General features: G+C 72.6%; 35 protein-coding genes, 1 tRNA gene and 1 riboswitch (1 of these 37 only partly in view). Of the genes, 12 read left to right on the forward strand and 24 right to left on the reverse strand.

Features of this window, described 5'->3' with window-relative positions; translation table 11 throughout:
- Nucleotides 1–148, reverse strand: partial view of an STAS domain-containing protein gene (locus ACIRRU_RS27525; protein ID WP_363201287.1) — the 5' end (the start) only. 221 nt of this gene lie to the left of the window's left edge; 148 of the gene's 369 nt are visible here — the first part of the coding sequence; the start codon lies at nucleotides 146–148; the stop codon falls past the left edge of the window.
- Between the two features lie 284 nt (nucleotides 149–432).
- Here ACIRRU_RS27525 and ACIRRU_RS27530 point away from each other — a divergent pair, with 284 nt between their 5' ends.
- The gene (locus ACIRRU_RS27530) at nucleotides 433–1,410 is read left to right on the forward strand and encodes an RNA polymerase sigma factor SigF (protein WP_403684948.1); all 978 of its coding nucleotides are present in this window, start codon (nucleotides 433–435) and stop codon (nucleotides 1,408–1,410) included.
- Nucleotides 1,411–1,633: 223 nt separating this feature from the next.
- On the opposite strand, the gene hutI is transcribed toward ACIRRU_RS27530, so the two are convergent.
- The 4 genes from hutI to hutU form a co-directional block, all read right to left on the reverse strand.
- Nucleotides 1,634–2,806 carry an imidazolonepropionase gene (gene hutI, locus ACIRRU_RS27535; RefSeq protein WP_403684951.1) on the reverse strand — a complete coding sequence of 391 codons (1,173 nt, stop codon included), beginning with the start codon at nucleotides 2,804–2,806 and terminating at the stop codon, nucleotides 1,634–1,636.
- Nucleotides 2,807–2,985: 179 nt separating this feature from the next.
- Complete coding sequence (locus tag ACIRRU_RS27540) at nucleotides 2,986–4,353, reverse strand: formimidoylglutamate deiminase (protein WP_403684953.1); 1,368 nt, start codon at nucleotides 4,351–4,353, stop codon at nucleotides 2,986–2,988.
- Complete coding sequence (locus ACIRRU_RS27545; RefSeq protein WP_403684955.1) at nucleotides 4,344–5,552, reverse strand: allantoate amidohydrolase; 1,209 nt, start codon at nucleotides 5,550–5,552, stop codon at nucleotides 4,344–4,346. The genes ACIRRU_RS27540 and ACIRRU_RS27545 overlap by 10 nt, the downstream gene beginning before the upstream one ends.
- A 365-nt stretch (nucleotides 5,553–5,917) precedes the next feature.
- Entirely contained in the window at nucleotides 5,918–7,576 is a 1,659-nt protein-coding gene (gene hutU, locus ACIRRU_RS27550; RefSeq protein WP_403684957.1) for a urocanate hydratase, read from the reverse strand.
- Between the two features lie 137 nt (nucleotides 7,577–7,713).
- Between hutU and ACIRRU_RS27555 the strand changes: the two genes are divergently transcribed.
- The 5 genes from ACIRRU_RS27555 to ACIRRU_RS27575 all read left to right on the forward strand — a co-directional run bounded on the left by ACIRRU_RS27555 (nucleotide 7,714) and on the right by ACIRRU_RS27575 (nucleotide 11,833).
- Nucleotides 7,714–9,099 (forward strand): APC family permease, encoded by a 1,386-nt coding sequence (locus ACIRRU_RS27555; RefSeq protein WP_403684959.1) that lies wholly within the window; start codon nucleotides 7,714–7,716, stop codon nucleotides 9,097–9,099.
- A 158-nt stretch (nucleotides 9,100–9,257) separates the two neighbouring features.
- A complete protein-coding gene (locus tag ACIRRU_RS27560; RefSeq protein WP_403684961.1) occupies nucleotides 9,258–9,680 on the forward strand; it encodes a hypothetical protein in 423 nt (140 codons plus the stop codon).
- Between the two features lie 302 nt (nucleotides 9,681–9,982).
- Nucleotides 9,983–10,732 carry a transcriptional regulator gene (locus tag ACIRRU_RS27565; RefSeq protein WP_403685005.1) on the forward strand — a complete coding sequence of 250 codons (750 nt, stop codon included), beginning with the start codon at nucleotides 9,983–9,985 and terminating at the stop codon, nucleotides 10,730–10,732.
- A 38-nt stretch (nucleotides 10,733–10,770) separates the two neighbouring features.
- A complete protein-coding gene (locus ACIRRU_RS27570; RefSeq protein WP_403684963.1) occupies nucleotides 10,771–11,244 on the forward strand; it encodes a roadblock/LC7 domain-containing protein in 474 nt (157 codons plus the stop codon).
- A gap of 214 nt (nucleotides 11,245–11,458) precedes the next feature.
- Nucleotides 11,459–11,833 carry a hypothetical protein gene (locus tag ACIRRU_RS27575; protein ID WP_010059861.1) on the forward strand — a complete coding sequence of 125 codons (375 nt, stop codon included), beginning with the start codon at nucleotides 11,459–11,461 and terminating at the stop codon, nucleotides 11,831–11,833.
- A 114-nt stretch (nucleotides 11,834–11,947) separates the two neighbouring features.
- Here the strand turns inward: ACIRRU_RS27575 and ACIRRU_RS27580 are convergent, their stop codons facing one another.
- The gene (locus ACIRRU_RS27580) at nucleotides 11,948–12,793 is read right to left on the reverse strand and encodes a MurR/RpiR family transcriptional regulator (protein WP_403684966.1); all 846 of its coding nucleotides are present in this window, start codon (nucleotides 12,791–12,793) and stop codon (nucleotides 11,948–11,950) included.
- Nucleotides 12,794–12,975: 182 nt separating this feature from the next.
- Here ACIRRU_RS27580 and ACIRRU_RS27585 point away from each other — a divergent pair, with 182 nt between their 5' ends.
- Nucleotides 12,976–13,410, forward strand: coding sequence for a hypothetical protein (locus ACIRRU_RS27585; protein WP_403684968.1), 435 nt, complete (start codon nucleotides 12,976–12,978; stop codon nucleotides 13,408–13,410).
- Between the two features lie 610 nt (nucleotides 13,411–14,020).
- Here ACIRRU_RS27585 and ACIRRU_RS27590 read toward each other — a convergent pair.
- Nucleotides 14,021–15,427, reverse strand: a complete 1,407-nt coding sequence (locus tag ACIRRU_RS27590) for a cystathionine beta-synthase (RefSeq protein ID WP_403684970.1) — start codon at nucleotides 15,425–15,427, stop codon at nucleotides 14,021–14,023.
- 178 nt (nucleotides 15,428–15,605) lie between these two features.
- On the opposite strand from ACIRRU_RS27590, the gene ACIRRU_RS27595 reads away from it, so the two are divergent.
- The 3 genes from ACIRRU_RS27595 to ACIRRU_RS27605 all read left to right on the forward strand — a co-directional run bounded on the left by ACIRRU_RS27595 (nucleotide 15,606) and on the right by ACIRRU_RS27605 (nucleotide 19,428).
- The gene (locus ACIRRU_RS27595; protein WP_403685006.1) at nucleotides 15,606–16,607 is read left to right on the forward strand and encodes an SGNH/GDSL hydrolase family protein; all 1,002 of its coding nucleotides are present in this window, start codon (nucleotides 15,606–15,608) and stop codon (nucleotides 16,605–16,607) included.
- A 214-nt stretch (nucleotides 16,608–16,821) separates the two neighbouring features.
- A complete protein-coding gene (locus ACIRRU_RS27600; protein ID WP_403684972.1) occupies nucleotides 16,822–18,042 on the forward strand; it encodes an acetyl-CoA C-acetyltransferase in 1,221 nt (406 codons plus the stop codon).
- Between the two features lie 528 nt (nucleotides 18,043–18,570).
- On the forward strand, nucleotides 18,571–19,428 hold the full coding sequence (locus ACIRRU_RS27605) for a hypothetical protein (RefSeq protein WP_363201346.1): 858 nt from the start codon (nucleotides 18,571–18,573) through the stop codon (nucleotides 19,426–19,428).
- Nucleotides 19,429–19,461: 33 nt separating this feature from the next.
- Here ACIRRU_RS27605 and ACIRRU_RS27610 read toward each other — a convergent pair whose 3' ends face one another.
- The 3 genes from ACIRRU_RS27610 to ACIRRU_RS27620 all read right to left on the reverse strand — a co-directional run bounded on the left by ACIRRU_RS27610 (nucleotide 19,462) and on the right by ACIRRU_RS27620 (nucleotide 21,221).
- Nucleotides 19,462–19,779 (reverse strand): hypothetical protein, encoded by a 318-nt coding sequence (locus ACIRRU_RS27610; protein ID WP_403684974.1) that lies wholly within the window; start codon nucleotides 19,777–19,779, stop codon nucleotides 19,462–19,464.
- Nucleotides 19,780–19,981: 202 nt separating this feature from the next.
- Nucleotides 19,982–20,863 carry a Bax inhibitor-1/YccA family protein gene (locus tag ACIRRU_RS27615; protein ID WP_403684976.1) on the reverse strand — a complete coding sequence of 294 codons (882 nt, stop codon included), beginning with the start codon at nucleotides 20,861–20,863 and terminating at the stop codon, nucleotides 19,982–19,984.
- Nucleotides 20,864–21,135: 272 nt separating this feature from the next.
- Nucleotides 21,136–21,221 (reverse strand) — tRNA-Leu (locus tag ACIRRU_RS27620).
- Nucleotides 21,222–21,839: 618 nt separating this feature from the next.
- On the opposite strand from ACIRRU_RS27620, the gene ACIRRU_RS27625 reads away from it, so the two are divergent.
- Together ACIRRU_RS27625 and ACIRRU_RS27630 are read left to right on the forward strand one after the other, a co-directional pair.
- Nucleotides 21,840–22,610: an ABC transporter ATP-binding protein gene (locus ACIRRU_RS27625; protein ID WP_363201271.1), complete on the forward strand. Its 771-nt coding sequence runs from the start codon at nucleotides 21,840–21,842 to the stop codon at nucleotides 22,608–22,610.
- Between the two features lie 66 nt (nucleotides 22,611–22,676).
- The gene (locus ACIRRU_RS27630; RefSeq protein ID WP_403684978.1) at nucleotides 22,677–25,211 is read left to right on the forward strand and encodes an ABC transporter permease; all 2,535 of its coding nucleotides are present in this window, start codon (nucleotides 22,677–22,679) and stop codon (nucleotides 25,209–25,211) included.
- Nucleotides 25,212–25,314: 103 nt separating this feature from the next.
- On the opposite strand, the gene ACIRRU_RS27635 is transcribed toward ACIRRU_RS27630, so the two are convergent.
- The 14 genes from ACIRRU_RS27635 to ACIRRU_RS27700 all read right to left on the reverse strand — a co-directional run bounded on the left by ACIRRU_RS27635 (nucleotide 25,315) and on the right by ACIRRU_RS27700 (nucleotide 42,061).
- Nucleotides 25,315–26,658, reverse strand: a complete 1,344-nt coding sequence (locus ACIRRU_RS27635; RefSeq protein WP_403684980.1) for a class I SAM-dependent methyltransferase — start codon at nucleotides 26,656–26,658, stop codon at nucleotides 25,315–25,317.
- A 292-nt stretch (nucleotides 26,659–26,950) separates the two neighbouring features.
- Nucleotides 26,951–28,342: an NAD(P)/FAD-dependent oxidoreductase gene (locus ACIRRU_RS27640; protein WP_363201268.1), complete on the reverse strand. Its 1,392-nt coding sequence runs from the start codon at nucleotides 28,340–28,342 to the stop codon at nucleotides 26,951–26,953.
- A gap of 445 nt (nucleotides 28,343–28,787) precedes the next feature.
- Entirely contained in the window at nucleotides 28,788–29,732 is a 945-nt protein-coding gene (locus ACIRRU_RS27645; RefSeq protein ID WP_403684982.1) for an exopolyphosphatase, read from the reverse strand.
- The gene (locus ACIRRU_RS27650; protein WP_403684984.1) at nucleotides 29,729–30,325 is read right to left on the reverse strand and encodes a DUF501 domain-containing protein; all 597 of its coding nucleotides are present in this window, start codon (nucleotides 30,323–30,325) and stop codon (nucleotides 29,729–29,731) included. Before ACIRRU_RS27650 ends, ACIRRU_RS27645 begins: the two co-directional genes overlap by 4 nt.
- A 101-nt stretch (nucleotides 30,326–30,426) precedes the next feature.
- Nucleotides 30,427–30,906 (reverse strand): septum formation initiator family protein, encoded by a 480-nt coding sequence (locus ACIRRU_RS27655; protein ID WP_403684986.1) that lies wholly within the window; start codon nucleotides 30,904–30,906, stop codon nucleotides 30,427–30,429.
- A gap of 93 nt (nucleotides 30,907–30,999) precedes the next feature.
- Nucleotides 31,000–32,280, reverse strand: a complete 1,281-nt coding sequence (eno, locus tag ACIRRU_RS27660; RefSeq protein WP_403684988.1) for a phosphopyruvate hydratase — start codon at nucleotides 32,278–32,280, stop codon at nucleotides 31,000–31,002.
- Between the two features lie 346 nt (nucleotides 32,281–32,626).
- Nucleotides 32,627–33,346, reverse strand: a complete 720-nt coding sequence (locus ACIRRU_RS27665) for a transglycosylase family protein (RefSeq protein WP_403684990.1) — start codon at nucleotides 33,344–33,346, stop codon at nucleotides 32,627–32,629.
- 5 nt (nucleotides 33,347–33,351) lie between these two features.
- A riboswitch (cyclic di-AMP (ydaO/yuaA leader) is annotated at nucleotides 33,352–33,533 on the reverse strand.
- 290 nt (nucleotides 33,534–33,823) lie between these two features.
- Nucleotides 33,824–34,852, reverse strand: coding sequence for a transglycosylase family protein (locus ACIRRU_RS27670; protein WP_403684992.1), 1,029 nt, complete (start codon nucleotides 34,850–34,852; stop codon nucleotides 33,824–33,826).
- Nucleotides 34,853–35,065: 213 nt separating this feature from the next.
- Nucleotides 35,066–36,454, reverse strand: a complete 1,389-nt coding sequence (locus ACIRRU_RS27675) for a cytochrome P450 (RefSeq protein ID WP_403684994.1) — start codon at nucleotides 36,452–36,454, stop codon at nucleotides 35,066–35,068.
- A gap of 86 nt (nucleotides 36,455–36,540) precedes the next feature.
- On the reverse strand, nucleotides 36,541–37,737 hold the full coding sequence (locus tag ACIRRU_RS27680; RefSeq protein WP_403684996.1) for a nucleoside triphosphate pyrophosphohydrolase: 1,197 nt from the start codon (nucleotides 37,735–37,737) through the stop codon (nucleotides 36,541–36,543).
- Nucleotides 37,738–37,797: 60 nt separating this feature from the next.
- Complete coding sequence (locus tag ACIRRU_RS27685) at nucleotides 37,798–38,454, reverse strand: SurA N-terminal domain-containing protein (protein ID WP_363201259.1); 657 nt, start codon at nucleotides 38,452–38,454, stop codon at nucleotides 37,798–37,800.
- A 189-nt stretch (nucleotides 38,455–38,643) separates the two neighbouring features.
- Nucleotides 38,644–40,296, reverse strand: coding sequence for a protein kinase (locus ACIRRU_RS27690; protein WP_403685008.1), 1,653 nt, complete (start codon nucleotides 40,294–40,296; stop codon nucleotides 38,644–38,646).
- Between the two features lie 56 nt (nucleotides 40,297–40,352).
- Nucleotides 40,353–40,922: a hypothetical protein gene (locus ACIRRU_RS27695; protein WP_403684999.1), complete on the reverse strand. Its 570-nt coding sequence runs from the start codon at nucleotides 40,920–40,922 to the stop codon at nucleotides 40,353–40,355.
- 365 nt (nucleotides 40,923–41,287) lie between these two features.
- Nucleotides 41,288–42,061 carry an HNH endonuclease family protein gene (locus tag ACIRRU_RS27700; RefSeq protein ID WP_403685001.1) on the reverse strand — a complete coding sequence of 258 codons (774 nt, stop codon included), beginning with the start codon at nucleotides 42,059–42,061 and terminating at the stop codon, nucleotides 41,288–41,290.
- Nucleotides 42,062–42,405: the final 344 nt, after the last annotated feature.

The raw sequence follows: 42,405 nt of genomic DNA on the forward strand, positions 1-42,405 counted from the left end.
CGACCGCGCTCTCCAGAGGCTCGCGCAACAGGTCCGCGGTGTGGTGGTCAAGCTCACCCACCGGCGTCACGACCTCGTTGCGCCCCTCGGTGCGGGCCTCGACCTGAAGCCGACCCCGGTTCGCACTGCCGACCGTCCCGCGGTCCATGCCTGTCCCTCTTCGCCGTTCGTCACTTGCGCGTCACTGCTCGTGCGGCTGTATGCGGAGCTGCCGCCGACGTGCGGGAAACAGTACGCGTTCTGATCGCCCTGCGGTAGTCGAAGACCTCAACAAACCGGACATATGGTGGTAATTGGCACTTGTAACTGTTGGCCGGAACCGGGTAAGGGTAGAGGGACACCCGCAACGCGACCGGCTTTGGAGGCGCCGTTTCACCGCAGGAACACGTAGGGGCATCGGCAGCCATATGCCGAGAACGATGGAGGAGAAGCATGTCACCCCGGCTCGACGAAGCGCGTACCCCCGAAGCGCCGTCGGCATGTCCTCAGGGACCGACCCATTCCGACTCCCCCGCCGCGAGTGCCATACCCGGCCCGCGTGCCAGCACCACCAGCAGCACCACCAGTAGCGGCGACGGCTTCTCTGACGAGCCTTCCGGCGAAGGGCTCACGGGGCTCCCCGAGATCCCGCCCTACGCCGAGATCGGGGCACTGGACGCGCGGGCCCTGTCGAAGACGCTCTTCGAGCGGCTCGAGTCCCTCGTGGAGGGCACCCACGAATACGCGTACGTCCGCAACACCCTCGTCGAGCTGAACCTCGCGCTCGTCAAGTTCGCCGCCTCCCGGTTCCGCTCCCGCAGCGAACCGATGGAGGACATCGTCCAGGTCGGCACCATCGGTCTGATCAAGGCGATCGACCGGTTCGAGCTGAGCCGCGGCGTGGAGTTCCCCACCTTCGCGATGCCGACGATCGTCGGTGAGATCAAGCGTTTCTTCCGCGACACCAGCTGGTCCGTGCGCGTGCCGCGCCGGCTCCAGGAACTCCGGCTCGACCTGGCGCGAGCGGGCGACGAACTGTCGCAGCAGCTGGACCGCGCGCCCACGGTGGGGGAGCTGTCCGAGCGGCTCGGCATCACCTCGGACGAGGTTGTCGAGGGCATGTCCGCGAGCAACGCGTACACCGCGAGCTCGCTGGACGCCAAGCCCGAGGAGGACGACCACGAGGGCGCGCTCGCGGACCGCATCGGCTACGAGGACCGCAGCCTCGAAGGCATCGAGTACGTCGAGTCGCTGAAGCCGCTCATCGCCACGCTCCCCTCGCGCGACCGCATGATCCTTTCGCTCCGCTTCGTCAGCAACATGACGCAGTCGGAGATCGGCGAGGAACTGGGCATCTCGCAGATGCACGTCTCCCGGCTGCTGTCCCGGACGCTGACCAAGCTCCGCAAGGGTCTGACCCTGGACGAGTAGCCGGTCCGGCGCGCGCTCGCCACGCGCCGTCGCCGGGCAGCCGACCCGTCGAGCCGTCGGCCCGTCGAGCCGTCGGCCCGTCGAGTCATCGAGCCGTCGAGTTGCGGAGTTGTGGAGTCACGCGGAAGGACCCGCCCCGGACCACCGGGAGCGGGTCCTTCCGCGTGTCCGGCCGAACCGGCCGCCGGGCGCGCGCCGCACCGGCCACGTCCGGGGCCGCCCGTCACACCACGCGCTGCCCGCTCCGCCACACCGCGCTGACCAGCGGGACACCCGGCCGGTAGGCGAGGTGGACGTGGCTCGGGGCGTCGAGGAGGACCAGGTCGGCACGGGCACCGGGGGTGATCCGGCCGATGTCGCCGCGGCGCAGGGCCGCGGCCCCGCCCGCGGTGGCGGACCAGAGGGCCTCGTCGGGCGTCATCCCCATGTCGCGTACGGCCAGCGCGATGCAGAACGGCACGGACGAGGTGAACGACGAGCCGGGGTTGCAGTCCGTGGAGAGTGCGACGGTGGCCCCCGCGTCCAGGAGGCGGCGGGCGTCGGGCCAGGCGGCGCGCGTGGAGAACTCGGCCCCGGGCAGCAGCGTGGCGACCGTGTTGCCCTGGCCGAGCGCGTCGACGTCGGCGTCGGTGAGGTGGGTGCAGTGGTCGGCGGAGGCCGCGTCGAGTTCGACGGCGAGCTGGACGCCGGGGCCCCGCGTCAGCTGGTTGGCGTGGATGCGGGGGTGCAGCCCCCGGGCGCGGCCCGCGGTGAGGATGGCGCGGGCCTGGTCGCCGTCGAAGGCGCCCTCCTCGCAGAACACGTCGATCCAGCGGGCGTGCGGGGCGCAGGCCTCCAGCATGGGGCCGGTGACCAGGTCGACGTAGCCCGCGGGGTCGTCGGCGTAGTCGGGGGAGACGATGTGGGCGCCGAGGTAGGTGACCTCGTCGGTGTGGCGGGCGGCGACGCGCAGGGCGCGGGCCTCGTCCTCGACGGTGAGGCCGTAGCCGGACTTGGTCTCGAAGGTGGTCGTGCCCTGGCGCAGGGCCTCGGCGAGATAGCGGGCGACGTTGGCGGACAGCTCGTCGTCGGAGGCGGCGCGGGTGGCGGCGACTGTGGTGCGGATGCCCCCCGCGCGGTAGGGCTGCCCGGACATCCGGGCGTTGAACTCCTGGGTGCGGTCGCCCGCGAAGAGCAGGTGGGAGTGGGAGTCCACGAAGCCGGGGATCACGGCCCGGCCCGCCGCGTCGAGGACGTTGTCAGTGGCGGGTGCTTTGCTTGATTCACCGGTCCAGACGACGCGGTCGCCCTCGATGACGACGGCCGCGTCCTGGATCAGGCCCAGGGGGGTCCCGTTGCCGAGGGAGGGGTCATTGGTGACCAGGCTGGCGATGTGGGTGACGGCGGTGGTCGTCATCTGGAGAGTGTTCTCCTTGCGTTCGGGTGGGTCCGGGGGCGGTGGGGCGGGGCTGTCGGTGCCCGGTGCCGCCGGGCGTCCGGCGGTGGTCGGCCGACGGATCTCCCGGCGGGTCCGGTCGGGGGGCTCGGCGGTCGGCCGGGCGGGAGGTCCGGCGGTGGGCACGGTGGAGCGGTCGGTCAGCCGTGCAGGGCGGCCACGGCGGTGGCGAGCGCCCGGGACACGTCCTGAATCCTGGTGTGGCGGCCGTCCCGGACGATGTGCCGCCCCGCGACGACCGTGTGCCGCACATCAGCGGCGGAGGCGGCGAATACGGCGGCTTCCGCGGCCAGCCGGGGCACGGGTCCTGCCGTCCTGACGGAGTCCAGGGCGACGGTGGTCAGATCGGCGGGGGCGCCCGGTTCCAGGACGCCCGCTTCGGGGCGGCCGAGCGCGGCGTGCCCGTCGGCGGAGGCGGCCCGGAGCAGGGCCGCTGCCGTCCAGTGGCCCCGGACGTGGGTGCGCAGCCGTTCGTTCAGCTCCATCGCCCGGGCCTCCTCGAAGAGGTCGATCACGGCGTGGCTGTCGCTGCCCAGCGAGAGGGGCGAGCCCGCCTGCTGGAGGGCGACAGCGGGGCCGATGCCGTCGGCCAGGTCGCGTTCGGTGGTGGGGCACATGCAGGTGCCGGTGGTGGTGGAGCCGAGCAGCGCGATGTCCTCCCGCGTCAGATGCGTGTTGTGGACGCCCGTGGTGCGCGGGCCGAGGACGCCGTGGTCGGCCAGCAGCCGGGTCGGGGTGCGGCCGTGGGCAGCCTGGCAGGCCTCGTTCTCCGCGATCTGCTCGGAGAGGTGGACGTGCAGCGGGGCGTCCCGCTCCTCGGCCCATCGGGCGACGGTGGCCAGTTGGTCCGCCGGGACCGCGCGGACGGAGTGGATGGCCGCGCCGATCAGCGTGTGGTCGTCGCCCTTGAGGAGGGAGGCGCGCTCCGCCCAGGCGTCGGCGGTGGTGTCGGAGAAGCGCAGCTGGTGCCGGTTGGGCCGCTCGCCGAATCCGGCGGCGAGATAGGCGGTGTCCAGCAGGGTGATCCGGATTCCGGCCTCGGCGGCGGCCGCGATCAGCGCCTCGCCCATGGCGTTCGGGTTGGCGTAGGGGGTGCCGCCGGGCGCGTGGTGGAGGTAGTGGAATTCGCCGACGGAGGTGATCCCGGCCAGGGCCATCTCGGCGTACGTGGCGCGGGCCAGCTCGTAGTAGGTGTCCGGGGTGAGCCGGGAGGCCACCTGGTACATGACCTCGCGCCAGGTCCAGAAGGTGCCCGAGCCGACCTGGACGGTGGAGCGCAGGGCCCGGTGGAAGGCGTGGGAGTGGGCGTTGGCGAGGCCGGGGAGGGTCAGGCCGCGCAGCACGGTCGCGCCGGGCGGCGGGGTCTCCTCACCGGTTCTGATCGCGGCGACACGGCCGCCCGCGACGTCCAGGGTGACGCCCGGCTCGACGTGGGTGCCGAGCCAGGCGTGGTCCATCCAGTACGTCGCGGTGACGGGCGCGCTTTCGGCCCGGTTCGTCAGCTGCACGCGAGACCTTCCAGTACGTCGGCGAGTGCCTCCACCCCGGCGGCGCAGTCGTCCTCGGCCGCGTGCTCGGCGGGTGAGTGCGAGATTCCGGTGGGGTTGCGGACGAAGAGCATGGCGGTGGGCACCGAGGCGGACAAAATACCCGCATCGTGGCCCGCGCCGGTGCCGAGGACGGGCACGGGCCGCCCCGTGTCGCCGGAGCCCTCCAGGATCGTGGCCAGCTCGTCGCGCAGGGCGTGCTCGAAGTCGACCACCGGCGTGAAGGACTCACGGACGACGGCGAGATCGATCCCGGCGCGGTCGGCGTGCTCGCGGGCGGCCCGCTCGATGCCGGTGACGACGGCGTCCAGGGTGGCCTGGTCGGCGGCGCGGGAGTCGAGCCAGCCGCGGACGAGGGAGGGGATGGCGTTGACGCCGTTGGGCTCGACCGCGATCTTGCCGAAGGTGGCGAGGGCGCCGGTCAGTTCGGCCTCGCGGCGGGCGGCGAGCACGGTCTCGGCGTACGTGAGCATCGGGTCGCGGCGGTCGGCGAGGCGGGTGGTGCCCGCGTGGTTCGCCTCGCCCCGGAAGTCGAACCGCCAGCGGCCGTGCGGCCAGATGGCGGAGGCGATGCCGACGGGGTCGCCGGTCAGGTCGAGGGCGCGGCCCTGTTCGACGTGGAGTTCGACGAACGCGCCGATCCGGGCGAGCCGTTCGGGGTCCGGGCCGATGGCCTCGGGATCGTATCCGGCTCGCTCCATGGCGGCGGGCAGCGCGATGCCGTCGGCGTCGCGCAGCCGGTGGGCGTCGGTGACGGTGAGCTGTCCGGCGGCCAGCCGGGACCCGACACAGGCCAGCCCGAAGCGGGCGCCCTCCTCGTCGCCGAAGTTGGTGATCGCCACCGGCCGGGTGAACTCCACTCCCCTGCGCCGGAGTTCGTCGAGCGCGGCGAAGGAGGAGACCACGCCGAGCGGACCGTCGAAGGCGCCGCCGTCCGGGACGGAGTCCAGGTGCGAGCCGGTGACGACGGCGTCCCCGGCCAGGGGGTCGCCGAGCCAGGCCCACTGGTTGCCGTTGCGGTCCGTCTCGTAGCCGAGGCCGCGCGCCTCGGCCTGCGCGCGGAACCAGGCCCGGCACTCCAGATCCGCCGCCGACCAGGCGTGACGCCGGTAGCCGCCGCTGTCGGGATGACGCCCGACGGGAGCCAGCTCGCGCCACATCGCAAGGAAGGAGTCACCCGCCCGCCACGACTGCCACCCCGCGCGGGACGCCCCGGCTCCGGACGGGCCCCCGGCGCGGGGCGGGGTAGCCGCCTCGGGCCGCGCACCGGCCCCGGCCGACGGCGGGGTGCCGCCTCCGCCCCCGGGCGGGGTAGCCGCCTCGGCTTCGGCCGGGCCACCGGCTCCGGCCGGGGTCTCGCCCCCGGCGCCGGACCGCGCACCGGCCCCGGCCCCCGGCGAGGTAGCCGCCCCAGGCCGCGCACCAGCCCCGGCCGGGCCGTCGGCCCCGGTGCCGCCCCCCGTGCCGGGCGGGGTGCCGACCCCGGGAGTGGGCCCGGGTTCAGGCGTGGGGGTGGGCGTCGGCATCAGTGGTCCTCCGCCATCGGGACGCGTACGCCCTGCTCCGCGGCGACGGAGTCCGCGATGTCGTAGCCCGCGTCGACATGGCGGATGACGCCCATGCCGGGGTCGTTGGTCAGGACGCGGCGGATCTTCTCGCCCGCGAGCTTCGTACCGTCGGCGACGGAGACCTGGCCCGCGTGGATGGAGCGGCCCATGCCGACGCCGCCGCCGTGGTGGAGGGAGACCCAGGAGGCGCCGGAGGCCACGTTGACCATGGCGTTGAGCAGCGGCCAGTCCGCGATGGCGTCGGAGCCGTCGAGCATGGCCTCGGTCTCGCGGTACGGGGAGGCGACCGAGCCGCAGTCCAGGTGGTCGCGGCCGATGGCCAGCGGGGCGGCCAGTTCGCCACTGGCGACCATGTCGTTGAAGCGCTCGCCCGCCTTGTCGCGCTCGCCGTAGCCGAGCCAGCAGATGCGGGCGGGCAGCCCCTGGAAGTGGACGCGCTCCCCGGCCATCGTGATCCAGCGGTGCAGGGACTCGTTCTCCGGGAAGAGGTCCAGGAGCGCCCGGTCCGTCTTGTGGATGTCGGACGCCTCACCGGAGAGGGCGGCCCAGCGGAAGGGGCCCTTGCCCTCGCAGAAGAGGGGCCGGATGTAGGCGGGGACGAAGCCGGGGAAGTCGAAGGCCCGGTCGTAGCCCGCGAGCTGGGCCTCGCCGCGGATGGAGTTGCCGTAGTCGAAGACCTCGGCCCCGGCGTCCATGAAGCCGACCATGGCCTCCACGTGCCGGGCCATCGACTCGCGGGCCCGCTGGGTGAAGTCGGCGGGCTTGTCGGCGGCGAGCGTGGCCATGTCGTCGAAGTCGACGCCGAGCGGGAGGTAGGCCAGCGGGTCGTGGGCGCTGGTCTGGTCGGTGACGATGTCGACGGGCGCGCCCTCGGCCAGCATCCGGGGCAGCAGTTCGGCGGCGTTGCCGAGGAGGCCGATGGAGAGGGGGCGGCGGGCGTCACGGGCCTCGACGGCGAGCTGGAGGGCGTGCTCCAGGCTGTCGGCCCTGACGTCCAGGTAGCGGTGCTCGATGCGGCGCTCAATGGCGCGCGGGTCGCAGTCGATACAGATCGCGACGCCGTCGTTCATGGTGACGGCGAGCGGCTGGGCGCCGCCCATGCCGCCGAGCCCGGCCGTCAGGGTGATGGTGCCCGCCAGCGTGCCGCCGAACTTCTTCGCGGCGACGGCGGCGAAGGTCTCGTAGGTGCCCTGGAGGATGCCCTGGGTGCCGATGTAGATCCAGGACCCGGCGGTCATCTGGCCGTACATGGTCAGGCCGAGCGCCTCCAGGCGGCGGAACTCCTCCCAATTGGCCCAGTCGCCGACCAGGTTGGAGTTGGCGATCAGTACGCGCGGCGCCCACTCGTGGGTCTGCATGACGCCGACCGGCCGCCCGGACTGGACGAGCATCGTCTCGTCCTGCTTGAGCGTCTGAAGGGTGCGCACCATCGCGTCGAACGAGCGCCAGTCGCGGGCCGCCTTGCCGGTGCCGCCGTAGACGACGAGTTTGTCGGGGTGCTCGGCGACCTCGGGGTCCAGGTTGTTCTGCAACATCCGCAGGGCGGCTTCCTGCTGCCATCCCAGGGCGGTCAGCGCGCTGCCGCGCGGTGCCCGTACGGGGCGGGGTCCTGACATGGCGGTGCCTCCTCGCGACGGTGAAAATCTATTCACATCCTGATCCTCTGAATAGTCGTAGTCAACAGGTGGGGTTCGCGCTCCGATCGGGAACACGTGTTTCCCGCCGTCCCGGCGGCTGTCCCCCGGAGGCCCCCATGAGCACTCCCGACACGCCCGCGACCGCCCCGCCGCCGAAGGACGCCGGCGGCTCGCCACCGCTCAAGCGCGCGCTGGGCCCCAAGCTGCTGGTCCTCTTCGTCGTCGGCGACATCCTCGGTACCGGTATCTACGCGACCACCGGGGACGTCGCGGGCAAGGTCGGCGGCGCGCTCTGGCTGCCCTTCGCCATCGGGTTCGCCGTGGCGCTGCTGACGGCCGCCTCGTACGTGGAACTGGTCGGCAAGTACCCGAAGGCGGCGGGCGCGGCTCTCTACACCCAGAAGGCGTTCAAGATCCCCTTCCTGACCTTCGTCGTCGCCTTCATGGTGATGTGCTCGGGGCTCTCCTCCGCGAGCGCGGCGGCCCGCGCGTTCAGCGGCGACTACCTGGGGGAGTTCACCGACGCGGTGCCGCCGACCCTGATCGCGATCCTGTTCGTCCTCGCGCTGGCCGCGATCAACCTGCGCGGGGTCGCCGAGTCGGTCAAGGCGAACGTCGTGCTGACCCTGGTGGAGCTGAGCGGGCTGGCGGTGATCCTCGCGATCGGCGCGTACGCGGTGTTCAGCGGCGAGGGCGAGCCGGCCCGGCTGACCCAGATCGAGACGGGCGGCACCGGGTACGCCCTGGTCACCGGGGTGCTCGGCGCCACCGCGCTGGGCTTCTTCGCGTTCGTCGGCTTCGAGGACTCGGTGAACATGGCCGAGGAGACCAAGAACCCCACCCGTACCTTCCCCCGCGCCATCTTCCTCGGGGTGGGCATCACCGGCACGATCTACGTCCTGGTCGCGCTGGTCTCCTCGCTGCTGGTCGACTCCCGCACCCTGGCGGGGTCCAGCGGGCCGCTGCTGGAAGTGGTGAAGGCGGGCGGCGTCGATTTCCCGCCGAAACTCTTCGCGCTGATCGCCCTGTTCGCCGTCACCAACTCGGCCCTGATCAACATCATGATGGCCTCGCGGCTCTGCTACGGCATGGCCAACGAACGCATCCTGCCCCCCGCGATGGGCAAGGTGCTGGCCCGGCGGCGCACCCCCTGGGTCGGCATCGTCTTCGTCTCCGTCCTCGCGATCGGCCTGGTGTCCACCGGCGAGATCGAGGGGCTCGGCGACACCACCTCGTTCCTCCTGCTCTGCGTCTTCGCCGTGGTCAACATCGCCGTACTGGTGCTGCGCCGGGACCCGGTGGAGCACCGCCACTTCCGTACTCCCACCGCCCTGCCGGTGCTCGGCGCGATCACCTCGCTGGTCCTGGCGAGCCCGCTCGCGGACCGGGGTTCCGACGTGTACGTACGCGCCGGGATCCTGCTGCTCGTCGGGATCGGGCTGTGGGCGGTCAACAAGGCCGTGCTGGCGGCCCGCGCGAAGTCCGGAGCCGACGCGGGCTGACCCGGCGTCACCTTTCGTCCCGGCCACCACATTTCGGCCGCTCCTTTACACCCCGCAGGGCATGTACCAAAGGAAAATGCCAGAACCTCCACCGGCCGTGAGCACGATGCGTAGCCTCTGCGTTACAGCCGTACGCCACGTCGGGAGGGGAGATCCGCGTGCCCGGAATCGACGAGTGCCTGCTCGAAGTCATGAGGCTGCCCGGCGCCCGGGGCGCCTCGGTGGTCGACTGGACGAGCGGACTCGCCCTCGGCACCATCGGGGAGTCCCCCAACGGCGACCACGAGGCCACCGCCGCCGAGACGGCCGAGGTGGCCCGGATGACCGCCGAGCAGCCCGCCTTCGCCCACCTCGCGGAAGGGGGCGGAGCCGCGGGGGCGCGGGAGGCGGCGGAACCGCCGAGCACGCCCGTCGAGGACGTCATCGTCACCACGCACGACGGATACCACATGCTCCGCTTCGTGGAGACGGCATTCGACAGCAGCGTCTTCCTGCATCTGTGGCTGGACCGGTCCGAGGGCAACCTCGCCTTCGCCCGGCTGCGCCTGGGTGAGCTGGCCGAACGGCTGGTGCTGGCATGAGCGCGATAGCCGCCGCCCCCGGGGCGCAACCAGGTGCACACCCCGCCCCGCGCTCCGGCGCGCACCCCGGCCCCCGCTCCGGCGCGCAGCCGGGTCCCGCCGCCCCGGACACCACGGCTCCCGGCCCCACGCCCCCCGGCGTCATCGCCTCTGCCCCAAGATCCCCCGCCGACACCGGCCCGGCCGCTCCCGGCGCACCGGACTCCCCGGGATCCATGGACTCCCCGGGCTCCACGGAATCCCCTGACTCCCCTGACTCCACGGACTCCTCGGACGGGGACCCGCTTCCGGTGCTCTCCCCGATGCTCCAGCGACTGGCCGCCGAGCGGGCCACGGGCGCCCTGATGCGCGACCGCGGCACGCTGTATCTGGCCGACGGCCAGGTGGTGCACGCCGAGAGCCCGGCGACCCCGGGCATCGACGTGCTGCTCACCACCGGCGGCACCCTGCGGTACGAGGGCTGGTGGGACGCGGTCGCCCAGGCCGGGGCGGGCCACCGGGTCGGCCGCTATCTGGTGGAAAGCGGCCATGTGCCGGGCGGCGCACTGGAGTTGTGCCATCTGGGCGCGCTGTACGACGCCGCGTTCTTCGCGCTCGCCCCGACCGGGACGCCCGCGCGGTTCCGGTACGGGGTCTCGCACTGGATCGGCCCGGTGCGCCCGGTGCCGGTGGCCGCCGTGGAGCGCGAGACGCTGCGCCGCCGGGAGTTCCTCGACCGGATCTGGCCGGACGCCGCCTGCGACAGCGCCCCGCTCGTCCGTACGGCGGACCGCCCGTCCGACGCCCCGGTCCCGGTCCGGCAGCGCCGCGTGCTGGAGCTGGCCGACGGGGTCCGTACGGCCTCCGGCATCGCCCAGGCGCTGGGCCGCTCCGCCTTCCACGTCCTGGTAGACCTGCGTCGGCTGGCCGCGGCCGGACTGGTGGCCGCGGTCCGCGCCCGGCCGCTGCCCGACGCCGCCGCGTCGCCCGGCCGGATCACGCTCCCCGAGGTGACGGCCGACCCCGATATCGCCCTGCTGCGCCGACTCCGAGACGCATTGGAGGCCTTGTGATACGCGCGCTCAGACAGCGTGCCGGGAGGAGACAGCTGATGGTGCCCGAGGCCGAAGTGCGTGATGTCCTCGACGAGCTCCAGCGGTTACGCGCCCGGGTCCCGCTACTCTCCGGGGCGCTGGCCGCCTCCACCGACGGCCTGGTCCTGGCCCACGACACCCCGGGCGTGGAGGCGGAGGGCGTCGCCGCCCTCACCGCCGCCGCCCTCGGCGTCTCCATCCGGATGACCGACGCCACCGGCCGGGGCGGCTTCCGCGAACTGCTGGTCCGCGGCGGCACCGGCTACATCGCGACCTACGCGGCGGGTTCGTCCGCCGTGCTGACCCTGCTGGCCGAGGACCGCATCAACGTCGGCCGCCTCCATCTGGAGGGCCGCCGCGCGGGCGCCCGGATCGGCGAACTCGTCGACGCCGCCCTGGAGCGCGCCGACCGCCCCGCCCCGGCCTCCCGCGCCGTACCGCCCCGCCCCACCGGGGCCCCCGGCCGCGCCCTGCCGCAACGCCCCACGTAGCGCGCGCCGTCACGCCCCACCGCGGCGGCCCGCTCCCCCCACCCGTACCGCCATCGACCACCGGGACTCAGCCATCACGCAGAAGCCCGCGCCACAGCCCGCACCGGAACCGGCGCCGGAACCCGCGCCGGGACCGGCACCGAAACCGGCACAGAGGACCCCTCAGAAACGGACCCGGTCACCGCGACCGGCCAGGGAAAGGAAACGAGCCTCCATGGCGAACACCGAAGCGACACTGAAGGAAGCGATGAGCTCGATCGAGGGCGCCACGGGTGCCGCCCTCGTCGACTACACCAGCGGGATGGCCCTGGGCACGCTGGGCGGGGGCAAGGACTTCAACCTGGAGGTCGCCGCCGCGGGCAACACGGACGTGATCCGCGCCAAGCTCCGCACCATGGAGCACCTGGGGCTCAAGGAGGAGATCGAGGACATCCTGATCACGCTGAACACCCAGTACCACCTGATCCGGCTGCTGAAGACCCGCGGCGGCAACGGGCTCTTCCTCTACCTGGTGCTGGACGCGAGCCGGGCGAACCTGGCGATGGCCCGCCACCAGCTGAAGAAGATCGAGGCCGAGCTGGAGGTCTGACCCCGGGCCGGGCCGTCCCTGGCATCGACCGACCACGGCCACAGCCGCCCCGGCCACACCGGCGGCCCGTGGCCGTGGTCGCTCCATGATCCGTGGTGGCTCCATGCCCCGTGGTCACTCCACGAAGAGGCCGCGAGCCGCCGCCCGGACGTCGAACTCCTCCAGCCGCGCCTGGGCCTCGGGGAGTTCGTCGCAGATCGCCTCCAGCAGCACCCGTCCCAGCAGCATCGGCGCGCAGACCGTGTCGAAGGAGAGCCCGGAGCCGATGGCCGCCGGGAGCAGCAGATCGCTGTGCTTGGCGACGGGGGCGAACGCCGAGTCGGCGACCGTCACGACGGTCAGCCCCTGGTCCCGGGCGTACGCCAGCGCCTCCACGCTCTCCCTGGGGTGGCGGGGCAGCGCGAAGCACATCAGGGCGGTGGCCCCGGCCCGCCGGGCGGTGTCGATCCGGTCGAGCAGCATGCTGCCGCCCTCGTCGAGCACGCGGACGTCGGGGTGCACCTTGGCGGCGAAGTAGCCGAACCCGCGGGCCTGCGAGGACGCGGCGCGCAGCCCCAGCACCGGCAGCGGTCGCGACCCGGCCAGCAGCCGCCCGGCCCGTTCCACCGGGGCCGGGTCGGCGAGCAGGTCCGCCAGGTGCTGGAGGTTCTCGATCTCGGCGCGGACGGCCTGTTGGTACTCGTTGTACGTGTCCCCCGTCTCCACCGACTCCGCGTCGGCGGGCGCGACCTCGCGCAGGTGCCTGCGCAACGCGGGGTAGCCGTCGAAGCCGAGCGCCACGGCGAACCGGGTCACGGAGGGCTGGCTCACCCCGGCCAGCTCCGCCAGCTCGACGCTGGACAGGAACGGCGCGTCGGCGGCCCGGCGCACCATGCAGTGAGCGATGCGCCGCTGGGTGGGCGTGAGCCGGTGGCCCTCGAAGAGCCGCTGCAACCGTGCGGCGGGGCTGCTCCCGCTCATGGTGTCCCCTTGCTGAGTCCGTCGCGCCCCGACCGGCGCCGACGGTTCTATTCAGCCAGGAAGGTAGCTGTATGTCCATATGCAGTGCCGGGCCCGGGGCGGCGCGCGACGGGGGTTAACCCCCGGAAAACAGGGGGCTAGCCCCACTGTCACCAGGCCTCCGGATCCGTACCGTCGACGGTATGGAAACCCGTGACCAGGACCTCAAGAAGGAGCTTGCCGCCACGCTCCAGGCCCGCGGGGAGCTGGGCGCGGAGTACGAGGCCGCGCTCATCGACTCGTTTCTGGAGAAGGTCGACCGGCGCCTCGACACCACGCTCGACCGCCGGGTGCGCAGGCAGCTGGCGGAGCAGCAGGTCACGGTCGCCCGGGGCGGGCGCCCGGCCCCGCCCGGAAGCTTCGGGGAGCGGCACGGCCTGGCCGTCGTCTCGCTGGTCCTGGCCGTCCCGCTGTCCGCGATCGGGGCGGCGAACGCCGGGATCGGAGGGCTGGTGGTGAGCTGGCTCGGCATCGTCGGGGTCAACGCCTTCCAGGCGGCGCGGGGCGGACGGCTGTTCCGCCGCCGGGAGGACGGCGCGGTACGCGAGAACGACGGGATATCCGACTGGACGGGCTGAGCCCACCGGGAGGTCACGAGAGGTTCCGGCAAGCTCCGGCCGGTTCCGGGGGAAACTCCGGCACGCGCGGGCCGGTTTCGGAAAATTCCAGCGCCTTCCGGAGAGCTGCCGCAGGCGCCGCGCGGCACATGACCGCGCGGCCGGACCCACGGGGGAGTCCGGCCGCGCCGAAGTATGTCGCGGGGACCGCCGCACCCCCGGTCACCCGGGGGGCGGGACGACGGCGGTCCCCGCGAGGGACGCGATCCGGGTCAGGGCCGGATGCCCGCGTCCGGGCGACGGTGGAGGTCCGGGAGCCGCTCCGTAGTCCGGTGTCGCCGTTCTGGGTGCCGGCGGGCTTCCCTGCCGACACCCACCAATGTGCCGGAGCCGTGTTAAGCGGGTGCTGCGCGGACGTGACGCGCTCGTACCGTTTTCGCGAAGCCACGCCTCGCACGCCGCGAGGGGTGCCCGAAGCCCCGCCCCGGACACCCGGGGAGGCGTGCGAAGCCCGCCCTGGCTCTCCCGTGAGCGCGGGCCCGGCCCCTGGCTCTCCCGGGAGCAGCCTCGGTCCCTGGCTCTCCCGGGAAGGGCCCCGCCTCCTGGCTCTCCCAGGAGGGGGCCCGGTCCCTCAGCTCTTCGCCGAGCCCGCGTCCTCGGCGAGGAACGCCAGCAGGTCCTGCCTGCTCACCACACCCTTGGGCTTGCCCTCGACGAGCACGATCGCCGCGTCCGCGCCCTGGGCGCCACTGAGCACGGACATCAGGTCCTCGACCGGTTCGCCGGAGCCGACCTGCGGCAGCGGGGCCGACATGTGCTTCTCCAGCGGGTCGGTCAGCGAGGCGCGCTGGGTGAACAGCGCGTCCAGCAGCTGCCGTTCCACGACGGAGCCGATGACCTCGGCGGCCATCACGTCCGGGTGACCGGCGCCCGGCTTCACGATCGGCATCTGGGAGACGCCGTACTCACGCAGCACCTCGATGGCCTCGCCGACCGTCTCCTCCGGGTGCATGTGCACGAGGGAGGGCATCGGGCCCTCCTTGAAGTCCAGGACCGCGCCGACCCGGGCCGAGGGGCCGGAGTCCTCCAGGAAGCCGTAGTCGGCCATCCACTCGTCGTTGAAGATCTTGCTGAGGTAGCCGCGCCCGCTGTCGGGGAGCAGCACCACGACGACGTCGTCGGGGCCGAGCCGCCGGGCGACCTCCAGGGCGCCGACGACCGCCATGCCGCAGGAGCCGCCGACCAGCAGCCCCTCCTCCTTGGCGAGGCGGCGGGTCATCTGGAAGGAGTCCTTGTCGGAGACCGCGACGATCTCGTCGGTGACGTTCCGGTCGTAGGCGCTCGGCCAGAAGTCCTCGCCGACGCCCTCGACCAGATACGGCCGCCCGGAGCCGCCGGAGTAGACCGAGCCCTCCGGGTCCGCGCCGATGACCTGGACCGCGCCGTCGCTGATCTCCTTGAGGTAGCGCCCGGTGCCGCTGATGGTGCCGCCGGTGCCGACGCCCGCGACGAAGTGGGTGATCTTCCCCTCGGTCTGCTCCCACAGCTCGGGACCGGTGGTCTCGTAGTGCGAGCGCGGGTTGTTCGGGTTGGAGTACTGGTCCGGCTTCCAGGCGCCCGGCGTCTCGGTGACCAGCCGGTCGGAGACGTTGTAGTACGAGTCGGGGTGCTCAGGGTCGACGGCCGTGGGGCAGACGACGACCTCGGCACCGTACGCGCGCAGCACGTTGATCTTGTCCGTGGACACCTTGTCCGGGCAGACGAAGATGCACTTGTAGCCCTTCTGCTGCGCGACGATGGCGAGCCCGACGCCGGTGTTGCCGCTGGTCGGCTCGACGATGGTGCCGCCGGGCTTCAGCTCCCCGCTCTGCTCGGCCGCCTCGATCATGCGCAGCGCGATGCGGTCCTTCACCGACCCGCCGGGGTTGAAGTACTCGACCTTGGCCAGGACGGTCGCCTGGATACCTGCCGTGACGTTGCGCAGCCTCACCAGCGGGGTGTTGCCGACAAGACTGATCATCGAATCGTGGAATTGCACCGTGTACTCCGGGATCTCCGAGATGGTCCGGCCCAGAGTATGCGTACGGGAGGGACTGTGCGTACGGGAAGGAATACGCGAAGGTCCTCGCGGGGCAGGTAGGTAGAAGTGGGGCAGGCAGGCAGAAGTACGGCGGTACGGCGAGGAGGAGGTGGACCGGACTGTGTCGAGGGCAAGGGTGGCACGGCGGATCGCGGCGGGCGCGGCCTACGGCGGCGGCAGCATCGGGCTGATCGGTGCGGCGGCCGTGGGCGTGTTCCTGGCGGAGGTCCAGCTCGCGAAGAGGCAGGTGGGCGGCGGTACGGCGCCGGTGCCGCCGAGCGCGGACGGACGGTACGGGGTGGCGTTCGCCGGGCCGAACGATCCGCTGCGGCTCGGGATCCTCGGGGACTCGACGGCGGCGGGCCAGGGGGTGCGGCGGGCCGGGCAGACCCCGGGGGCGCTGCTCGCCTCGGGGCTCGCGGCGGTGTCCGAGCGGCCGGTGGACCTGCGGAACGTGGCCCTGCCGGGGGCCCGGTCGGACGATCTGGAGCGGCAGGTCTCGCTGCTGCTCGCGGACCCGGCGCGCACTCCGGACGTCTGCGTGATCATGATCGGGGCGAACGACGTCACGCACCGGATGCCCGCCACCCAGTCGGTGCGCTGCCTGACGACGGCGGTGCGCAGGCTGCGGACGGCCGGCGCGGAGGTGGTCGTGGGCACCTGTCCGGACCTGGGCACGATCGAGCCGGTCTACCAGCCGCTGCGCTGGATGGCCCGGCGGGTGAGCCGGCAGCTGGCCGCCGCACAGACGATCGGGACGGTGGAGCAGGGCGGGCGCACGGTGTCGCTGGGGGACCTGCTGGGCCCGGAGTTCGCGGCGAACCCGCGCGAACTGTTCGGCCCGGACAACTACCACCCCTCGGCCGAGGGGTACGCCACGGCGGCCATGGCGGTGCTGCCCACGCTCTGCGCGGTCCTGGGCCTGTGGCCGGAGACCGACCGGCTGGACGGCGCGCGCAGCGAGGACATCCTGCCGGTGGCCAAGGCGGCGTCCCAGGCGGCCCGGGAGGCCGGTACGGAGGTCACGGGCGCGCGGGCGCCCTGGGCCCTCCTCAAGCACCGCAGACGGCGGCGTCTGCCCTCCTCCACCGAACCCGTCCCGCACCCGCACCCGGACGCCGCCCACGGCCACGCGTAGCCCGGCGGGGGCCGTACGGAGGCCGCCGCCTGCGGGCGATCAAGCCTGAGCAAGCGCTTAGAAAAGAGGTCCGCATCACACGGCCTGCCCGATGACCCCGGCGATACGTCCGGGTAACTTCCAGGGGAGTTCCGCCCGTCGGCACAGTCCGTCCGGCCCGCACCCCCCCTCAGACGTCCAGCCGTACAGCCTTCCAGCCCCTTGGAGCCGCGTGATGCCCGAAGCCGTGATCGTCTCTGCCGCCCGTTCGCCGATCGGCCGCGCCTTCAAGGGCTCCCTGAAGGACCTGCGGGCGGACGACCTGACCGCCACGATCATCCAGACCGCGCTGGCCAAGGTCCCCGAGCTGGACCCGAAGGACATCGACGACCTGATGCTGGGCTGCGGTCTGCCCGGCGGCGAGCAGGGCAACAACCTGGGCCGCGTCATCGCCGTGCGGATGGGGATGGACCACCTTCCCGGCTGTACGGTCACCCGCTACTGCTCCTCCTCGTTGCAGACCAGCCGGATGGCGCTGCACGCGATCAAGGCGGGCGAGGGCGACGTCTTCATCTCGGCGGGCGTCGAAATGGTGTCCCGCTTCACCAAGGGGAACTCCGACAGCCTGCCGGACACGCACAATCCGCTGTTCGCCGAGGCCGAGGCCCGTACGGCAGCCCGTGCCGAGGAATCCGGCGCGAGCTGGCACGACCCGCGCGAGGACGGCCTCGTCCCGGACCCCTACATCGCGATGGGGCAGACGGCGGAGAACCTGGCCCGGCTCAAGGGCATCACCCGCCAGGACATGGACGAGTTCGGCGTACGGTCGCAGAACCTCGCCGAGGAGGCCTTGGCGAACGGCTTCTGGGAACGGGAGATCACCCCGGTCACCACCCCGGACGGCACGGTCGTCGCCCAGGACGACGGCCCGCGCGCGGGCGTCACGCTGGAGGGCGTGCAGGGCCTGAAGCCGGTCTTCCGCCCCGACGGCCTGGTCACCGCGGGCAACTGCTGCCCCCTCAACGACGGCGCCGCCGCCCTGGTGATCATGTCCGACACCAAGGCGCGCGAGCTGGGCCTGACCCCACTGGCCCGGATCGTCTCCACCGGCGTCTCCGGCCTCTCCCCCGAGATCATGGGCCACGGCCCCGTCGAGGCCAGCAAGCAGGCGCTGAAGCGCGCGGGCCTGAGTGTCGCCGACATCGACCTCGCCGAGATCAACGAGGCGTTCGCCGCCCAGGTCATCCCCTCCTACCGGGACCTCGGCCTGCCGCTGGAGAAGGTCAACGTCAACGGCGGAGCGATCGCGGTCGGCCACCCCTTCGGCATGACCGGCGCCCGGATCACCGGCACGCTCATCAACAGCCTCCAGTTCCACGACAAGCAGTTCGGCCTGGAGACGATGTGCGTGGGCGGCGGCCAGGGCATGGCGATGGTGATCGAGCGGCTGAGCTGAGCCGCAGCGGAGGGTAGGGGTCGTCCGAGGGACGAGGACGGCACCTGCCCGCAGCGCAGGCGAAGCACAGCGCGACCCTCCAGCACGAGCGGCTGAGCTGAGCCGCAGCGGAGGGTAAGGGTCGTCCGAGGAACGAGGGCGGCACCTGCCCGCAGCGCAGGCGAAGCACAGCGCGACCGTTCAGCACGAGCGGCTGCGCTGAGCCGCAGCGGAGGGTAGGGGTCGTCCGAGGGACGAGGGCAGCACCTGCCCGCAGCGCAGGCGCTACTCTTCCGCGTCGGGGGTTTTCCAATCCCGCCGAGCCCCGAACGTGACCGAATCTCCCCCAGGATGTGACCTGCATCCCGGGGGAGATACGTTTCCGCAGGTCAGAGGCGAACGACGGGTAAACGTCGGACCGAAAGACCTGTCCATTTCGTGACGTAATGCACTGACAGCACTTACCCGGACAGGCCAAGCTGATGTAGGAAGTCGGGGGTATCGAGTGAAACCGGGAGTACGTCAGTGAGCGCTATGTCATTTGCCCTGTTGCTGACCACCGCCGCTGCCACGGCCGTCGGCGCCGCCGCGCTGCACGCCGCTCACGGGCTGCGCCAGCAGGTGGCGGCCCTGCGCACCGAGCTGGCCGACGGCCACGCCCGCACCGCGTCCGTGCCACCACAGAGCCGCAGTACGGTCACCCCCGCCGAGGAGATACGCGCGGCGGTCGCCGAGGCGCTGGCCGAGGAGCGGGAGCGCGAGCTGGCCGAGGCGCGCGCCTTCTGGGCCGCCCAGGAGGCCCGTGACGCCGCCGACGCCCCATCCCTGCTGGGCGGCCTGTCCGGGCTCGGCGACGACGCCGTCGCGCCGTACTACCTGCCCCGGCAGGCCGACTTCGCGGGTCTGGAGTCCCTGGACCTCGAAGCGGCCGACGCGATGGAGGAGCTGGTGGAGCTGAGCGAGCGCACCCTCGCGGAGCACGAGGCCGGTGAGCTGACCGACCTTCCGGAGATCGCCGAGTTCCCCGAGGACTCCCCCGAGCTGGCCGCCGCCCGCCGCCGCCACCCCTCGCACCCGGACTTCGTCCCCGTGCAGACGCCCGTGGTCACCGACCACGAGCGCACCGTGAACCGGCTGGAGGAGCTGGCCGATCTGGCGACCGCGCTGACCGACGTGCGTCCGGGGCCGCTGGGCACGCTGGACGTGTACGTGTTCGCCGACGGCACCACGCTCTGCATGACCCCGGGCCACCGCGAGACCGCCGAACGGCTCGCCGAGGCGCTGCGGGAGGGCGGCCGGCCGGTCCTGCTGGGCGGTTCGGGTGTCTCCGGCGCCTACGCGCTGACCTTCTCCTGCGGCGAGGAGAGCGTCTACATCCTCGCGGACCGCGTCATCGCCTCGTTCTGAGTTCCGCTTCCGTCCGGCGCGTGCCTCTCCGCCTCACCCGAGGGCCCGCGCCGCCGCTTCCCCGACGTATCGCACGGCCTCGTCCAGCTCCTGGGACGGGGCCGTTTCCAGTGCCACGGCCAGGTCCCGGCCCGCGACGGCGAGCTGGTCGCCCACCGCGAACACCCCGGCGTCGGGCAGCTCGCGCGGCGCGGCGCCGGGGTTCTCCAGCCGCTGGGCGCGGGTCGCGAGCTCCCGGGCGGCGGTCAGCGCCTCGGCGGCCGCACCGCGCTGGAGGCGGCTCTGGGGGGCGGCGCGCAGCCGGTCGGCGAAGCGGTCCACGGCCTGGATGAGGGGCGTCGTATCGAGCACGCGCCGACCCTACGCGGCGCGCCCGCACGCCCGCCAACGGACTCCCCGCGCGACGCGGTCCCACGACACGACACCACGACGCGCTCCGGCGTCGCGGCCCCCCGGCACGGCCCCGGCACGCGCAAGGGCCCGCAGGCGGGGTGCCTGCGGGCCCTTGCGGTACGGCTACGGGTCGTGCGGGTGGCACGGCTCCCGGTGGAGGTCAGTCGTCACCCTGGAGGATGGCGACCACACGCAGCATCTCGATGTAGATCCACACCAGGGTCACGGTGAGACCGAAGGCCGCCAGCCACGCCTCCTCGCGGGGAGCGCCGTACGCGACGCCGTCCTCGACCTGCTTGAAGTTGAGGGCGAGGACGGCCGCGCCGATCACGATGGCCACGATGCCGAAGATGAGGCCCATCGTGCCGCTGCGGAAGCCGAGGCCGTCACCGCCGCCGAAGACGGCGAACAGCAGGTTGACCATCATCAGCAGCGTGAAGCCGATGAGAGCCGCCATCACGAAGCCGTAGAAGCGGCGGGTGACCCGGATCAGGCCCGTGCGGTAGGCGATCAGCACACCGGCGAAGACCGCCATCGTGCCGAGCACCGCCTGCATCGCCGCGCCGGGGGCGACGTAGACGCTGACGATGTTGCTGACGATGCCGAGGAAGACACCCTCGAAGGCGGCGTACGTCAGGATCAGCGGCGGCGAGGGCCGGCGCTTGAACGAGTTGACCAGCGACAGCACGAAGCCGATCAGGGCGGCGCCGATGGCGACGCCGTAGGCGGTGCCCAGGTTCGCCTGGTCGACCGGCAGGACCCACCAGGCGATGGCGGCGGCCACGATCACGGTGCCGAGCGTCATCGCCGTACGCGTCACCACGTCGTCGATGGTCATCGCGTCGGTGCGCGCGGGCGCCGGGGCGCCGGGCTGGGTGCCCTGCTGTGCGTAGGGGTTGGTGGCGTACGGGTTGGTCGCGGTGCCCTGTGCGTAGGGGTTGGCCCCCGCCGCGGCCCCGGCCTGCGGCGCCGCGTTGAAGCCCGCGTGGCCGTTGTCGCGGCTGAACCCCCGTCGCGAGAAGACCGGGTTGCTGCTCCTCATCTCACTCCTCCATGGCCACACTGCGTGGCCTTGCGACAAGAGTAATGGGTAGGCAAAAGAATCACCCTAGTGCCAGGGGAGGATCTTTCCCGCGGTTCTCCCGCGATGCCTCGTGTATCCCGTAATGCGTCACGTCGCCCGGGATGCGCCCCGGGCGGGCGGAGCGATTTCGGGGGGCCGGAGTTCACGAGGTGTTCCCGCGGTGTTCCCACGGCGACGTCCCGGGGGCCTGAATTCGGGCTGTTATGCCTGATCACGCACGGTCAGCGGAATGGTGCCCGGAGCCGGACTCGAACCGGCACGCCCCCGAGGGGCAGCGAGGTTTAAGCTCGCCGTGTCTACGTTCCACCATCCGGGCGTGCCGCGCGGCTCCGCGTGGCTACCGACCCTATCCGGGGGCGTCCCTCGATCAGAGGAACAGTGGCGCGATGTTGTCTTATTTTATTGACCGCTTGAGGAGCCGTCAGCACAGCGGGCCGTTCCGTCCCCACGGCCGCGCCCGATCCTGACCGGACCAGGCGCCGCGCGGGATTGACGGAAAGTCGCCGCACCCGTACGGCTCAATGCGCCAGGGCCGCGCCAGGCTTCGCCAGGGCCCCCGCCACCCTCGCCTCCCCGGGCGTTCCGGAGTCCTGTCGCCCGCCCCCGCTCGTCCTCCGGACGCGGGTGCCGGCCGAGGGGGCAGACGGTCACCGTGGGTCACCGTCGGGCGCTCTGAGTCGGGCCGGGCGGCCGTTCTCCTACTCGTCCCGGGTCGGTGTCATACCCGAGGAGGACGGGGGCACTCGCTCGGTGCGACTCAGGGCGGCTACGGGAACGGGCACCGGGGGTGACGTCCCGGCGTGATCGGGACGTAAGGATGGAGTAAGTCCCCGGGTGGCGCCGTCGGCGCCGCCCGGCACCCCACGTGCCGTGCACACCCGTGTGCCGTCCACACCCGGGGCGCCGTCCCCCTCACCGAACCAGGAGCTTCCCTGTGACCACCACCCCTACCGTTCACCGCGCCACCACGGTGGCCGCCCGCGCCACGGAGCTGTCGAAGGTCTACGGCCAGGGTGAGACGAAGGTCGTCGCCCTGGACCGGGTGACCGTGGACTTCCCGCGCGGCGAGTTCACCGCGATCATGGGCCCCTCCGGCTCCGGCAAGTCGACGCTGATGCACTGCGTCGCCGGTCTCGACAGCTTCAGCAGCGGTTCGGTCCGCATCGGCGAGACCGAGCTGGGCACGCTGAAGGACAAGCAGCTCACCCAGCTGCGCCGGGACAAGATCGGCTTCATCTTCCAGGCGTTCAACCTGCTGCCGACGCTCACCGCGCAGGAGAACATCACCCTGCCGATGGACATCGCGGGCCGTAAGCCGGACTCCGCCTGGCTCCAGAACGTCATCGACATGGTGGGGCTCTCGGGCCGCCTGGGGCACCGCCCGACCGAGCTGTCCGGCGGTCAGCAGCAGCGGGTCGCCGTGGCCCGCGCCCTGGCCTCGCAGCCCGAGATCATCTTCGGTGACGAGCCGACCGGAAACCTGGACTCCCGCTCCGGCGCCGAGGTCCTCGGCTTCCTGCGCAACTCCGTGCGCGAGCTGGGCCAGACCGTGGTGATGGTGACCCACGACGCGACGGCCGCCGCCTACGCGGACCGGGTCATCTTCCTCGCCGACGGCGCGGTCGTCGACGAGATCGTGCAGCCGACCGCCGACCGGGTCTTCGACCGGATGAAGGCGTTCGACGCGAAGGGCCGCACGAGCTGACGCGGGCGGCCCCGCGGCCGCCGCGTCCCCGTCCCCCTTCCGGAACTCATCCCAGGACTCACAGACATGTTCCGTACCGCCCTGCGCAATGTGCTCGCGCACAAGGCCAGGCTGCTGATGACCGTGCTCGCCGTCATGCTCGGCGTAGCGTTCGTCTCCGGCACCCTGGTCTTCACCGACACCCTCGGCAACGCCTTCCGCAACCAGTCCGCCAAGAGCTACGACAACGTCGCCGTCGCCGTCCAGACCTACGCCGGCGAGCGCGACGAGAAGGTCCAGGGCCTCGACCAGGCCACCCTGGACAAGGTCCGCGGCCTGGACGGCGTCGCCTCCGTCACCGGCCGGGTCGAGGGCTTCGCCGGGGTCGCCGACCCCGACGGCAAGCTGATCGGCAACGGCTGGTCCAACACCGGCGGCAACTTCGCCCCCGGCGAGAACGGCAAGGACGACGCGTACGCGTTCACCCAGGGCGACGGCCCGGTGAAGAACGGTCAGATCGCGCTCGACAAGGACACCGCGGAGAAGGGCAAGTACCGGGTCGGCGACCCGGTGCGGGTCGCGACCAACGGTCCGGTGAAGGAGTACACCCTCTCCGGTGTCTTCACCACCGAGGACGGCGCGGTCAACGCGGGCGGCAGCCTCGTGCTGTTCGACACCGCGACCGCCCAGAAGCTCTACCTGAAGCCCGGCGTCTTCAAGAACGCCAACGTGACGGCCGCCCCCGGCGCCTCCGACCAGAAGCTGCTGGACGAGATCGAGCCGCTGCTGCCCGACGAGGCCACCGCACGGACCGGCCAGGCCCTCGCCGACCAGCAGGCCAAGGACATCGAGTCCGGCCTCACCAGCCTCAACACCATGCTGCTGGCCTTCGCGGGCATCGCCCTGTTCGTCGGCATCTTCCTCATCACCAACACCTTCACCATGCTGGTCGCTCAGCGCACCCGTGAGCTGGCCCTGATGCGCGCCATCGGCGCCACCCGCCGCCAGGTCAAGCGCTCGGTGCTGATCGAGGCCGCCGTGGTCGGCGTGCTCGCCTCGGTGATCGGCTTCGCCCTCGGCGTCGGCCTCGCCGCCGCGCTGCGCTCGGCGATGGGGATGCTCGGCGGCAAGATCCCCAACGGTCCGCTGGTCGTCTCGCCCACCGCGGTCGTCTCCGCCCTCGCCGTCGGCATCCTGATCACGGTGCTGGCCGCCTGGCTGCCCGCCCGCCGGGCCGCGAAGATCGCCCCCATGGCCGCGATGAGCAGCGTCCACGCCACACCGACCGTGAAGTCCCTGGTCGTCCGGAACTCCATCGGCGCCGTGATCACCCTGATCGGCGCGGCCGCCATCGTCGCCGGCGCCGGGGCCGGTGGGACGAATGGCCGCGCCCTGGTGGCGCTCGGCGCCTTCTTCGCCCTGATCGGCGTCATCGTCCTGATCCCGCTGCTGTCCCGCCCGGTCATCGCCCTGGTGCGCCCGGCGCTGTCCAAGCTGTTCGGTGTCTCGGGGAAGCTGGCCTCGCAGAACGCGGTCCGCAACCCGCGGCGCACCGGAGCCACCGCCTCCGCGCTGGCGATCGGCCTGACCCTGGTCACCGGGATCTCGGTGCTCGGCGTCACCCTCGGCCAGGCCATCGACAAGATGACCACGGACAACATCAGGGCCGACTACCTGATCTCGATGGCCAGCGGCGACTCGCTGGACCAGTCGGCGCTCACCGCCCTGGAGAAGGCGGACGGCGTCGCCGCGATCTCCCCGCAGCAGTCGACGTACTTCCAGGTCGACGGCGACCACCAGTCCGTCTCCGGCGTCACCCCCGGCGACGTGGAGAAGGTCTTCTCGCTGGACGTGGTCTCCGGTTCGCTCGGCTCGCTGAAGGACGGGCAGGTCGCGGTCGCCTCGGACGCCGCGAAGTCGAACGGCTGGAAGACCGGCGACACCCTCCCGGTGACGTTCGACGACGAGAAGAAGGGCGAGGTGACGATCGGGGCGGTCTACGAGAAGAACGACTTCCTGTCGACCTTCGTCGTTCCGAAGGACCTCGCCGACCAGCACAGCGCCTCCTCCCGTCCCGACATCCGCGAGATCTGGATCAAGGCGGACGGCGGCGCGAGCCAGGCCACCGAGAAGTCGATCGTCAGCGCGCTCGGCGACAACCCGGCCATGAGCGTCATGGACCGGCAGGACATCCGTGACTCGTTCGGCGGCTTCGTCAACACCGCCCTGAACATCATGTACGGGCTGCTCGCCATGGCCCTGCTGATCGCGGTCCTCGGGGTCGTCAACACCCTCGCGATGTCGGTGTTCGAGCGGCAGCAGGAGATCGGCATGCTCCGTGCGATCGGTTTGGACCGCGGCCGGGTCAAGCGGATGATCCGTCTGGAGGCCATCGTCATCTCGGTCTTCGGCGCGCTGATCGGGGTCGGCCTCGGGGTCTTCCTCGGCTGGGCGATCGGCCAGACCCTGTCCTCGGACATCCCGGGCTACGCCCTGGTCATCCCGTGGGACCGGCTCGCGGTCTTCCTGGCCCTGGCCGCTCTCGTGGGCGTGCTCGCCGCCCTGTGGCCCGCCCGCAGCGCCGCGAAGCTCAACATGCTGACGGCGATCAAGACGGAGTGACCCGCCCCCGGGGAGGCCGGGACAAGGGGACGACGAGGGGCCGGTGCACCGCTGGAAGGCGGTGCACCGGCCCCTCGGGTCTTTCCGCCCGCGGGCGTACGGGTCACGCCGTGCCGTTCTCCGTCCAGGCGCGGGGGCGCAGCGGCAGCCCGGAGCCGCCCTCCGGCGCCGGGCGCACCGCCAGGATCTGGTTGACCCCGATCCGGTTGCTCTCGAAGGCGAGCGCGGAGGCGGCCATGTAGAGCCGCCAGACCCGGGCCCGGCCCGGCGAGGTGGCCCGTACGGCCCGCTCCCAGTTCTGCTCCAGGTTGGCCACCCATCGGCGCAGGGTCAGCGCGTAGTGCTCGCGCAGCGCCTCGACGTCCCGGGCCTCGAACCCGGCCTCCTCCAGGGTGGCCAGGGTGCGGCCGAGCGGGGCGAGTTCGCCGTCGGGGAAGACGTAGGCGTCGATGAAGTCGTCGAGCCGGTAGGCGTCCTCGTCCGGTTCGGGGCGGCGGGCGATCTGGTGGTTCAGGAGGCGTCCGCCGGGCTTCAGGAGGGCGTAGAGGGCGTCGGCGTACTCCCGGTGGCGCGCCGAGCCGACGTGCTCCGCCATCCCGATCGAGGAGATCGCGTCGTACGGTCCGGGCGGGGTGTGGCCGGTCCGGGCGGGGCCGACGGCTCGGGGAAGGACGTCCCGGTAGTCCTGGACACGGATCTCTACGCGGTCGGTCAGGCCCTCCTCGGCGACGCGCTTGCGGGCGTGGGCGGCCTGCTCCCGGGAGAGGGTGATGCCGGTGACCCTGGCCCCGTACTCGCGGGCGGCGTGGATGGCCATCGAGCCCCAGCCGCAGCCGACGTCCAGGAGGCGGTCGCCCTCCTGGAGGCCGAGCTTGCGGCAGACCAGGTCGAGCTTGGCGCGCTGGGCGTCCTCCAGGGTCCCGCCGTCCTGCCAGTAGGCGCAGGAGTAGACCATGGACGGGCCGAGGACCAGGGCGTAGAAGTCGTTGCCGACGTCGTAGTGGTGGCTGACGGCCGCTTCGTCGCGGCGTCTGGTGTGCAGGCGTCCGGTGCGGCGGCGGACCTCCTCGGCCGGCGGGGCGGGCGGCGGCCAGGGTCCGGCCAGCCGCAGCACGCCCCGGGCGAAGGCGCGCACGGCGGGGTCGCGGACCGGGTGGACGGCGTCCTTGGCGTCGGCGCCCCGGTCCCACAGGAGTCCGGCGATCCGGTCGAGGACCTCGTACAGGTCGCCCTCGACGTCGATCTCTCCGGCCACCCAGGCGCGGGCCAGGCCCAGTTCGCCCGGTCTCCACAGGATGCGGCGCAGGGCGCGGCGGCTGCGGATCACGAGGACCGGGGCCCCGGGCGGCCCCGATTCGCTGCCGTCCCAGGCCCGGACGCGGACCGGGAGGGGTTGTGCGAGCAGTCCCTCGGCGAGAGCGGTCAGCCGCGACGCGGCGTCGGCCATGGCACACACCTCCGTGGTGTTTCCCGATACGCACCCTGCGCGGGAGCGCTGTCCCCGCCCCGGCACACCGGGCGCCGTGGCGCGGTACACCGGCGTCAACCGTGCCCGGACACTCCGTCATCCCGCTACCGGGCGGCAATCGGCGCAGCACGTCCATGCCACGTCCGCGCGGTGGGGAAACCAGGTCGACCGGGCCGGGGGAACGCCGAAGGGGCCGTCCGCACCACGGATGGCGGACGGCCCCTTCGGGCGTCGTACGGAGCGCTCCTCGCGGAGCGGCCTCACCGGGAGGTCAGGAGGCCTTGGCCTTCTCGCCCTCGGGCTTGGCGGCGGCGACGGCCGGAGCCGGGGCCGGCTTGGCGGCCTCGTAGAACTCCTCGCGCGGCGTCTCCATGGCGCCGAGCGAGACGACCTCGCGCTTGAGGAACATCGCCAGCGTCCAGTCGGCGAAGATCCGGATCTTGCGGTTCCAGGTCGGCATCGCCATGCCGTGGTAGCCGCGGTGCATGTACCAGGCGAGACGGCCCTTGAGCTTGATCTTCACCTTGCCCAGGACGATCATCGCGACGCCCTTGTGCAGGCCGAGACCGGCGACGGCGCCCTTGTTGGCGTGGCTGTACTCCTTCTGCGGGAAGCCCCGCAGACCGGAGATCACGTTGTCGCCGAGGACCTTGGCCTGGCGCAGCGCGTGCTGGGCGTTGGGCGGGCACCAGGCGTTCGGGTTGCCCGCGCGGCGGCCGACCATGTCCGGGACCTGGGCGTTGTCGCCCGCGGCCCAGATGTAGTCGGTGCCCTGCACCTGGAGCTTCTCGCTGGTGTCCACGTGACCGCGGGGGCCGAGCGGCAGACCGAAGCGGGACAGCGCCGGGTTCGGCTTCACACCGGCGGTCCACACGATGGTGCTGGAGTCGACCTCCAGGCCGTTCTTGAGCACCACGTGGCCGTCGACGCAGGAGTCCATCGAGGTGGAGAGGTAGATCTCCACACCGCGGCTCTCCAGGTGCTCCTTGCCGTACGCGCCCAGCTTCGGGCCGACCTCGGGAAGGATCTTGTCGGCGGCGTCGACCAGGATGAAGCGCATGTCCTCGCGCTTCACGTTGGTGTAGTACTTCGCCGCGTCGCGGGCCATGTCCTCGACCTCGCCGATGGTCTCCGCGCCGGCGAAGCCGCCGCCCACGAAGACGAACGTCAGCGCCTTGCGGCGGACGTCCTCGTCGGTCGTGGAGTCGGCCTTGTCCAGCTGCTCCAGGACGTGGTTGCGCAGGCCGATGGACTCCTCGATGCCCTTCATGCCGATGCCCTGCTCGGCGAGGCCGGGGATCGGGAAGGTGCGGGAGACCGCGCCCATCGCGACGACGAGGTAGTCGAAGGGCAGCTCGTAGGCCTCGCCGACGAGCGGCGCGATCGTGGCGACCTTGCGGTCCTGGTCGATGGTCGTGACCCGACCGGTGAGAACCTCAGCCTTGGGCAGCACGCGTCGCAGCGGGACGACGACATGCCGAGGCGAGATGCTGCCTGCGGCAGCTTCGGGGAGGAAGGGCTGGTACGTCATGTACGACCGCGGGTCGACGACCGTGACGGTCGCCTCCCCGTATCGCATCTTCTTCAGAATGCGACGAGCCGCGTACAGGCCTACGTACCCACCGCCTACAACGAGGATCCTGGGACGCTCCGTGGTGCTCATGCCATCGAGTATCCACCCCACCCCCGGGGGGAGCTCGTGAGCCCCTTCACAAGGATCTGCCGACCCTCTGCTACACTTCGCCGCCCACGTGACCCAGGTCATGGGTCCGCGGGGGAACCACCGCCCCGCCGGAAACGTTGCCCACCACCTGTGAGCTGCCCCTTGACCCTCCGGGCCGGGTGAACCACACCCGCTTTTCACACGGGCGCAACATGGGCGGAACCCGCGCACGGCACTCCCCCGCACCCCGGTGGGCGTCCCGGGCGGGCCGATGGGGCCGGAACCACACCCGACAGGGCCGAATTCCTTGTGAAGAAGTTCACGAACTTTCCCGCGGCGTGTCTCGTGAGGGGTCCCCCAAGCGGCCCACCGGGGCGAGCGGGCAGCTCAAAGGTGCAGGTGGACGAGCGGTTGAGCGGCGCAGCCCCGGGGCCCCGTCCGCCGCTCAGCCCGCCGCGCTCCAGGCGATGCCGTCGAGGATGTCGTGCTCGCTGACGACGACCTCGTGCGCGCCGGTCCGCTCCATCACGGCGAGCAGGACGAGCGCCCCGGCCCCGATCACGTCGACGCGGCCGGGGTGCATCACGGGGATCGCGGCGCGCTCCTCGTGGGTGGAGCGCAGCAGGCGCTCGGTGATCGCGCGGACCTGGCCGCGGGTGACCGTGGAGTGGTGGATGGCCGCGGAGTCGTACTCCGGCAGCTCCAGGGCGATCCCGGCGATCGTGGTGACGGTCCCCGCGAGGCCGACGAGCGTGGCAGCGTCGGCCAGCGGCACGGCCTCGGCTGCCACGTCCAGAGCGGCTTCGACGTCCTTGCGGATCGCGGCGATCCGGTCGTGGGCCGGCGGGTCCACCACGGCCCCGTCCACCACGAGATGACGCTCGGTCATCCGCACGCAGCCGATGTCCACGGAGCGGGCCGCGGCGACCGTCTCGGAGCCGAGGACGAACTCGGTGGAGCCGCCGCCGATGTCGACGACCAGGTACGGCTTCGCCATGCGGTCGGTGCCGGTCAGCTCCTTGGTCGCCCCGTCGAAGGAGAGCTGGGCCTCCTGGTCGCCGGTGATCACCTCGGGCTCGACGCCGAGGATGTCCCGCACGCCCCGGACGAACTCGTCGCTGTTCTCGGCGTCCCGGGAGGCGGAGGTGGCCACGAAGCGGACGCGTTCGGCGCCCAGCTCCCCGATCACCCCGGCGTACTCCCGGCAGGCCGCGAAGGTCCGCTCCAGCGCGTCGGGGGCGAGCCGTCCGGTGCGGTCGACGCCCTGGCCGAGGCGGACGATCGTCATCCGCCGGTCCAGCTCGGTGAACGCCCCGGTGGCGGGGTCCGCGTCGGCGACGAGGAGGCGGATGGAGTTCGTGCCGCAGTCGACGGCGGCGACCCGGGTCATCGGGCCTGTCCCTCGGATCGCCCGGAGACCTCGGGGCTCCCGGGCCGTTCGGAGACCTCGGGGCCACCGGGGCCCTCGGCGCAGGGGGTCACGCACGCGCCCTTGGCCCACCACTCGGGCAGCATCGCGATGGCCTCGTCGCCCAGCGGGTTCACCCCGGGCCCGGCGGCCAGCGAGTGGCCGACCAGGACGTGCAGGCACTTCACCCGGTCCGGCATGCCGCCCGCGCTCGGGAAGCCCTCCAGGACCTCGATGGCGTCGCGGCGGGCGAGGTAGTCCTCGTGCGCGGCCCGGTAGGCGGCGGCCAGCTCGGGGGCGCTCTCCAGACGGGCCGTCATCTCCTTCATGACCCCGTTGGCCTCCAGCGTGCCGATCGCCGAGGCCGCCCGGGGGCAGGTCAGGTAGTACGTCGTCGGGAACGGCGTGCCGTCCTCCAGACGGGGCTGGGTCTCCACCACGTCCGGGTTGCCGCAGGGGCAGCGGTGCGCGATGGCGCGCAGGCCGCGCGGCGGGCGGCCCAGCTGCTGCTCGAACGCGGCGATGTCCGCGTCGGTGGGCTTGGTGGACTCGGTCTGCGGAGGGGGCGTTTCCATGCCTGCCTTGGTTCTGCTCGGAAGCTCGTGGAGGGGAACGTGGTGGACGGGGGGAGCGGGACGCGGGGAAGGGTGTGCGCGGACGTACGCGGCCGGTTCGGTCAGTCGCGCGCGTCGTCGCGGTCGGCGCTGTCCACGCCGTCCCAGAGGTTGGTGTGCCAGGGGCGGTCGCTCGCCCCGGGCGCACCGCGCCGGTCCTTCGCCGCGTCGGGGTCGGCCACGGTGTAGCCGGTCTCCCCGGGGAGGACGTAGTGGAGGTGCTGGCGGGCCAGACGCATGATGTACGCGTCGTCCTGGAGCCGCGCCTTCTCGTCCCGCAGCTCCTCGGTCCGCTCCCGCGCCTGCTGCGAGAGCCGTTCCTGCTCGGCGATCTCGTCGCGCTGGGAGACGTACTGCCGCATCGGGTAGGCGAGCGCCACCACCAGGGAGCAGACGACCAGCGCGAGGAACGCGGCCCGGCCGGTGAGCCGGGAGCGGCGGGCCTGGCGGCGGTTCTGGGATCGGTACACGCGGGCCGCGGTCTGCTCGCCGAGCAGCCGCAGCCTGGTCGCGGTGGAGAACCGGTCGCGGTTCCCGGCCATGTCTCCCGCCTCCCTCCGACGCACGTCCGTCCCCGCACACGGTACGGGACCGGGTGCGGGGACGGGCGGAGGCTACCGGCTTGCGCCGGTGGTTCAGCCCTTGAAGCGGGGGAAGGCGGAGCGGCCCGCGTACACCGCGGCGTCGTCGAGGATCTCCTCGATGCGCAGCAGCTGGTTGTACTTGGCGACACGGTCCGAGCGGGCCGGGGCGCCGGTCTTGATCTGACCGCAGTTCACGGCGACGGCGAGGTCGGCGATGGTGACGTCCTCGGTCTCGCCGGAGCGGTGCGACATCATGCACTTGAAGCCGTTGCGCTGGGCCAGCTCGACGGCGTCCAGGGTCTCGGTCAGCGAACCGATCTGGTTGACCTTGACGAGCAGGGCGTTGGCAGAGCCCTCCTCGATGCCGCGGGCCAGGCGCTCGGGGTTGGTGACGAAGAGGTCGTCGCCGACGATCTGGACCTTGGCGCCGATGCGGTCGGTGATGACCTTCCAGCCCGCCCAGTCGTCCTCGTACAGCGGGTCCTCGATGGAGACCAGCGGGTAGGCGGAGACGAGCTCCTCGTAGTACTCGGTCATCTCGGCGGCCGAGCGGGACTTGCCCTCGAACTCGTAGACGCCGTCCTTGTAGAACTCCGACGCGGCGACGTCGAGCGCGAGCGCGATGTCGCGGCCGGGGACGTAACCGGCCTCCTTGATGGCCTCGACGATGAGGTCCAGGGCGGCGCGGTTGGACTCCAGGTTCGGGGCGAAGCCGCCCTCGTCGCCGAGGCCGGTGGACAGGCCCTTGGTCTTGAGGACCTTCTTCAGCGTGTGGTAGACCTCCGCGCCCCAGCGCAGGGCCTCGGAGAAGGACTCCGCGCCCACGGGCGCGATCATGAACTCCTGGATGTCCACGTTGGAGTCGGCGTGCGACCCGCCGTTCAGGATGTTCATCATCGGAACGGGCAGCAGGTGCGCGTTCGGGCCGCCGAGGTAGCGGAAGAGCGGCAGGTCGGACGCCTCGGAGGCGGCGTGCGCGACGGCCAGCGAGACACCGAGGATGGCGTTCGCGCCGAGCGAGGCCTTGTTCTCGGTGGCGTCCAGGTCGAACATCGCCTGGTCGATGAGGCGCTGCTCGGTGGCGTCGTAGCCGACCAGCTCCGGGCCGATCTGCTCGATGACGGCGAGGACGGCCTTCTCGACACCCTTGCCCTGGTAGCGGTTGGGGTCACCGTCGCGGAGCTCGATGGCTTCGAACGCTCCGGTGGAGGCGCCGGACGGAACGGCAGCACGGCCGGTGCTGCCGTCGTCGAGGCCGACCTCGACCTCGACCGTGGGGTTACCCCGGGAGTCGAGGATTTCCCTGGCTACGACGACGTCGATGGACGGCACGAGGCATCTCCTTCTGGGATCTGACGCTGGTGGTGCGGGGTCACTGTGGCCTTGCGACACGAGCCTAACCGGCCCGGCCGCCTCGGTCGGCCGGGCGCCCGTCTCCTGGGACGAAAAAGGACCCGAGGGTGCACATGACGGGACAAAACTCCAAAAATCTACTGCCCGGTAACACGTCTTGCCGACAAGAGGTGAACGCAACCGGCCCCGGCTCCCCCGGTGCGCCCCGGCCGCGGACGACCTCGGCCCGGCGCGCACCGGGGGGTGTGAGCGCGCCGGGCCGGGGAGAGCCGTGCGAGGGAGGGAGCCGCCGGACGCCCTCCCTCCGGGGAGGAGAGACGGCGGATTACTTCAGGTGGAGCTGCTGGCCCGGGAAGATCAGGTCGGCTTCCTGGACGATGTCGTCGTTCAGCTTGAAGAGCTTGCTCCAGCCGCCCTTGACGCCTTCCTTCTGAGCGATCTTGCTCAGGGTGTCGCCCTTCTTCACCTTGTACTCGCCGTCACCCTTCTTGACCTTCTGGCCGGTCGGGGTGGTGACGGTCTTCTTGCTCTCGGCCTTGGGGCTCTCGGCCTTCTTCTCGACCTGCGGCGCGGTGCGCTGCTGGGAGCGCGTGGTGGGCTGCTCGGCCTGGCGCTCGGGCTTGCTCTGCGACTGGCCGGAGCCGCCGGGGCTCACGCCCGGGTCCACACCGTCGTTGGTGAGACCGCCCGCACCGGCGCAGGCCCAGGCGCCCGGACCCTGCATGTCGAGAAGCTTCTCGGCGGTGGCGATCTGCTGGTCCTTGGAGGCCAGGTCGGCCCGCGCGGCGTACTGCGTGCCACCGGCGGCGGCCCAGCTGGACTGCGAGAACTGGAGCCCGCCGTAGTAGCCGTTGCCGGTGTTGATGGACCAGTTTCCGCCGGACTCGCACTGGGCGACGGCGTCCCACGTGGAGACGGAGGCGGCGGAGGCGTTGGTCGCGCCCATCAGCGGGACGGCGACGGCGGCACCCGTGACACCCGCGAGGGTGGCGAGACGGACGGCCTTGGACGGGCGGCGGTGCTTGCCCTTGCTGTTCAGCAGCATGGAACGAATCTCCTCACCGACGCCTACGAGGTGAGCTGTCGGGTTCGGGCTGATGAGTTGCCCGGCCGCGCGACCTTGCGCTCGGCTTCACCCCAAGCCGTTTCCGTACGTCCCCGTCCTTCGAGAGGCTGTACGGACCCGGCGGCCTACCTGGGTCCCCCGCTCCTGCCTACGGCGCTTACGCGTCTGTTCCCTTCGACCGACGGCAGGATTCGGCGTGACGGTCGACGGGGCCCGCGGTGCGAGCGGCTTAGACCGTAAACACAGGCAACCCCGACATTCAAAAATGGACATAGGGGTCATTCGACTCGAACTCCCGGCGGGTTACCGGCCGTTTTCGCAGGTCGGAGGCGATACGCGCGAACGGGCCGGGCGAGGGTCACCAGTTGAAGCAAAGAGACCCATGTCTCACTCGAACAAAAGTGGACATAGGTCTCTGAACTACCCGGGATTTCAGGGTGTTTTCCCGAATTGAACTCAGTTGGCGGCGGGCACCTCGGCGCTTGGGGAAGCGTCCTCGGCGGCGCCCTCGTCAGCCCCCTGCTCCAGCCCCAGGTCCAGGCTCTGACCGGGCAGGATCAGGTCCGGGTCGGAGCCCAGGACGTCCTTGTTGGACTCGTACAGACCGGTCCAGCCCTGGGGGAGTTCCTGCGCGTCGGCGATCGCCCAGAGGTTGTCCCCGGGCCGCACGACGTAGTCACCGGACTCGGCGGCTCCGCCGTCCCGTCCGTCACCCTCGCCCCGCGAGGCGTGCCGGCCGGACTCCCGCGGACCGTCCTGGCCCGCGCCGTCGGCCTCCTCGGACGCCGGGGCGCCCCGGTGCTTGCCGCCGCTCCCGGCCTTGCCGTCCGGGGCGTCGGAGGGCTTCGAGGCGTCGGGGGCCTCGGCGGAAGGCGAGGCGGAGGGGTCGGACGCGCCGCGCTCCGCACCCGTACCGCTGTCGCTGTCGCTGTCACCGCCCGCACTACCGGACGTGCCGGTCTTGCCGGACTTGTCACTCTCGTCGCTACTGCTGCTTTCGCCGCGATCGCCGGACCTGGCCGACTTGTCAGCTTCATCCGCCCGGTCCGTCGGGGAGGCCGTCGGCTCCGGCGAGGGGGCGGTGCCCGGGTCGACGCCCGGAAGGCCGCCGTCCACGGCGAGGCCGGAGATCACCGCGCAGCTGGGCCACGCCTTCGGCCCCTGGTCGGCGAGGACCTTCTCGGCGACGGCGATCTGCTGCGAGCGGCTGGCGAGGTCGGCCCGGGGGGCGTACGCGGTACCGCCGTACGCCGACCAGGTCTCCTCGGAGAGCTGGAGCCCGCCGTAGTAGCCGTTGCCGAGGTCGGCGCTCCACGTGCCGCCGCTCTCGCACTCCGCGACCCGGTCCCAGGTGGCGGCCTCGGCGGCGTGTGCGCCGCTCGCGCCGAGCAGCGGGATGGCGATGGCCGATCCCGTCACGCCTGCGGCGACGACGATGGCCGGTGCCTGGCGAGGCCGGCGGTGTCTGCCGTTCGCGGAGCCCATGGGTTTGCCTTCCGTGCGACTGACGAGCGAGTGACCTGGGCACCGTGCGGCGGAGAGACGTACGGGCCCGAGCGCGCCGCGGAACCGTACGAACCCGCGTGCGCGCAGGTGCACAAGTGACGCGTGGGCAGCGAGCGGCCGACGCGTTGAACCGTGAACCTAGCGGGACTCGAACGTGTGTCACAAGTCGATGCAGCGCAGATCACGTGAAAGTCACAGAGTTGACAGAGTGTCACCTTCGGCGAGGCGGTGACCCGGTGCGAACTCGACCGGCAGGGTGCGCAGTCCGCGCATGATGAGTCCGCCGCGCCAGCGCAGATCGGCGGGTTCCGCCGCGAGTCGCAGCCCCGGCAGCCGTCTCAGCAGGGTGGCCAGCGCGGCCTGCCCCTCCAACCGCGCCAGCGGAGCCCCCAGGCAGTAGTGGATGCCGTGCCCGTAGCCGAGATGCTGGTTGTCACTCCGCGCGAGGTCCAGGGTGTCCGGAGCGGCGAACCGCTCCGGGTCCCGGTCGGCCGCCGCCAGCACCACCAGCACGGGGTCGCCCGCGGCGATCTCCTGCCCGCCCAGGGTCAGCGCCTCGGTGGCGTACCGCCAGGTCGCCAGCTCGACCGGCCCGTCGAAGCGGAGCAGTTCCTCCACCCCGGTGGCCAGCAGCCCGCTCTCCCCCGCCGCCAGGGAGGCCTCCAGCCGGGCCCGCTGCGCGGGGTGGCGCAGCAGGGCGTACGTACCGTTGCCGATGAGGTTGACCGTCGTCTCGAAACCGGCGAAGAGCAGGATGAACGCCATCGCCGCGGCCTCGTTCTCGGTGAGGTGCTCGCCGTGGTCACTGGCCCGGATCAGGCCGGAGATCAGGTCGTCGCCGGGGTTCTCCCTCTTGCGGTGGATGAGTTCGGCGAGATAGCCGCGCATCTTCTTCACCGACCGGGCGACCCCGCCCCGCGGCCCGCCGCCGTGCCGGATCATCATGCCCGCCCAGTCCCGGAAGTCGTCCTGGTCCTCGGGCGGGACGCCGAGCAGGTCGCAGATGGCGTAGATGGGGAGCGGGAAGGCGAAGTCGTGGATCAGGTCGGCCTCCCCCTTCTCCACGAACCCGTCGATGAGCCGGTCCGTCAGTTCCTGCACCCGGGGCGCGAACTCCGCGACCCGGCGCGGGGTGAACGCCTTGGAGACGAGCCGGCGCAGCCGGGTGTGGTCCGGCGGGTCGATGTTGAGCAGATGCGTCATCAGGTCCGCCTTGCGCTCCCCCGGAATCCCGGTCTTCCCCTTGGCGTGCGGCGACTCCGCGTGGTGGGCCGGGTTCTTGGAGAGCCGCACGTCGGCGAGGGCCTGCCGGGCGTCCCCGTACCGCGTCACGAGCCACGCCTCGACCCCGCTGGGCAGCGCGGTGCGGTGCACGGGGCTGTGCTCGCGGAGCCAGGCGTAGGCGGGGTAGGGGTCGGTGGCGAACTCCCAGGTGAAGAGTTCGGGGGCCGGGGCGCTCCCGGGGGTCGCGGGGGCGGCCTCGTCCGGGACGGCTCCCGGGGCGCTGCGGGGGCAGGCGGGGGGCGCGGAGGTGTCCGGAGCGGGGTGGCCGGAGCGGCTGTCGGCGGGGTGGTCGTTCACTCCTCGACGGTATCGGTCGAGGCCGGCGGCCCGCACAGGCCGGGAGCGTCCTCGCCCGCCCTCCGTCGGTCCCCGCCGGCACCGTACTAACCCGCCCCGCCCTCCACCGCCACGATCGCGTCCCGGTAGGCGCGGGCCGCCGCGCGGAGGGCGGCTTCCGGGTCGGCTCCGTCGGCCTCGGCGCGTACGGCGAGGGCGAGGAGTTCGTAGCCGATGGGGTCGCCCGCAGTTCCGCCGCTGGTCCCGGTGGCGGTTCCGGCGGCGGTTCCGGCGGTCGGGAGGGGGACGTCGAGTCCGGCCGTACGGACGCGGCTCGCCAGCTTCGCGGCGAGCGCCAGGCCGGGCTGGCCGAGGGGGACGCCCTCGGTGACGGAGGTGCGCCGCTTCTCGATGGCCTTGGTGCGCAGCCAGTGCGCGTGGACGTCCTCGGGAGTCTCGGCGGTCTCGTCGCCGAAGACGTGCGGGTGGCGGTGGATCAGCTTCTCGACGAGGCCGCCCGCGACGTCGTCCACGTCGAACGGCTCCTCGGCGTCCTCCTCCGCGATGCGCGCGTGGAAGACAACCTGGAGGAGGACGTCGCCCAGCTCCTCGCGCAGTTCGTCCCGGTCGCCGTCCTCGATCGCCTCGACCAGCTCGTACGCCTCCTCGATGGCGTACTTGGCCAGGCCCTCGTGCGTCTTGCGCGAGGTCCAGGGGCACGCGCGGCGGATCCGGTCCATGACCTGGACCAGGTCGAGGAGGCGGGCGCCGGGCAGGTCGTAGGAGCCGGGGAGCAGTTCCAGGTCCGGCATGGCCACCCGGCCCGAGCCGCCCAGGCGGGCCAGGCCGTCGGTAAGGGTCTGGTTTCCCTCGCCGCCGGTCAGGACCACCACCGTGCGGCCGCCCGCGCAGGCGGCGACCAGATCGTCGGCGCTGGGCGCCGCGTGCTCGACCCGGACGCCCGCCTCGCGGAGGTAGGGCAGCTGGGGCTGGTCCGGGTCGGCGCACAGGACCCGGTCGGCCGCGCGCAGGGTCTGCCAGGCGGGCCAGGACAGCAGACCGGGCGCGACCCGGTGGCTGGCGGTGAGGAGGACGATCCGGCCGGGGCTGTCACCGGAGGAGTCCGGGGCGCCGGGGGCGCTGCCGGGACCGGCCGCGGCAGGGCTGCCGGACCCGGCGGGGAAACCGTTCGGCGCGGCGGAGGGGCTGCCGGGGTCGCCGGAGGAGCTGTGGGGAGCGGCGGCAGGGCTGCCGGGGTCGCCGGAGGGGCTGTCGGGCGCGGCGGCGGGGGGTTCGGCGTTCACCCGGCGAACCTACCTCGCGTCCCGGAACCGGCGTGACGGCTCCGGGACGGCCGGCTCCGCTCAGGCGCCCGCCGGGGTGTCCTGCGGGGTGAACTTGGTGACCTGGCTGATCCAGGGCGCGCTGTAGTCGCCGAGTTGCATCTTCTGGTCGTCCCAGGTGCCGAAGCGCGGGTTGACGTCGATGTCGAGCGCCTTGGACGCCTTGGTCAGCGCCTCGCCGACGACCTGCTGCCCGGCGGGCGTGCCCAGGTCGGCACCGAGCGCCCTGGCCAGCTTCGGGAGCAGGACCTCCTGGCGCATGTCCGCGTCGATCTGGTCCGGGGCCACCCAGCGCTGCTGGAGCAGCATCGCCCGCAGCTGCTCCTCGCCGCCGAGCTGCGCGCGGTTGGCGATCCGCATCTGCTGGACCTCCTTGCGGGTGGCCGTGACGCCCGCGTCCTCGGCGGCCCGGTCCAGGATGCGGCCGAAGATCAGCCCGTGCAGCTTGGCGCGGTTGAGCTGCCCCGACTTGTTGACCAGCTCGTCGGCCTGCGGGGAGCCTTCCTGGGCGCTGCGGACGTCCGCCGCCTGGGCCTGGACCGCCGACACCTCGATGCGCTCGCCGCCGACGACGGCCGCCGCGCCGGGGTGGGCCTGGTTGCCGCAGGCGGAGAGGATCGGCGCGGCGAGGAGCGTTGCGGCGAGGACGGAGAGCGCGGTGCGACGGCGGCGGTGCAAAGGAGCCTCCCGGGGCGAGTTTGTGCATCGGTGCACAAAGCCTTGCGGTGATCGATGTTAGGCAGTGGATGTGGCCTGTGCCACTGATTCGACCAACGATTCCGGAGGAGTTGGGGATGTGGCCGGGAATCCGTCCCGGCCACCCGGCCCGGGGACCCTGGACGGGGACCCGGCCCGGGGGCGCTCCCGTCAGCCGCCGCGGACGTCCCGCTGGTGGCTGAGGAGGCGGCGCAGGTCCATCGGCAGCGGGTGGTGCGGCCCGTAGCTGCGCTCGGCGTCGTACAGCAGCCCCTGGAGCTGGGAGCGGCCCGCGGTGTGGTCGCCGATCGCGAGCAGCAGCTGCCCGATGCGGTAGCGGATGTCCAGCGCCCGGCCGGGGTCGGAGGTGACGGCCCCGTAGGCGTTCTCGTAGTACGGGAGGACCGCGCGGTACTCCCCGAGCGCGGCCACGGCCTCCCCCAGCTGTTCCAGGCATTGCGCCGCGTCGTAGCGGAACTGGAGGGCCTGCGCGTCGGCCGGGCCCGCCTCGGCGGCGCGGTCCTCGGCGAGGCGGCGCAGCTCGGGCAGGGCGCGGCGGTACTGCCCGTCGTCCATGAGCGTCGCGGCGTACTGCTTGCGCAGGATGCGGACGACCGGCGAGTGTTCGCCGTGCTCGGCGGCGGCGGCCGGGAGGGTGGCGCCGAGGATGTCGACGGCCTGGGTGATGCGCCCCTCGCCGAGCAGCCGCTTCACCTCGTCCACGGCCCGTGCCACGTCCGGCCGGGCGGGACGCGGCAAGGGGGTCGCCCGCGCCACGGGAGCGGCCTGCGGTACGGGAGTGGTCCGCGGTACGGGAGTGCCCGGCACGCGCGGTGCGGAAGCGGGCCGCGCCGGGACCGTGGCGGGGGCGACGGCCCCGGGCGGCGGGACGGTGACGGCGGGCGGCGCGAGGGTGAACGACGTGGGCGCGGGCCCGGACGGCACGGCGACGACGGCGGCCGCGGCGGCCCGGTCCGGCCACGGGGCCAGCGGCCGCAGGAAGGGGCGGGTCGGGTCGAGCGGCCCGGTGGGCGTGCCGTGCCGGGGCAGCAGCGGGGCCAGCTCCTCGTACACCTCCCGCGCGGAGGAGGGCCGGTCTCCCGGGTCCTTGGCGAGCAGCCGCAGCACGAGCGCTTCGAGCGGTACGGGGATCTCGGGGCGGGTACGGCGGACCGGGGCGGGCGGCTCGTACAGGTGGCGGTGGAGCACGCCGAGCGCGGTGGATCCGGCGAACGGCACGTCACCGCTGAGCAGTTCGTGCAGCACCACTCCGAGGGCGTACAGGTCGGTGTATGGACCGACCGCGCCGCCCATCGCCTGCTCGGGGGCCATGTAGGCCGGGGAGCCGATCGGTGAACCGGTGTGCGTGAGGCGGGTGGTGTCCGTGTCGAGGACGGAGGCGACGCCCAGGTCGAGCACGGTGACGGTGCCGTCGGGCCGGACCATCACGTTGCGGGGCTTGAGGTCGCGGTGGACGATCGGCACGGCGTGCACCGCCCACAGCACGGCGCAGAGCTGGGCGGCGACCGCGACGGCCCGGGGCCAGGGGTAGGGGTCCTGTCCGGCGAGGTGGTCGGCGAGGTCGGCGCCCTCGACGTACTGCATGACGAGGTAGAGGTCGTCGCCGTCGCTGCCCGCGTCGTGCACGGTGACCAGGCCGGGGTGGTCGACCTGGGCGGTGACCCGGCACTCGCGGACGAAGCGGCGGCGCAGTTCGTCGGCGGCGTCACTGCCGGCGGGCCCGGCGACCCGGTCCGGGCGCAGCAGCTTCACCGCGACGCGGCGGTCCAGGCGCCGGTCGTACGCCGTCCACACCTGGCCCATGCCGCCCTGCCCCAGGACGGCCGCGAGTTCGTACCGGTCGGCGATGATCCGCCCGCTCACCGGGGCTCGCCCTCGCGGTTCCCGCCGGACCGCCCGTGCTGTTCCCCGTTGCCCTTGCGGAGGTAGTCGCTCAGCTCGTCCAGCTCGGCCCGGACCTGGTGCAGGCGCTGGGGTGCAGGGGTGGGCGGCGGTGCCTGGAGGGTGTACGGGTTGGGCTGCTGGTACGCGGCCGGTACGGGGTGCGCCAGGTGGGCCGGGGTCCCGTAGGGCGCCGGGGTGTTGTAGTGCCGGATCTCCGCGTACAGGTAGTAGGTGATCACCCCGGCCAGCACGCCCACGAGCCAGAGGAACAGGATCATCGCCTGGGCGTCCGTCATGGCGTCGGAGTCGTCCGGGGTGGCCATGATGAAGGCGAACAGACCGGCGTTGAGGCCCATCACGACGAACAGCAGCACCCAGTCGCGCGTCCTGCGGGTGACGATCGCGAGCCGCAGCATCGCCGCCCAGCCGAGCATGCCGCAGCTCAGCACGGTCGCCACGACGAGGATCACGCGCACCGCGATGAGCGTCCCGGAGGACGGCCTGGATGTCGGCGGCTGCTGCGGCGGAGGGCCGTAGCCGTGCATGAGCTGCTCCTGGAAGGCGTGTCGGAGGGGTGGCTCGGGCCGTGTGCCCGGACGTGTGGAGTGAGCGTATACACCGCCGCCGACGGACCGTCCCCGGATGTACCCAACCGTTGTGCGTACGCAACGCCGCCACCACGCACCGCTGGGGCCCGCCGCCGCCCGGTGCGCGGGGAGGAGCCGTCCGCGCAGGAGGGAGCGGGTACGTGCGAGGGGGCCGCCACGGCGTTCGTGGCGGCCCCCTCGGACAGATTCCCCGGCTGTTCCGTTGTCCGGCTTCCGGCTTCCAGCTTCCGGCTTCCGGCTTTCCGCTATCCGGTTTGCCGGTTCTCCGGTCCCCGGCTCGTCGCTTCTCCGGTCTCCGGCTCTCAGCCGCCGCACTGGGCGAGCATGGCCTGCTTGTCCGGTTCGGTGACGGGGAGTTCGTACTTCAGCGAGACCTGGGCGAACCGCACCGCGTACGAGCAGCGGACTGGCTTGTACGGCGGCACCCAGGAGGCCGGGCCGGAGTCCCGCTTGGCGTTGTTGGCCGGGCCGTCGACCGGGATGAGGTTGAGCGGGTCGTTGGCGATCTGCTCCCGCTTGAGGTCGTCCCAGCGGGCGGCGCCCATCTGCCAGTTGTAGGACAGCGGCATCACGTGGTCGATCTGCACCGCGGTCGCCTGCTGCTTGCGCCAGTCGATGCTCTCGCCGGTGTAGGGGTCCTTGAGCTTCATCGCGACGACGACGCAGTCGGAGCCCGAGCGGTGCTCGATGTCCTTGCCGTCCCGGGCCAGCAGGTCGTTACGGGTGTCGCAGCCGTTCCGGGCGAGCGGGATGCCGTCGATCCCGTCCTTCCAGGCGGAGCCGAACTTGTCCCGTTCGTAGCCGGTCTTGGGGCCGCGCCCCTTGGTCGCCACCTTCTCGATGACCTTGCGGGCGGCGGCCCGGTCGGTGTCGCTCGTGAGCGGCGCCAGGCCCGGCTTCGTACCGTCCGGGTTGTCCAGCGGGCTGGCCCCGAACCCGCCGGCGGACTGCGCGCCCGCGCTCCCCGCCCCCTGCTCGGAGGTGAGGTCGTCGGGGTCGCACCCGGCCAGGGCGAGCACCACGAGGGCGCTCAGGGCGGGCACGGCCGCTGCTCGGTACCTGCGGGGAGCTATCACGTGGAGCCATCCTGACGGCCTGCGGACCTGACGGACCTGACGGGGAGAAACCGGACGGGAGAAATCCTAGAGGCGCCCAACGCGCGTCTTCCCCCTCGGCGGGCCTCCCATGCGGAACGGCCGCACGACGATGGGCCCATGGGCGTTTCCCGAGCGCCGAACGAAGCCCCGTGAAGGGGGCCTAAGCCGCCCGGCGTCGGCGGCGGGTGCGGTGACGTCTGCGGCCGTCGTGGGGGGGGGCCCCCCCCCCCGCCCCCGGGGGGGGGGGCGGCCCCCCCCCCCCCCGGGGGGGGGGGGCCCCCCCCGGCGCGCGCCGCCACCCCCCCCCCCCCCCCCCCACAGCC

This window comes from Streptomyces sp. NPDC101181 (genome assembly GCF_044767975.1).
Taxonomy (GTDB): Bacteria; Actinomycetota; Actinomycetes; order Streptomycetales; family Streptomycetaceae; genus Streptomyces.

What these genes read in the sequence shown, in the direction of transcription:
- ACIRRU_RS27530 (WP_403684948.1), top strand. Translation starts at nt 433, where the DNA reads ATGTCACCCCGGCTCGACGAAGCGCGTACCCCCGAAGCGCCGTCGGCA.
- hutI (WP_403684951.1), bottom strand. Translation starts at nt 2,806, where the DNA reads ATGACGACCACCGCCGTCACCCACATCGCCAGCCTGGTCACCAATGAC.
- ACIRRU_RS27545 (WP_403684955.1), bottom strand. Translation starts at nt 5,552, where the DNA reads ATGTGGCGCGAGCTGGCTCCCGTCGGGCGTCATCCCGACAGCGGCGGC.
- hutU (WP_403684957.1), bottom strand. Translation starts at nt 7,576, where the DNA reads ATGTCAGGACCCCGCCCCGTACGGGCACCGCGCGGCAGCGCGCTGACC.
- ACIRRU_RS27555 (WP_403684959.1), top strand. Translation starts at nt 7,714, where the DNA reads ATGAGCACTCCCGACACGCCCGCGACCGCCCCGCCGCCGAAGGACGCC.
- ACIRRU_RS27565 (WP_403685005.1), top strand. Translation starts at nt 9,983, where the DNA reads ATGCTCCAGCGACTGGCCGCCGAGCGGGCCACGGGCGCCCTGATGCGC.
- ACIRRU_RS27570 (WP_403684963.1), top strand. Translation starts at nt 10,771, where the DNA reads ATGGTGCCCGAGGCCGAAGTGCGTGATGTCCTCGACGAGCTCCAGCGG.
- ACIRRU_RS27575 (WP_010059861.1), top strand. Translation starts at nt 11,459, where the DNA reads ATGGCGAACACCGAAGCGACACTGAAGGAAGCGATGAGCTCGATCGAG.
- ACIRRU_RS27580 (WP_403684966.1), bottom strand. Translation starts at nt 12,793, where the DNA reads ATGAGCGGGAGCAGCCCCGCCGCACGGTTGCAGCGGCTCTTCGAGGGC.
- ACIRRU_RS27585 (WP_403684968.1), top strand. Translation starts at nt 12,976, where the DNA reads ATGGAAACCCGTGACCAGGACCTCAAGAAGGAGCTTGCCGCCACGCTC.
- ACIRRU_RS27600 (WP_403684972.1), top strand. Translation starts at nt 16,822, where the DNA reads ATGCCCGAAGCCGTGATCGTCTCTGCCGCCCGTTCGCCGATCGGCCGC.
- ACIRRU_RS27615 (WP_403684976.1), bottom strand. Translation starts at nt 20,863, where the DNA reads ATGAGGAGCAGCAACCCGGTCTTCTCGCGACGGGGGTTCAGCCGCGAC.
- ACIRRU_RS27630 (WP_403684978.1), top strand. Translation starts at nt 22,677, where the DNA reads ATGTTCCGTACCGCCCTGCGCAATGTGCTCGCGCACAAGGCCAGGCTG.
- ACIRRU_RS27635 (WP_403684980.1), bottom strand. Translation starts at nt 26,658, where the DNA reads ATGGCCGACGCCGCGTCGCGGCTGACCGCTCTCGCCGAGGGACTGCTC.
- ACIRRU_RS27640 (WP_363201268.1), bottom strand. Translation starts at nt 28,342, where the DNA reads ATGAGCACCACGGAGCGTCCCAGGATCCTCGTTGTAGGCGGTGGGTAC.
- ACIRRU_RS27645 (WP_403684982.1), bottom strand. Translation starts at nt 29,732, where the DNA reads ATGACCCGGGTCGCCGCCGTCGACTGCGGCACGAACTCCATCCGCCTC.
- ACIRRU_RS27650 (WP_403684984.1), bottom strand. Translation starts at nt 30,325, where the DNA reads ATGGAAACGCCCCCTCCGCAGACCGAGTCCACCAAGCCCACCGACGCG.
- ACIRRU_RS27655 (WP_403684986.1), bottom strand. Translation starts at nt 30,906, where the DNA reads ATGGCCGGGAACCGCGACCGGTTCTCCACCGCGACCAGGCTGCGGCTG.
- ACIRRU_RS27665 (WP_403684990.1), bottom strand. Translation starts at nt 33,346, where the DNA reads ATGCTGCTGAACAGCAAGGGCAAGCACCGCCGCCCGTCCAAGGCCGTC.
- ACIRRU_RS27670 (WP_403684992.1), bottom strand. Translation starts at nt 34,852, where the DNA reads ATGGGCTCCGCGAACGGCAGACACCGCCGGCCTCGCCAGGCACCGGCC.
- ACIRRU_RS27690 (WP_403685008.1), bottom strand. Translation starts at nt 40,296, where the DNA reads ATGGGCCAGGTGTGGACGGCGTACGACCGGCGCCTGGACCGCCGCGTC.
- ACIRRU_RS27695 (WP_403684999.1), bottom strand. Translation starts at nt 40,922, where the DNA reads ATGCACGGCTACGGCCCTCCGCCGCAGCAGCCGCCGACATCCAGGCCG.